55 protein-coding genes, 5 tRNA genes and 2 rRNA genes (1 of these 62 only partly in view) are annotated in these 53,861 nt (G+C 42.9%); 59 read left to right on the top strand and 3 right to left on the bottom strand.

The genetic code is table 11. From position 1 onward, the window contains the following. The first annotated feature begins 218 nt into the window (after window positions 1-218). The 56 genes from G4Y78_RS25610 (at window position 219) to G4Y78_RS25335 (ending at window position 43,019) form a co-directional block, all read left to right on the top strand. Window positions 219-3,109: ribosomal RNA gene (locus G4Y78_RS25610) — 23S ribosomal RNA — on the top strand. 154 nt (window positions 3,110-3,263) lie between these two features. Next, window positions 3,264-3,379, top strand: a 5S ribosomal RNA gene (gene rrf / locus G4Y78_RS25605). Between the two features lie 163 nt (window positions 3,380-3,542). Then, on the top strand, window positions 3,543-3,869 hold the full coding sequence (locus tag G4Y78_RS25600) for a hypothetical protein (RefSeq protein ID WP_163835762.1): 327 nt from the start codon (window positions 3,543-3,545) through the stop codon (window positions 3,867-3,869). Between the two features lie 38 nt (window positions 3,870-3,907). Beyond that, entirely contained in the window at window positions 3,908-5,101 is a 1,194-nt protein-coding gene (locus tag G4Y78_RS25595; RefSeq protein ID WP_163835758.1) for a glycine C-acetyltransferase, read from the top strand. A gap of 14 nt (window positions 5,102-5,115) precedes the next feature. Further along, complete coding sequence (gene tdh / locus G4Y78_RS25590) at window positions 5,116-6,141, top strand: L-threonine 3-dehydrogenase (RefSeq protein WP_163835757.1); 1,026 nt, start codon at window positions 5,116-5,118, stop codon at window positions 6,139-6,141. Window positions 6,142-6,247: 106 nt separating this feature from the next. Beyond that, window positions 6,248-7,603, top strand: coding sequence for a TIGR01777 family oxidoreductase (locus tag G4Y78_RS25585; RefSeq protein WP_163835754.1), 1,356 nt, complete (start codon window positions 6,248-6,250; stop codon window positions 7,601-7,603). Window positions 7,604-7,681: 78 nt separating this feature from the next. Continuing rightward, on the top strand, window positions 7,682-8,644 hold the full coding sequence (gene birA, locus G4Y78_RS25580) for a bifunctional biotin--[acetyl-CoA-carboxylase] ligase/biotin operon repressor BirA (RefSeq protein WP_163835753.1): 963 nt from the start codon (window positions 7,682-7,684) through the stop codon (window positions 8,642-8,644). Then, on the top strand, window positions 8,641-9,375 hold the full coding sequence (locus G4Y78_RS25575) for a type III pantothenate kinase (protein ID WP_163835750.1): 735 nt from the start codon (window positions 8,641-8,643) through the stop codon (window positions 9,373-9,375). The genes birA and G4Y78_RS25575 overlap by 4 nt, the downstream gene beginning before the upstream one ends. Before the next feature lie 2 nt (window positions 9,376-9,377). Further along, a complete protein-coding gene (locus tag G4Y78_RS25570) occupies window positions 9,378-10,112 on the top strand; it encodes a hypothetical protein (protein ID WP_163835748.1) in 735 nt (244 codons plus the stop codon). Between the two features lie 41 nt (window positions 10,113-10,153). Continuing rightward, window positions 10,154-10,229, top strand: a tRNA-Thr gene (locus G4Y78_RS25565). Between the two features lie 48 nt (window positions 10,230-10,277). After that, window positions 10,278-10,361, top strand: a tRNA-Tyr gene (locus G4Y78_RS25560). Window positions 10,362-10,368: 7 nt separating this feature from the next. Continuing rightward, window positions 10,369-10,443, top strand: a tRNA-Gly gene (locus G4Y78_RS25555). Window positions 10,444-10,470: 27 nt separating this feature from the next. After that, window positions 10,471-10,546 (top strand) — tRNA-Thr (locus G4Y78_RS25550). A gap of 77 nt (window positions 10,547-10,623) precedes the next feature. Continuing rightward, on the top strand, window positions 10,624-11,817 hold the full coding sequence (tuf, locus tag G4Y78_RS25545; RefSeq protein WP_163836601.1) for an elongation factor Tu: 1,194 nt from the start codon (window positions 10,624-10,626) through the stop codon (window positions 11,815-11,817). Between the two features lie 42 nt (window positions 11,818-11,859). Then, window positions 11,860-11,935: transfer RNA gene (locus G4Y78_RS25540), tRNA-Trp, on the top strand. A 19-nt stretch (window positions 11,936-11,954) separates the two neighbouring features. Then, window positions 11,955-12,326 (top strand): preprotein translocase subunit SecE, encoded by a 372-nt coding sequence (gene secE / locus G4Y78_RS25535; protein ID WP_163835746.1) that lies wholly within the window; start codon window positions 11,955-11,957, stop codon window positions 12,324-12,326. Window positions 12,327-12,332: 6 nt separating this feature from the next. Further along, the gene (gene nusG / locus G4Y78_RS25530; protein WP_163835744.1) at window positions 12,333-12,866 is read left to right on the top strand and encodes a transcription termination/antitermination protein NusG; all 534 of its coding nucleotides are present in this window, start codon (window positions 12,333-12,335) and stop codon (window positions 12,864-12,866) included. 160 nt (window positions 12,867-13,026) lie between these two features. Further along, window positions 13,027-13,458: a 50S ribosomal protein L11 gene (rplK, locus tag G4Y78_RS25525; RefSeq protein WP_163835742.1), complete on the top strand. Its 432-nt coding sequence runs from the start codon at window positions 13,027-13,029 to the stop codon at window positions 13,456-13,458. After that, complete coding sequence (rplA, locus tag G4Y78_RS25520) at window positions 13,458-14,153, top strand: 50S ribosomal protein L1 (protein WP_163835740.1); 696 nt, start codon at window positions 13,458-13,460, stop codon at window positions 14,151-14,153. Before rplK ends, rplA begins: the two co-directional genes overlap by 1 nt. Window positions 14,154-14,389: 236 nt before the next feature. Further along, entirely contained in the window at window positions 14,390-14,920 is a 531-nt protein-coding gene (rplJ, locus tag G4Y78_RS25515; protein WP_163835738.1) for a 50S ribosomal protein L10, read from the top strand. A 64-nt stretch (window positions 14,921-14,984) separates the two neighbouring features. Further along, window positions 14,985-15,359, top strand: a complete 375-nt coding sequence (gene rplL, locus G4Y78_RS25510) for a 50S ribosomal protein L7/L12 (protein WP_163835736.1) — start codon at window positions 14,985-14,987, stop codon at window positions 15,357-15,359. A gap of 217 nt (window positions 15,360-15,576) precedes the next feature. Beyond that, window positions 15,577-19,653, top strand: a complete 4,077-nt coding sequence (rpoB, locus tag G4Y78_RS25505) for a DNA-directed RNA polymerase subunit beta (RefSeq protein ID WP_163835735.1) — start codon at window positions 15,577-15,579, stop codon at window positions 19,651-19,653. Window positions 19,654-19,731: 78 nt separating this feature from the next. Continuing rightward, window positions 19,732-23,940, top strand: a complete 4,209-nt coding sequence (gene rpoC, locus G4Y78_RS25500; RefSeq protein WP_163835733.1) for a DNA-directed RNA polymerase subunit beta' — start codon at window positions 19,732-19,734, stop codon at window positions 23,938-23,940. A 156-nt stretch (window positions 23,941-24,096) separates the two neighbouring features. Continuing rightward, a complete protein-coding gene (gene rpsL / locus G4Y78_RS25495; protein WP_163835732.1) occupies window positions 24,097-24,471 on the top strand; it encodes a 30S ribosomal protein S12 in 375 nt (124 codons plus the stop codon). A gap of 120 nt (window positions 24,472-24,591) precedes the next feature. Further along, a complete protein-coding gene (gene rpsG / locus G4Y78_RS25490; RefSeq protein WP_163835730.1) occupies window positions 24,592-25,062 on the top strand; it encodes a 30S ribosomal protein S7 in 471 nt (156 codons plus the stop codon). 18 nt (window positions 25,063-25,080) lie between these two features. After that, the gene (fusA, locus tag G4Y78_RS25485; protein WP_163835728.1) at window positions 25,081-27,174 is read left to right on the top strand and encodes an elongation factor G; all 2,094 of its coding nucleotides are present in this window, start codon (window positions 25,081-25,083) and stop codon (window positions 27,172-27,174) included. A gap of 37 nt (window positions 27,175-27,211) precedes the next feature. After that, a complete protein-coding gene (gene tuf / locus G4Y78_RS25480; protein WP_163835727.1) occupies window positions 27,212-28,405 on the top strand; it encodes an elongation factor Tu in 1,194 nt (397 codons plus the stop codon). 165 nt (window positions 28,406-28,570) lie between these two features. Beyond that, window positions 28,571-28,882, top strand: coding sequence for a 30S ribosomal protein S10 (gene rpsJ, locus G4Y78_RS25475; RefSeq protein WP_163835725.1), 312 nt, complete (start codon window positions 28,571-28,573; stop codon window positions 28,880-28,882). 110 nt (window positions 28,883-28,992) lie between these two features. Next, window positions 28,993-29,625 (top strand): 50S ribosomal protein L3, encoded by a 633-nt coding sequence (gene rplC / locus G4Y78_RS25470; RefSeq protein WP_163835723.1) that lies wholly within the window; start codon window positions 28,993-28,995, stop codon window positions 29,623-29,625. A gap of 11 nt (window positions 29,626-29,636) precedes the next feature. Further along, complete coding sequence (rplD, locus tag G4Y78_RS25465; protein ID WP_163835721.1) at window positions 29,637-30,239, top strand: 50S ribosomal protein L4; 603 nt, start codon at window positions 29,637-29,639, stop codon at window positions 30,237-30,239. Then, the gene (rplW, locus tag G4Y78_RS25460) at window positions 30,236-30,532 is read left to right on the top strand and encodes a 50S ribosomal protein L23 (protein ID WP_163835719.1); all 297 of its coding nucleotides are present in this window, start codon (window positions 30,236-30,238) and stop codon (window positions 30,530-30,532) included. The genes rplD and rplW overlap by 4 nt, the downstream gene beginning before the upstream one ends. Window positions 30,533-30,546: 14 nt before the next feature. Next, window positions 30,547-31,371, top strand: coding sequence for a 50S ribosomal protein L2 (gene rplB / locus G4Y78_RS25455; protein WP_163835717.1), 825 nt, complete (start codon window positions 30,547-30,549; stop codon window positions 31,369-31,371). Window positions 31,372-31,396: 25 nt separating this feature from the next. Next, window positions 31,397-31,675 carry a 30S ribosomal protein S19 gene (gene rpsS, locus G4Y78_RS25450; RefSeq protein WP_163835715.1) on the top strand — a complete coding sequence of 93 codons (279 nt, stop codon included), beginning with the start codon at window positions 31,397-31,399 and terminating at the stop codon, window positions 31,673-31,675. Window positions 31,676-31,681: 6 nt separating this feature from the next. Continuing rightward, on the top strand, window positions 31,682-32,020 hold the full coding sequence (gene rplV / locus G4Y78_RS25445; protein WP_456242950.1) for a 50S ribosomal protein L22: 339 nt from the start codon (window positions 31,682-31,684) through the stop codon (window positions 32,018-32,020). Between the two features lie 11 nt (window positions 32,021-32,031). Continuing rightward, a complete protein-coding gene (gene rpsC / locus G4Y78_RS25440) occupies window positions 32,032-32,721 on the top strand; it encodes a 30S ribosomal protein S3 (RefSeq protein ID WP_163835714.1) in 690 nt (229 codons plus the stop codon). Window positions 32,722-32,732: 11 nt separating this feature from the next. Beyond that, window positions 32,733-33,146 carry a 50S ribosomal protein L16 gene (gene rplP / locus G4Y78_RS25435; protein WP_163835712.1) on the top strand — a complete coding sequence of 138 codons (414 nt, stop codon included), beginning with the start codon at window positions 32,733-32,735 and terminating at the stop codon, window positions 33,144-33,146. After that, window positions 33,146-33,337, top strand: coding sequence for a 50S ribosomal protein L29 (gene rpmC / locus G4Y78_RS25430; protein WP_163835711.1), 192 nt, complete (start codon window positions 33,146-33,148; stop codon window positions 33,335-33,337). The genes rplP and rpmC overlap by 1 nt, the downstream gene beginning before the upstream one ends. Window position 33,338: 1 nt before the next feature. Beyond that, a complete protein-coding gene (gene rpsQ / locus G4Y78_RS25425) occupies window positions 33,339-33,605 on the top strand; it encodes a 30S ribosomal protein S17 (RefSeq protein ID WP_163835708.1) in 267 nt (88 codons plus the stop codon). A 50-nt stretch (window positions 33,606-33,655) separates the two neighbouring features. After that, window positions 33,656-34,024: a 50S ribosomal protein L14 gene (gene rplN / locus G4Y78_RS25420; RefSeq protein ID WP_163835706.1), complete on the top strand. Its 369-nt coding sequence runs from the start codon at window positions 33,656-33,658 to the stop codon at window positions 34,022-34,024. Window positions 34,025-34,039: 15 nt separating this feature from the next. Further along, complete coding sequence (rplX, locus tag G4Y78_RS25415) at window positions 34,040-34,354, top strand: 50S ribosomal protein L24 (protein ID WP_163835704.1); 315 nt, start codon at window positions 34,040-34,042, stop codon at window positions 34,352-34,354. Between the two features lie 18 nt (window positions 34,355-34,372). Continuing rightward, a complete protein-coding gene (gene rplE / locus G4Y78_RS25410) occupies window positions 34,373-34,912 on the top strand; it encodes a 50S ribosomal protein L5 (protein ID WP_163835703.1) in 540 nt (179 codons plus the stop codon). A gap of 9 nt (window positions 34,913-34,921) precedes the next feature. After that, window positions 34,922-35,227, top strand: a complete 306-nt coding sequence (rpsN, locus tag G4Y78_RS25405) for a 30S ribosomal protein S14 (RefSeq protein ID WP_163835701.1) — start codon at window positions 34,922-34,924, stop codon at window positions 35,225-35,227. A gap of 25 nt (window positions 35,228-35,252) precedes the next feature. Continuing rightward, window positions 35,253-35,645: a 30S ribosomal protein S8 gene (gene rpsH / locus G4Y78_RS25400; protein WP_163835699.1), complete on the top strand. Its 393-nt coding sequence runs from the start codon at window positions 35,253-35,255 to the stop codon at window positions 35,643-35,645. Between the two features lie 11 nt (window positions 35,646-35,656). Further along, a complete protein-coding gene (rplF, locus tag G4Y78_RS25395; protein ID WP_163835697.1) occupies window positions 35,657-36,190 on the top strand; it encodes a 50S ribosomal protein L6 in 534 nt (177 codons plus the stop codon). Window positions 36,191-36,204: 14 nt separating this feature from the next. Beyond that, window positions 36,205-36,555 carry a 50S ribosomal protein L18 gene (gene rplR / locus G4Y78_RS25390; protein WP_163835696.1) on the top strand — a complete coding sequence of 117 codons (351 nt, stop codon included), beginning with the start codon at window positions 36,205-36,207 and terminating at the stop codon, window positions 36,553-36,555. Between the two features lie 12 nt (window positions 36,556-36,567). Further along, on the top strand, window positions 36,568-37,071 hold the full coding sequence (rpsE, locus tag G4Y78_RS25385) for a 30S ribosomal protein S5 (protein ID WP_163835694.1): 504 nt from the start codon (window positions 36,568-36,570) through the stop codon (window positions 37,069-37,071). Window positions 37,072-37,075: 4 nt separating this feature from the next. Continuing rightward, a complete protein-coding gene (rpmD, locus tag G4Y78_RS25380) occupies window positions 37,076-37,264 on the top strand; it encodes a 50S ribosomal protein L30 (protein ID WP_163835692.1) in 189 nt (62 codons plus the stop codon). Window positions 37,265-37,266: 2 nt separating this feature from the next. Continuing rightward, a complete protein-coding gene (gene rplO, locus G4Y78_RS25375) occupies window positions 37,267-37,701 on the top strand; it encodes a 50S ribosomal protein L15 (RefSeq protein ID WP_163835690.1) in 435 nt (144 codons plus the stop codon). Continuing rightward, entirely contained in the window at window positions 37,702-39,057 is a 1,356-nt protein-coding gene (gene secY / locus G4Y78_RS25370; RefSeq protein ID WP_163835688.1) for a preprotein translocase subunit SecY, read from the top strand. Window positions 39,058-39,107: 50 nt separating this feature from the next. After that, complete coding sequence (gene rpmJ, locus G4Y78_RS25365) at window positions 39,108-39,224, top strand: 50S ribosomal protein L36 (RefSeq protein ID WP_163835686.1); 117 nt, start codon at window positions 39,108-39,110, stop codon at window positions 39,222-39,224. Between the two features lie 155 nt (window positions 39,225-39,379). After that, complete coding sequence (gene rpsM, locus G4Y78_RS25360) at window positions 39,380-39,736, top strand: 30S ribosomal protein S13 (RefSeq protein WP_163835684.1); 357 nt, start codon at window positions 39,380-39,382, stop codon at window positions 39,734-39,736. A gap of 55 nt (window positions 39,737-39,791) precedes the next feature. Further along, window positions 39,792-40,181 (top strand): 30S ribosomal protein S11, encoded by a 390-nt coding sequence (rpsK, locus tag G4Y78_RS25355; protein WP_163835682.1) that lies wholly within the window; start codon window positions 39,792-39,794, stop codon window positions 40,179-40,181. A gap of 14 nt (window positions 40,182-40,195) precedes the next feature. Continuing rightward, on the top strand, window positions 40,196-40,816 hold the full coding sequence (gene rpsD / locus G4Y78_RS25350; protein WP_163835681.1) for a 30S ribosomal protein S4: 621 nt from the start codon (window positions 40,196-40,198) through the stop codon (window positions 40,814-40,816). 36 nt (window positions 40,817-40,852) lie between these two features. Further along, window positions 40,853-41,854, top strand: a complete 1,002-nt coding sequence (locus G4Y78_RS25345) for a DNA-directed RNA polymerase subunit alpha (RefSeq protein WP_163835674.1) — start codon at window positions 40,853-40,855, stop codon at window positions 41,852-41,854. A gap of 45 nt (window positions 41,855-41,899) precedes the next feature. After that, window positions 41,900-42,289 carry a 50S ribosomal protein L17 gene (gene rplQ, locus G4Y78_RS25340; protein WP_163835672.1) on the top strand — a complete coding sequence of 130 codons (390 nt, stop codon included), beginning with the start codon at window positions 41,900-41,902 and terminating at the stop codon, window positions 42,287-42,289. Window positions 42,290-42,542: 253 nt separating this feature from the next. Continuing rightward, the gene (locus G4Y78_RS25335) at window positions 42,543-43,019 is read left to right on the top strand and encodes a hypothetical protein (protein ID WP_163835670.1); all 477 of its coding nucleotides are present in this window, start codon (window positions 42,543-42,545) and stop codon (window positions 43,017-43,019) included. Window positions 43,020-43,094: 75 nt separating this feature from the next. Here G4Y78_RS25335 and G4Y78_RS25330 read toward each other — a convergent pair whose 3' ends face one another. Next, window positions 43,095-45,251 (bottom strand): M9 family metallopeptidase, encoded by a 2,157-nt coding sequence (locus G4Y78_RS25330; RefSeq protein WP_163835669.1) that lies wholly within the window; start codon window positions 45,249-45,251, stop codon window positions 43,095-43,097. A 456-nt stretch (window positions 45,252-45,707) separates the two neighbouring features. Between G4Y78_RS25330 and G4Y78_RS25325 the strand changes: the two genes are divergently transcribed. Continuing rightward, window positions 45,708-46,400 carry a 2OG-Fe dioxygenase family protein gene (locus G4Y78_RS25325; RefSeq protein ID WP_163835667.1) on the top strand — a complete coding sequence of 231 codons (693 nt, stop codon included), beginning with the start codon at window positions 45,708-45,710 and terminating at the stop codon, window positions 46,398-46,400. A 153-nt stretch (window positions 46,401-46,553) separates the two neighbouring features. Here G4Y78_RS25325 and G4Y78_RS25320 read toward each other — a convergent pair whose 3' ends face one another. Then, window positions 46,554-47,174 (bottom strand): YiiX/YebB-like N1pC/P60 family cysteine hydrolase, encoded by a 621-nt coding sequence (locus tag G4Y78_RS25320; RefSeq protein ID WP_230425646.1) that lies wholly within the window; start codon window positions 47,172-47,174, stop codon window positions 46,554-46,556. A 668-nt stretch (window positions 47,175-47,842) separates the two neighbouring features. Between G4Y78_RS25320 and G4Y78_RS25315 the strand changes: the two genes are divergently transcribed. Beyond that, a complete protein-coding gene (locus G4Y78_RS25315) occupies window positions 47,843-50,425 on the top strand; it encodes a M9 family metallopeptidase (RefSeq protein ID WP_163835665.1) in 2,583 nt (860 codons plus the stop codon). A 563-nt stretch (window positions 50,426-50,988) separates the two neighbouring features. Here the strand turns inward: G4Y78_RS25315 and G4Y78_RS25310 are convergent. Further along, window positions 50,989-52,305: a hypothetical protein gene (locus G4Y78_RS25310; RefSeq protein ID WP_163835664.1), complete on the bottom strand. Its 1,317-nt coding sequence runs from the start codon at window positions 52,303-52,305 to the stop codon at window positions 50,989-50,991. 839 nt (window positions 52,306-53,144) lie between these two features. Between G4Y78_RS25310 and G4Y78_RS25305 the strand changes: the two genes are divergently transcribed. Then, window positions 53,145-53,861: the 5' portion of an HD-GYP domain-containing protein gene (locus tag G4Y78_RS25305; RefSeq protein WP_163835662.1), read on the top strand. The gene runs 414 nt beyond the window's last position; the window shows 717 of its 1,131 coding nt (coding positions 1-717); its start codon is at window positions 53,145-53,147; its stop codon lies off the right edge, out of view.

Here is a 53,861-nt window from a genome sequence, read left to right as displayed (position 1 = left end):
GACTGGGACTACAACGGGGAACAAGAAGTCATCGATAAAAGGTTGGGAAGATAGCTTTTTATCCATGGCTTTTTTTAAGCCACTTGCTCTTTAACAATTTGGAACTGTAGTAATTTGAAAACAACTGCTGAGTATACAGAAATGTGATACTCAAGCGTTCGGCGTAAAATATCGTTGTAATTGTTTGTAAGTATGACTCAGATTATTTTGGGTTATATGGTCAAGTGATTAAGCGCATACGGTGGATGCCTTGGCAGCTGGAGGCGATGAAGGACGTAGGAGCCTGCGAAAAGCGACGGGGAGCTGGCAAACGAGCTTTGATCCGTCGATGTCCGAATGGGGAAACCCAACCACTTAGGTGGTTATCATGCACTGAATACATAGGTGTATGAGGCGAACCCGGGGAACTGAAACATCTAAGTACCCGGAGGAAAAGAAATCAACCGAGATTCCGTGAGTAGAGGCGATCGAAAGCGGACTAGCCCTTAAGCTTGTTATGGTTTAGTGGAAGGATCTGGAAAGTTCCGCGATACAGGGTGATAGCCCCGTACACGAAAGGCCATTTTAAGTGAAATCGAGTAGGTCGGGACACGTGATATCTTGACTGAATATGGGGGGACCATCCTCCAAGGCTAAATACTCCCAGCTGACCGATAGTGAACCAGTACCGTGAGGGAAAGGCGAAAAGAACCCCGTTGAGGGGAGTGAAATAGAACCTGAAACCGTATGCGTACAAGCAGTGGGAGCAGACTTGTTCTGTGACTGCGTACCTTTTGTATAATGGGTCAGCGACTTATTTTCAGTGGCAAGCTTAACCGAATAGGGAAGGCGTAGGGAAACCGAGTCTTAATAGGGCGAATAGTCGCTGGGAATAGACCCGAAACCGGGCGATCTATCCATGAGCAGGGTGAAGGTTAGGTAACACTGACTGGAGGCCCGAACCCACTGTCGTTGAAAAGCCAGGGGATGACTTGTGGATCGGAGTGAAAGGCTAATCAAGCCCGGAGATAGCTGGTTCTCCTCGAAAGCTATTTAGGTAGCGCCTCGGACGAACACCTACGGGGGTAGAGCACTGTTTGGGCTAGGGGGTCATCCCGACTTACCAACCCCATGCAAACTCCGAATACCGTAGAGTGCTATCCGGGAGACACACGGCGGGTGCTAACGTCCGTCGTGGAAAGGGAAACAACCCAGACCGCCAGCTAAGGTCCCAAAGTTCTAGTTAAGTGGGAAACGATGTGAGAAGGCCCAGACAGCCAGGAGGTTGGCTTAGAAGCAGCCACCCTTTAAAGAAAGCGTAATAGCTCACTGGTCGAGTCGGCTCGCGCGGAAGATGTAACGGGGCTCAAACTAGACACCGAAGCTGCGGATCCTAACTTAGGTTAGGGTGGTAGAGGAGCGTTCTGTACGCCTGCGAAGGTAGATCGGGAGGTCTGCTGGAGGTATCAGAAGTGCGAATGCTGACATGAGTAACGATAAAGGGAGTGAGAAGCTCCCTCGCCGGAAGACCAAGGTTTCCTGCGCAACGCTAATCGGCGCAGGGTGAGTCGGCCCCTAAGGCGAGCACGAAAGTGGTAGTCGATGGGAAACAGGTTAATATTCCTGTACTAGTAATGACTGCGATGAAGGGACGGAGAAGGCTAGGTTAGCCTGGCGATGGTTGTCCAGGTTTAAGGTTGTAGGTAGGCATCTTAGGCAAATCCGGGGTGCTAATACTGAGAGCCGATATCGAACTCATCTTCGGATGAGGAAGTAATTGATGCCATGCTTCCAGGAAAAGCTTCTAAGCTTCAGGTCATTATTAACCGTACCCCAAACCGACACAGGTGGTCAGGTAGAGAATACCAAGGCGCTTGAGAGAACTCGGGTGAAGGAACTAGGCAAAATGGCACCGTAACTTCGGGAGAAGGTGCGCCGGAGCTGGTGAAATTCCTTGCGAATGGAGCTGGAGCCGGTCGAAGATACCAGGTGGCTGCGACTGTTTATTAAAAACACAGCACTCTGCAAACACGTAAGTGGACGTATAGGGTGTGACGCCTGCCCGGTGCCGGAAGGTTAATTGATGGGGTTAGCTTCGGCGAAGCTCTTGATCGAAGCCCCGGTAAACGGCGGCCGTAACTATAACGGTCCTAAGGTAGCGAAATTCCTTGTCGGGTAAGTTCCGACCTGCACGAATGGCGTAACGATGGCCACGCTGTCTCCACCCGAGACTCAGTGAAATTGAAATCGCTGTGAAGATGCAGTGTATCCGCGGCTAGACGGAAAGACCCCGTGAACCTTTACTACAGCTTCACACTGGACTTTGAGCCTACTTGTGTAGGATAGCTGGGAGGCTTTGAAGCGGTGACGCTAGTCATCGTGGAGCCAATCTTGAAATACCAGCCTGGTATGTTTGAGGTTCTAACTCTGGTCCCTGATCGGGATCGAGGACAGTGTGTGGTGGGTAGTTTGACTGGGGCGGTCTCCTCCCAAAGAGTAACGGAGGAGCACGAAGGTGCGCTAAGCATGGTCGGACATCATGCGGTTAGTGTAAAGGTATAAGCGCGCTTGACTGCGAGACGTACATGTCGAGCAGGTACGAAAGTAGGTCTTAGTGATCCGGTGGTTCTGAATGGAAGGGCCATCGCTCAACGGATAAAAGGTACTCCGGGGATAACAGGCTGATACCGCCCAAGAGTTCACATCGACGGCGGTGTTTGGCACCTCGATGTCGGCTCATCACATCCTGGGGCTGAAGCCGGTCCCAAGGGTATGGCTGTTCGCCATTTAAAGTGGTACGCGAGCTGGGTTTAGAACGTCGTGAGACAGTTCGGTCCCTATCTGCCGTGGACGTTGGAAGTTTGAGGAGAGCTGCTCCTAGTACGAGAGGACCGGAGTGGACGAACCACTGGTGTTCGGGTTGTGTCGCCAGACGCATTGCCCGGTAGCTAAGTTCGGACGGGATAACCGCTGAAAGCATCTAAGCGGGAAGCCCCCTTCAAGATGAGACTTCCCTGACCCCTTGAGGGTCCTGAAGAGCCGTTGAAGACGACGACGTTGATAGGCGGGGTGTGTAAGTGTTGTGAGGCATTGAGCTAACCCGTACTAATTGCTCGTGAGGCTTGACCATATAACGCCAAAATGATTTGGGAAACACAAATCAAAGCGAAACAGGCAAGCACAACGAAGAAATACATCGAACGTAATAGAGTATTACAATCAAGACAAAGCAGAATTCAGATTACAAAACAAGCTAAGCAAAACAGTTCCAAATGCCAGTTTTGCTTGACGACTATAGCGAGTGTGAACCACCTGAATCCATCCCGAACTCAGTAGTGAAACCGCTCCGCGCCGATGGTAGTGTGGGGTCTCCCCATGTGAGAGTAGGTCATCGTCAAGCGCCTTATTTAAGAGAACCCTCAGCACTTCGTGTTGGGGGTTTTTTGCTTTGTTCGGAAAAATTCCGTATTTATCTTTTTTAACTCTTGCTTGATTTGTTAGGCTGTTTCTCTTTTTAATAAACTAGTTGTTGTATTTTGATGAGAGTGGGATTCAGTTGTCTTATGTATATAAAAAAGCTTACGTTATTGATTTGCATGCTTTTATGTAGTGCCAATGCGCTGGCTAAGTATTCACAGGATACAGGCAAAATTAAAGAGGTGTACGTTAGCTATGGTGGTGCTATCGCTATTTTGTTGGATAGGCCGTTTGCAAATGCAATTAGCACCAATCAATGTCCTTCGTCAAATGCGTATGCCGGTAACACATCAGCAGATCCAGCATTAAAATCAGCTATTTTAACAGCTAAGTCTTCTGGGCAAACAGTGAGGGTGACTATAGAAGGTTGTGATTCTGGTTGGTTTAAAATTATTGATATTTATCTTTTGTAGTTAGAGTTATTTGAAAAAGTGGAGCAGAGGATAGAAGGATGAATCAAACATTTTTAGAGCATTTAAGTAGTGAGCTAGACAGTATCAAGTCAGAAGGTTTGTTTAAAGGGGAGCGGGTAATTACCTCTCAGCAGCAAGCTGATATTGAAGTAACCAGTGGTGAGCATGTTCTTAATTTTTGTGCCAATAATTACTTAGGTTTGGCCAACCATCCGCGTTTAATTGAGGCAGCACAAAAAGGGCTGGATCGTTATGGCTTTGGTGTGGCTTCAGTTCGTTTTATTTGTGGTACCCAAGATGTTCATAAAAGCTTAGAAGCTAAATTAAGTGAGTTTTTAGGGATGGAGGATACCATTCTTTACTCCTCCTGTTTTGATGCAAATGGTGGTTTGTTTGAGACTATTTTAGGGCCAGAAGATGCGGTTATTTCAGATGCATTAAATCATGCGTCTATTATTGATGGGGTTCGTCTCTGTAAAGCAAAGCGTTATCGCTATGCCAATAATGATATGGCTGATTTGGAGGCTCAGTTAAAAGCAGCTGATGAGGCTGGGGTTCGCTTTAAACTGATTGTCACTGATGGTGTGTTTTCCATGGATGGCATTATTGCTGATCTTAAATCAGTTTGTGATTTAGCAGATAAATACGATGCTTTAGTCATGGTTGATGACTCTCATGCGGTGGGTTTTGTTGGTGCGCATGGGAGAGGTAGTCATGAATATGCTGGAGTAATTGATCGGGTTGATATTATTACTGGCACGTTAGGTAAAGCTTTAGGCGGTGCTTCCGGTGGTTATACATCAGGTCGAAAAGAAATTATTGATCTTTTGCGTCAACGCTCGCGTCCTTATTTATTTTCTAACTCGCTTGCACCATCAATTGCAGCAGCGTCTATTGAAGTATTGGGTATGCTGAAAGAAAGTGATGATCTGCGTGATAGACTATGGGAAAACGCTGCCTATTTTCGTGCGGAAATGGAGAAAGCAGGCTTTACTTTGGCTGGTAAAGATCATGCGATTATCCCAGTGATGATTGGTGATGCTGCTCTAGCTGCCAAAATGGCGGATATGATGTTAGAAAAAGGCATTTATGTAGTTGGCTTTAGTTATCCTGTAGTACCCAAAGGCCAGGCGCGAATTCGAACTCAAATTAGTGCTGGGCACACTAAGCAGCATATTGATAAAGCAGTTGCAGCCTTTATAGAAGTAGGCAAGGCTCTTAACATTATTTAATTTAAGAGGATGGCATGAAAGCATTAGCCAAGCTCAAGCGGGAAGAAGGCATTTGGATGACTGATGTACCTCGACCAGAGGTGGGTCATAATGATTTGCTGATAAAAATTAAGAAAACTGCTATTTGTGGGACTGATATTCATATCTATAACTGGGATGAGTGGTCACAAAAAACTATTCCTGTGCCAATGGTGACAGGCCATGAATATGTGGGAGAAGTAGTTGGTATCGGCGAAGAAGTTGCTGGCTTTGAAATAGGAGATCGGGTTTCTGGTGAAGGTCATATTACCTGTGGGCACTGTCGTAACTGTCGGGCTGGACGCCGTCATTTATGCCGAAATACTGTAGGTGTTGGGGTTAATCGTGATGGTGCTTTTGCAGAGTACTTAGTCATTCCTGCATTTAATGCTTTCAAGCTACCTGATGAAGTTAGTGATGAGTTAGCGGCTATCTTTGACCCTTTTGGTAACGCAGTACATACGGCACTTGCCTTTGACTTAGTAGGGGAAGATGTACTTATCACTGGCGCTGGCCCTATTGGTATTATGGCGGCAGCTGTAGCTAGGCATGTGGGGGCCCGGCATGTAGTAATCACTGATATAAACGATTATCGGTTGAGTTTGGCCAAGCAAATGGGTGCTACCCGTACAGTTAATGTAGCTAAGGAGCAGCTTGAAGATGTAATGAAACAGCTGAAAATGGAAGAAGGCTTTGATGTGGGGCTGGAAATGTCTGGTGTGCCGGTTGCCTTTAAATCCATGCTGAAAAATATGAATCATGGTGGCAAGATCGCTATGCTGGGGATTCCGCCAGGGGAAATGGCTATTGACTGGAGTGAGGTCATTTTTAAAGGGCTTGATATTAAAGGTATTTACGGCCGGGAAATGTTCGAAACCTGGTATAAAATGGCCAGTTTAATTCAGTCTGGACTGGATCTGACTCCAATGATAACCCATCGTTTTCATGTTGATGATTTTCAACAGGGCTTCGATGTCATGCGTTCAGGCCAGTCAGGAAAAGTTGTATTGAGCTGGGGCTAATGCTCTGAACTACCAAGGTTATTAAAAGGGGTTAGTGGCTTATAGTTACTAGCCCTTTTTTATTTTCTAAGTAAATAAAATAAGTGAGTTAACAGGGTATTTTTGAATGCAGCAACTAATCTATCGCTGGTTACTTTTTCTTGGTGTTTCCCATGTATTGTTAGGTCTTTTATTTGCTGTGTTGGCAAATACCCAGATTTTTGCTTCTTACACTCAGTATTTATTTGAGCAGTTTGAGGTGACCCGAACGGTTAGTCAGAGTGATTTACTTGGGACTATGTTGCAGCTATTTGGAGTCACTGTCTCAAGTTGGGGTGTGCTTTTCGCGTTAGCTGTACATCAGTATTGGCATAATGGAGGCCCTCAAGTTAAGAAAGCTATTTGTTTAGCAATTATTATTTGGCTGAGCCTTGATACTGCCATTTCTTTGTATTGGGGGATAACGGCCCATGCCTATTTAAATATACCAGTAGGGCTCGCTATGCTGCTTCCAATGCTGTTGCTTAAGCCTCAAAGAATTAGTTATGGGGTTGTGCTACAACATGCTTGTAAGCTGAAAGATAAAAAGAAATTTCTTATTACTGGTGGAACAGGCTTTATTGGTAAACCATTGGTGCAAACCTTGGTTGATCAAGGACATGAAGTAGTAGTACTAACCAGGAATATTGCTCCTGGAGCAAGAGGTATTGAAGGCAAAGTAACCTATGTCACTGCACTAGACTATTTGTCTAACGAAGAGCAAATTGACGTCATTATCAATTTAGCTGGTGAACCGCTTGCTAGTGGCCGTTGGAATAAAAAGAAGAAAGCAAATTTTTTATCCAGTCGAATAAATATAACGAGTGAATTGCTAACATTGGTGCAGCGGCTTGAACAAAAACCTCAGTTACTGATTAATGGTTCAGCTATTGGCTACTACGGGCCTAATGCAGATGAAGAGCTAGATGAACAGGCATGTTTTGTGGATGGATTTTCTCATCAGTTATGTCATCAGTGGGAACAAGCTGCATTGAAATTTGAAGAGCACAGCGTAAGGGTTTGTCTGCTAAGAATAGGTATTGTGCTGGGGAAGCATGGTGGTCCTATGGCGCAGTTACAGCTTCCATTTAAGTTAAAGGTGGCGACTCAATTGGGAGAAGGTAAGCAATGGATGTCTTGGGTTCATCTAGATGATGTAATAGCCATGATTTTTTATTTGGTCGCTCAGAGCAATATTGAAGGAGCTGTAAATATAACCGCGCCTCAGCCCGTTACCAATGAGCAATTTGCAGCTAGTTTAGCTGTTGTCGAGAAAACTTGGTTTAAATTCAGAATACCTGCAACTTTGCTAAAAATATTGGTTGGCGAAATGGCGACAGAAGTGCTGCTAACAGGACAAAGAGTTGTACCCTCAAAAATAGTTAAAAGTGGTTATCAGTTTAAATACCCTGATCTCCAGTCCTGTATAAAGGTGCTTAGCTAAAAAATAAATCATAAACCTAGCTTGCATCATATTGGCTTTTCATTAAGCTGCCCAATTATTTCATTTGAACTGAACACTATGGATGCCTTATTAAAGCTGTTGGCTGATGGACAATTTCATTCTGGTGATGCCCTTGGAAAAGCGTTGGGGGTTAGTCGTGCTGCTGTTTGGAAAAAACTACAGAAGCTTCAAGAGTGGGGGCTTGAGCTGCATTCAGTTAGAGGCAAAGGGTATCGCTTAGGCCCTGGTGTGAGCCTGCTTACCCATGAAAAATTAGAGCAAATACCCCAAGTTTGTAGTGGAGAGTATCAGTTAAAGCTATTGGCTACCTCTGCATCGACTAATGATGAGGTTCAGCAGTTCCTTAAGCAAAACCCAGGAAAAAAACTCATTTGCATGGCAGAGTATCAAGCCAGTGGTCGTGGTAGGCAGGGTAAGCAATGGGTGAGTCCATTTGCTAGTAATTTATATATGACCCTTAGTTGGCCAGTCAGCAAAGGAATGCATACGCTGGAAGGACTGAGCTTAGTCGTAGGCTTGGCATTGGCTAAAGGACTAAGCAAATTAGGCATTGATGACTTAAAAGTTAAATGGCCAAATGATTTGTATTGGCGAGGCCAGAAATTGGCTGGAATATTAATAGAAATTGTTGGTGACTTGTATGGTTGCTGTACAGTCATTATTGGTGTTGGCTTGAATGTAATGATGCCTGCAACTTGGCAGGGTAAAGTGAGCCAGCAATTTATTGATCTTGCATCAATAATAAAAGATCGAATAGATCGAAATGAAATCGCCTTGGCCGTACTGGATAGTATTTTTACTGCTCTCGATCGCTTTACTAAAACAGGGTTTGCTGACTTTCAAGAAGATTGGTCAGTCTATGATGCTTGTCTAAACCAACCTGTAAAAGTGATAGCTGGTGATAATGAGCTTTTTGGTGTTGCTAGGGGGGTAGGAAATAGCGGTGCACTTATTGTTGAAATGGCTGATGGTCAGAGACAAACATTTAGTGGTGGTGAAGTAAGCTTGCGACCTTTATGAATCGATTAGAAATTGATGTAGGTAATACTCGAATTAAATGGCGCTACTTGGAAAAAGGTAGTTTTATATCCAAGGGTGCTCTAGCTTTAGCTAAAACTGCTGAACTTGTTAGTAATTTACAAATGCAAGGGTTGGTGCCGCAGCAAATAGTGGTAGCCAATGTAGCGGGTGATAAAGTTCAATCTCAGCTTTGTGTTAGCTGCCAGCAGGGTTGGGGGGTTGAGCCTCATTTTGTAAAAACCCAAAAGAATGCTTATGGCATCGAGGTGGCCTATGCTGATGTGTCAAAGCTGGGGGTTGACCGCTGGTTGGCTATGTTGGGGTGTCATCACTTATATCCTGACTATAACAAAGTGGTTGTTAGTTTAGGTTCAGCAATAACCATTGATGTCATTAAGAGTAATGGTAGACATGAGGGTGGTTATATAGTGCCAGGCTTTCGACTGATGAGAGAAAGCCTGCGAGTGAATACTGCTCAAGTACAAGTTGATAAGACTGATCAACAACGAATTGATTTAGGTAAAAATACGGCTGAAGCTGTAGAACATGGCATGTTAAAAATGGTCATAGCTTTTATTGAGTCGGTGGCTGCTCCAATAAAACTGCAAAATGACCAAACTGTTGTGGTAATAACAGGTGGTGATGCAGCCACCATTGCTTCTTCTTTAACAGTCGACTATCTACATAAGCCTGAGTTGGTGCTCGATGGTCTGTCATTGGTCTCGCTATAAATATGCGTTGGATATTTATTTGCTTAGTGATAGCAAACTTAATTGTGGCAGGTTACCACTGGCATCAAGGTAACCAGACTACACCTACAAAAGATACAAGTTTACCGACTCATGCTAGCAGTAAAGTCGCCTCACTTACTTTGTTAGCAGAGTCTAATTTAAAGCCTCGTAAACGGAAAAATGATAATCCAACAGATGCTGGCAGTGCAGCTGATATCAACACAGCTACAGGCAACTCGATTGCTGATAAAGAGAAAGGGCAGTTCTGTGCCAGTATTGGTCCTATTACAGAGTCAAAAATACTTAAGCAAATTGAGCAGCGATTTCTAGCCATAGGTATTAAGCCTGCTCGAAATAATGTGCAGGTGAATACTGAGCCTGACTACTGGGTGTATATTAAACCGCTTATTTCAAGACGCGCGGCACTCAGAAAATTAAAAGAGTTAAAAGCACAAGGGCGCGACAGCTTTATTATCACCGATGGTGAATTAAAAAATGGCTTATCGTTAGGGCTGTTTACTAAGCAAAGCTCAGCACTGAATTTACAAAATGAAATGGCTTCAGCAGGCTATAATGTTGCTGTTAAAACGGTAGAGCGTTTTAAAGATGAAACCTGGTTAAATTTTTCGCCATCAGAGCTGGATTTAATTGCAGGCCAAGTATGGGTGAGTTTGGCTAATAATTATCCTTTTATAGAAAAAAGAAGAATTCGTTGTAAAGACGTTGCATCTTATTAGCTCTTCCCGTAGAATTGCGCCCGCGTTTAAGGGAGAGTGTTGCCGGTATAGCTCAGCTGGTAGAGCAACTGACTTGTAATCAGTAGGTCCTGGGTTCGACTCCTAGTGCCGGCACCAAATTAAGCTTGACAAAGCAAATTCTCTCAATATTATAAGCGTCTCCTTGGTGGGGTTCCCGAGCGGCCAAAGGGATCAGACTGTAAATCTGACGCGTAAGCTTCGCTGGTTCGAATCCAGCCCCCACCACCAAATTCAAGCGGGTGTCGTATAATGGCTATTACCTCAGCCTTCCAAGCTGATGATGCGGGTTCGATTCCCGCCACCCGCTCCAGATTTATACAATACAGTATTTAAAAAAGCTCATATAGCTCAGTCGGTAGAGCACTTCCTTGGTAAGGAAGAGGTCACCGGTTCAAATCCGGTTATGAGCTCCAGAGTTGGCAGATGATAAATAAAAAATCATCTGCTTTTTTGTGTAAGGTGGCGAATCTCTTAATGGGAGTTGGTCTCGATGGCTAAAGCAAAATTTGAACGTACCAAGCCGCATGTTAACGTGGGTACTATCGGCCACGTTGACCACGGTAAAACAACGCTAACTGCAGCATTAACTCGTGTATGCGCAGAAGCTTTTGGTGGTGAAGTAAAAGCATTCGATCAAATCGATAATGCCCCAGAAGAACGTGAGCGTGGTATTACTATCTCAACTGCACACGTTGAGTATGACTCTCCAATTCGTCACTATGCACACGTTGATTGTCCAGGACACGCTGACTATGTGAAAAACATGATCACTGGTGCGGCTCAAATGGACGGCGCTATCCTAGTTTGTTCTGCTGCTGATGGCCCCATGCCTCAGACTCGTGAGCACATCTTATTGTCTCGTCAGGTAGGTGTACCTTACATCGTTGTTTTCTTAAACAAAGCTGACATGGTAGACGACGAAGAGCTACTAGAGTTGGTCGAAATGGAAGTACGTGAGCTGTTAAGCCAGTATGACTTCCCAGGCGACGATACTCCAATCATCACAGGTTCTGCGCTAATGGCGTTAGAAGGTAAAGATGATAATGGTATGGGTACTTCTGCGGTTAAGAAACTGGTTGAGACTTTAGACGAGTACATCCCAGAGCCAGAGCGCGCTATCGATCAGCCATTCTTAATGCCTATCGAAGACGTATTCTCTATCTCTGGCCGTGGTACAGTAGTAACTGGTCGTGTAGAGCGTGGTATTGTTAAAGTTGGTGATGAAATTGAAATCATCGGTATCCGCGACACGCAAAAAACGACCTGTACTGGTGTAGAGATGTTTCGTAAGCTGCTTGACGAAGGTCGTGCAGGTGAGAACGTAGGTGTATTGTTACGTGGTACTAAGCGTGACGACGTAGAGCGTGGTCAAGTATTGGCTATTCCTGGCTCTATCACGCCACACACTAAGTTTGAATCAGAAGTATACGTACTGAGCAAAGACGAAGGTGGACGTCACACACCTTTCTTCAAAGGCTATCGTCCTCAGTTCTACTTCCGTACGACTGACGTAACAGGTGCGGTAGAGTTACCAGAAGGTGTTGAAATGGTAATGCCTGGTGACAATATTCAAATGAAAGTGACTTTGATTGCACCAATCGCTATGGAAGAAGGCTTGCGTTTCGCTATCCGTGAAGGTGGTCGTACTGTAGGTGCTGGTGTAGTAGCAAAAATTATTGAGTAAAGTTGAAATATGATGCTAGCTTTTAGCTAGCATCATGGTTATAGGCCAGTAGTTCAATTGGTAGAGCACCGGTCTCCAAAACCGGGGGTTGGGGGTTCGATTCCCTCCTGGCCTGCCATTTTTTAGAGCACCTAATCATGAATGCAAAGATTGAAGTTGAAAACCAAGGCCGTCTAGATGGTCTAAAGTGGTTTGTGGTATTTGCTGTTGTAGCTACGGGCGCCTACGGTAATTACTTTTATCAAAGTGAATCTTTGCTTTATCGTGTAATAGCCCTCCTCATTATAGGCTTAGTAGCTGGCTACATTGCCTTAACTACTGTTAAAGGTCATAAGTTCTGGACTTTAGTAAAAGATGCTAAGGTTGAAGTACGAAAAGTTGTTTGGCCAACTAAGCAAGAAACCGTTCAAACTACCATAATTGTTGTAGCTGTAGTTATTTTGATGGGAATTGTTTTGTGGCTAATTGATTGGGCATTGAATTCAATTATTAATGGTTTGATTGGGTAATCGCTCATGGCTAAGCGTTGGTATGTTGTGCATGCATATTCAGGATATGAAAAGCAGGTTATGCGTTCTATTAAAGAGCGTATTGAGTTGCACGACATGCAAGACTCATTTGGTGAGGTTTTAGTCCCCACTGAAGAAGTAGTAGAAATCAAAAGTGGCCAGAAGCGCAAAAGTGAGCGTAAGTTTTTTCCTGGTTATGTCTTAGTACAGATGGAAATGAACGATGACAGCTGGCACTTAATTAAAGATACCCCAAGAGTAATGGGCTTTATTGGTGGTACGGCAGATCGTCCTGCACCTATTACAGAGCGTGAAGCTCAAGCTATCTTGAAACGAGTGGAAGATGGCTCAGATAAGCCCAAACCAAAAACCTTATTTGAACCTGGTGAGGTTGTTCGGGTTATCGATGGCCCATTTGCAGATTTTAATGGTGTAGTTGAAGAAGTTAACTACGAGAAAAACAGGTTACAAGTTGCCGTATTAATATTTGGCCGTTCAACACCAGTTGAACTAGAATTTGTCCAAGTAGAAAAAGGCTAACAATTATTTTTTCAAAGGCCCGCACTGTGCTAACAGTGTGGGTCTTTATTGTCTGTCAAAAACATGACTGTCAAACAGGGGAGCTTGGTTAGTTAGACATAGTTTTCTTTTAATTGAAGCGTCTAAGTAATTAAGCGTTTAACCCATAAAGAGGTGAATAATGGCTAAGAAAGTAGAAGCTTATATCAAGCTGCAGGTAGCAGCTGGTCAAGCTAACCCAAGTCCACCAGTTGGTCCAGCATTGGGTCAGCATGGCGTTAATATTATGGAGTTTTGTAAAGCATTTAATGCCAAAACTCAAAGCATGGAACAGGGCATGCCAATTCCGGTTGTGATCACAGTTTATAGCGATCGCAGCTTTACCTTTGAGACTAAAACTCCACCAGCTTCTGTGTTATTGAAAAAAGCAGCTAAGTTGAAAAAAGGCAGTGGCCGCCCTAACACTGAAAAAGTGGGTACTGTGACTCGTGAGCAACTAGAAGAGATCGCTAAAACTAAAGAGCCTGACTTAACGGCAGCTGATCTTGATGCAGCGGTTAGAACAATCGCTGGTAGTGCTCGCAGCATGGGCTTAAATGTGGAGGGTGTGTAATGGCCAAGTTATCTAAGCGCGCAAAAGCCATTGCTGAGAAGATTGATCGTACAAAAGCTTACCCTATTCAAGAAGCTGCTCAGTTATTAGCTGAAATCTCTACAGTTAAGTTTACTGAATCTTTTGATGTTTCCGTTAACTTAGGTGTCGATCCTCGCAAATCTGATCAAGTTGTTCGTGGTTCTACTGTACTGCCTAACGGTACGGGTAAAGACGTGCGTGTTGCAGTATTTACCCAAGGCCCAAATGCTGATGCAGCTAAAGAAGCCGGTGCTGATATCGTTGGTATGGATGATTTGGCAGCTGAAGTAAAAGGCGGCAACTTAAACTTTGATGTTGTTATTGCCTCTCCTGATGCAATGCGTGTTGTTGGTCAGTTAGGACAAATTCTTGGCCCGCGTGGCCTGATGCCAAACCCGAAAGTGGGTACTGTAACCCCTAACGTAGCTGAGGCAGTAAAAAATGCTAAAGCTGGTCAGGTCAGATACCGCACAGACAAAAACGGAATTATCCACTGTGGCGTTGGTAAAGTAGGTTTTGCAGCAGATGCAGTTAAGCAAAATATTGAAGCTTTATTGGCTGATTTGAAAAAAGCCAAGCCTGCTTCTGCTAAAGGCGTCTACATGAAGAAAGTGACCCTATCTACAACGATGGGGCCTGGCTTGACAATAGATATATCAAGCTTAGACGCGTAACAGACTTTGGGGCTCTTGCTTATCTTGAATATTAATTAATTTTTAAGATAAGACAGGAGCCGTCAAAGACCGTAGGTGCTGACTTTTTATTTTTAAAAAATCAGCTTAATTCTCCTACGCAGACGGTGTAGCTTCATTATCCAATGAGCCCTTCACCGTATTCTTAAGTAAAAGACAGTTGTTTTATACAATTGTTTCTTACTAAAACAGAAATTCCTTTTTTAGGAGTAAAGCCAATGGCATTAAAACTCGAAGACAAGAAAGCGATTGTCGCTGAGGTCAACGAGGCTGCCAAAAGCGCTTTATCAGCAGTAATCGCTGATTACCGTGGTTTAACGGTTGATCAGATGACTGCACTCCGCAAGCAAGCTCGTGAAGGCAGCGTTTATTTAAAAGTTGTCCGTAACACACTTGCTCGCCGCGCAGTTGAAGGCACTGATTATGAGTGTCTGCAAGAAGCGTTAACTGGTCCAACAGTAATTGCTTTCTCTAACGAAGATCCAGGTGCAGCTGCACGTGTAATTCAAGACTTCGCTAAAGAAAACAAAGAACTGGAAGTAAAAGCATTATCAATTGGTGGTCAATTACTTGGCCCAGAGCAAATTGATGTGCTGGCGAAGATGCCTACTTTGGATCAGGCTCGCGCAATGCTGATGAGTGTAATGATTGCACCAGTAACCAAGCTGGCACGTACTCTAAACGAGTTCCCAGCGAAGATTACCCGTGCAGTGGCAGCGGTTCGCGACCAGAAGAAAGAAGCAGCTTAATTTTATTAATTAGCTGTTTTTTACAAGTTTGGTTTTACCTACAGATTTTTAGGAGATTAGAGTAATGGCTCTGTCTAAAGAAGATATCTTAAATGCAATTGCTGAAATGAGCGTAATGGAAGTTGTTGAGCTTGTTGAAGCAATGGAAGACAAATTCGGTGTTTCTGCTGCTGCTGCAGTTGCTGCTGCTCCTGTAGCTGCTGGCGATGCTCCAGCCGCTGAAGAGCAAACTGAATTTGACGTAATTCTAGCTAGCGCTGGTGACAAGAAAGTGAACGTAATCAAAGCTGTTCGCGGTATCACTGGTCTTGGCTTGAAAGAAGCTAAAGCTTTAGTTGACGGTGCACCTGCTCCTGTTAAAGAAGGTGCTACTAAAGAAGAAGCTGAAGACGCTAAGAAACAGCTGGAAGAAGCTGGTGCAACTGTGGAAGTTAAGTAATTCCAAAGATTGCATAAATTCTTTTCCAATTTGGCTGGTACCAGGTGGTGCCGGCCTTTTGCTGTTGCAAGCTCAGCAATATACAGCTGGCGTTGCACAACTACAGCATACAGATGCTGCTTAAAAGGACAATACTTTAGTTCTTATTTTCACTGCGCGCTTATTTACGACATAGGTAAATGTGCTGGTTAGCAGGTGACCAAGCTGGGGAACGCTAATGGCTTACTCATATACTGAGAAAAAACGTATCCGTAAGGACTTCGGCAAACTGCCGCATGTTATGGATATTCCTTATCTCCTGGCAATTCAGCTTGATTCTTACCGCAAGTTTCTTCAGGCAGGAGTCAGCTCGAATCAACGTAACGACTTTGGTTTACATGCCGCCTTTAAGTCAGTTTTTCCAATCGTAAGTTACTCAGGTAGTGCGGCACTTGAGTACGTAGGTTACAAGCTGGGTGAACCGGCTTTTGATGTTAAAGAGTGTCAGCTCCGTGGCGTCACTTATGCTGTTCCGCTTCGAGTTAAGGTCCGCCTGATTATTTACGATAAGGATTCGGCAAACAAAGCAATCAAAGACATTAAAGAGCAAGAAGTTTACATGGGAGAAATCCCATTAATGACTGAAAACGGTACCTTTGTAATTAACGGTACTGAGCGGGTGATCGTGTCCCAGCTGCATCGTTCGCCTGGGGTCTTCTTTGATCATGACCGTGGTAAAACCCACTCTTCAGGTAAATTGCTCTACTCCGCACGGATTATTCCTTATCGTGGCTCTTGGTTGGATTATGAATTTGATCCAAAAGATTTGCTTTATGTGCGTATCGACCGTCGCCGTAAGTTGCCAGCATCAATATTGCTGAGAGCTTTAGGATATTCGTCAGAGCAAATCCTGGATATGTTCTTCGATACCAATAAATTCCACATCAGTGATGATGGCGTATCGATGGAACTGGTACCTGAGCGCTTGCGTGGTGAAGCAGCTAGCTTTGATATTAAAGACGTCGACGGTAGTGTTATTGTTGAGCAAGGCCGCAGGATTACTGCTCGTCATATTCGTCAGATGCAAAAGTCTAACTTGAAGACACTTGATGCGCCGACTGAATATTTGCTTGGTAAAACTATTGCCACTGATATTTTCGACTCAGCAACAGGAGAAGTATTATTTAATTGTAATGCTGAAATTACCCTGGAAGTGCTGGAGAAGTTAATTGCTAAAGGCATAAAAACAATTGAGACGTTATACATTAATGACCTTGATTGTGGTCCTTATATTTCAGATACCGTAAAAGCTGATAATACGACAAGTCAGCTTGAAGCTTTAGTTGAAATTTATCGAATGATGCGTCCTGGTGAGCCACCAACCAAAGAGGCGGCAGAAGCATTATTTGAAAACCTGTTTTTCTCTCCTGAGCGTTATGACTTATCTGGCGTAGGTCGGATGAAATTTAATCGCCGGTTGGGTCGCAAAGATGACCAAGGCCAGGGTGTGCTTGATAACAGTGACATTATTGATGTTATGAAGACCTTGGTAGACATCCGTAATGGTAAAGGTCAGGTGGATGATATTGACCACTTAGGCAACCGTCGGATTCGTAGCGTTGGGGAGATGGCTGAAAACCAATTCCGTGTTGGTTTGGTTCGGGTAGAGCGTGCCGTAAAAGAGCGTCTAAGCATGGCTGAGTCTGAAGGCCTAATGCCTCAAGATTTGATTAATGCTAAGCCTGTAGCAGCTGCTATTAAAGAGTTTTTTGGCTCTAGCCAGCTGTCTCAGTTTATGGACCAAAACAACCCATTGTCTGAGGTCACTCACAAGCGTCGTGTTTCTGCGCTTGGCCCAGGTGGTTTGACTCGTGAGCGCGCAGGCTTTGAGGTGCGTGACGTACACCCAACTCACTATGGTCGGGTTTGTCCTATCGAAACGCCTGAAGGTCCAAATATTGGTTTGATCAACTCTTTGGCTACTTATGCCAGAACCAATGCCTTCGGTTTCCTTGAGTCGCCTTATCGAAAAGTAGTTGATGGTGTGGTTACAGATGAAATTGACTACCTTTCTGCTATTGAAGAAAGTGAATATGTAATAGCCCAGGCTAATGCGCCTTTAGATGAAGACCGTAGGCTGGTAAATGAGCTGGTAAACGTTCGTCATAAGAATGAGTTTACCCTGATGCCCCCAGAAAACGTTCAGTATATGGACGTCTCTCCACGTCAGGTGGTTTCTGTGGCAGCTTCATTGATTCCGTTCCTGGAGCACGATGATGCTAACCGGGCATTGATGGGATCAAACATGCAACGTCAAGCTGTGCCTACTTTGATCTCAGAGAAGCCATTGGTTGGTACAGGCATGGAGCGCAATGTAGCTAGCGACTCTGGTGTTTGCGTGGTTGCTAAGCGTGGTGGGGTGATTGAATCTGTTGATGCGGCACGGATTGTTGTTCGGGTTAATGAAGACGAGTTGATCACTGGTGAGGCAGGGGTGGAAATCTACAACCTGACTAAATACACCCGTTCTAACCAAAACACTTGTATTAACCAGCGTCCATTGGTGAGCACTGGTGATCAGGTGACCCGTGGTGATATTTTGGCTGATGGTCCATCTGTTGATATGGGTGAGCTAGCACTTGGTCAGAATATGCGTGTGGCTTTCATGCCTTGGAATGGCTACAACTTCGAGGACTCGATCTTAGTTTCTGAGCGTGTGGTTCAAGAAGACCGTTTCACTACTATTCACATTCAAGAAATGACCTGTGTAGCTCGAGATACCAAGCTTGGTTCTGAGGAAATTACTTCAGATATTCCTAATGTTGGTGAGGGTGCGCTGTCTAAACTGGATGAATCAGGCATTGTTTATGTCGGTGCTGAAGTCGGTGCAGGCGATATTCTGGTTGGTAAAGTGACACCTAAAGGTGAAACTCAGCTAACACCAGAAGAGAAGTTATTGCGTGCAATTTTTGGTGAAAAAGCTTCTGACGTTAAAGATACTTCTTTACGAGTTCCTACCAGCGTAAAAGGCACAGTAATTGACGTACAAGTCTTTACTCGTGATGGCGTTGAAAAAGATCCTCGTGCCCTTGCTATAGAAAAAGCTCAACTTGATGAAGTGCGTAAAGACTTAAACGAAGAATTTCGTATTGTCGAGACTGCTACTTTTGAGCGCTTAAGGGCTGCTTTGGTTGGGCAAAAAGCAGAAGGTGGAACAAACCTTAAGAAAGGCGATGAAATCACCAACGAGTATCTGGATGAGCTTGAGCATCGTAACTGGTTTAAGCTGCGGATGGTTAATGATGCCCTTAACGATCAGCTAGAAGCAGCTCAGGAACAATTGCAAGAGCGTCGTGACCAGTTAGATCAGCGCTTTGAAGACAAGAAGAAAAAGCTTCAGTGTGGCGATGATCTGGCTCCAGGCGTACTAAAAATCGTTAAAGTTTATCTGGCTATCAAACGCCGTATTCAGCCTGGTGACAAGATGGCTGGTCGTCATGGTAACAAGGGGGTTATCTCGGTCATTATGCCGATTGAGGATATGCCCTATGACGAGCAAGGCAATCCAGTAGACATCGTACTTAACCCACTGGGTGTACCGTCGCGGATGAACGTTGGGCAGATTCTTGAAACTCACCTTGGTTTGGCAGCCAAGGGCTTGGGTGAAAAAATTGATCAGATGGTCAAAGCCCAGCAGTCGATCGCTGAACTGAGAAACTTCTTGAAGAAGGTTTACAACGAAGTAGGTGAAGGGCGTTACGAAGATCTCGACAATTTCTCAGACGAAGAAATACTTGAGCTAGCACGCAACCTTCGTGGAGGTGTGCCAATGGCTACACAGGTGTTCGACGGTGCTAGAGAAGAGGAAATCAAGGCGTTGCTAAGATTAGCGGATATGCCTGATTCTGGTCAGATGGTGCTTCACGATGGTCGGACGGGTGATCAGTTTGATCGACCAGTAACGGTTGGTTATATGTACATGCTAAAACTCAACCACTTGGTTGACGATAAGATGCATGCACGTTCAACTGGATCATACAGTCTAGTAACGCAGCAACCGCTTGGTGGTAAAGCCCAGTTTGGTGGCCAGCGTTTCGGTGAGATGGAGGTATGGGCGCTGGAAGCATACGGTGCTGCATATACTCTGCAAGAGATGCTGACAGTTAAGTCTGATGACGTAGCGGGTCGGACCAAAATGTACAAAAACATTGTTGACGGCGACCACCGAATGGAAGCGGGCATGCCAGAGTCATTCAATGTGTTGGTGAAAGAGATTCGTTCGCTAGGTATTGATATTGAGCTGGAAAGCGAATAGTCCACGTGACCAAAACCTAATTGCGGCGCGGGAGCCTGAGGGCTCCCGGAATCAATAACTCCGCTGGGAGAGATAGCCTTGAAAGATTTATTAAACCTGCTGAAGTCTCAAGGGCAGTCAGAAGAATTTGACTCCATTCGCATTGGTTTGGCTTCACCAGAAATGATTCGGTCCTGGTCATATGGTGAGGTGAAAAAGCCTGAAACCATTAACTATCGTACCTTCAAACCTGAGCGTGATGGTCTTTTCTGTGCCAAGATTTTTGGCCCAGTTAAAGATTATGAGTGCTTGTGTGGTAAGTACAAGCGCTTAAAGCATCGTGGTGTGATTTGTGAGAAGTGTGGGGTAGAAGTTGCACTTTCTAAAGTGCGTCGTGACCGGATGGGTCATATTGAGTTAGCTAGCCCTGTTGCGCATATCTGGTTCTTGAAGTCTCTGCCATCCAGAATTGGCTTAATGCTGGATATGACTCTGCGTGACATTGAACGAGTACTCTATTTTGAGTCATATGTGGTTATCGATCCAGGTATGACTACGCTTGAGCGTGGCCAGCTGCTGAATGATGAAGAATACTATGACTCGTTAGAAGAGTTTGGTGATGACTTCGATGCCAAAATGGGGGCAGAAGCTATTCAAGCATTACTTCTGGATATTGACCTTGAGCAAGAAGTGCAAGAGTTACGTGAAGAAATTCCTAACACCAACTCTGAGACCAAGATTAAGAAACTATCTAAGCGTCTGAAACTGTTAGAAGCTTTCCATAAGTCAGATAACAACCCAGAGTGGATGATTCTGAAGGTTCTGCCTGTATTGCCACCTGACTTACGACCACTGGTACCACTTGATGGCGGTCGCTTTGCTACATCAGATCTTAACGACCTGTATCGTCGGGTAATCAACCGAAACAACCGTCTTAAGCGTCTATTGGACTTAAGTGCGCCGGATATTATCGTTCGTAACGAAAAGCGGATGCTGCAAGAGTCTGTTGATGCATTGTTGGATAACGGTCGTCGCGGTCGTGCTATTACAGGCTCTAACAAGCGCCCACTGAAATCGTTGGCTGATATGATCAAAGGTAAGCAGGGTCGTTTCCGTCAGAACCTGCTAGGTAAGCGTGTTGACTACTCGGGTCGTTCGGTAATCGTGGTTGGCCCAACTTTGCGTCTGCATCAGTGTGGTTTGCCTAAGAAAATGGCGCTTGAGTTATTCAAGCCTTTTATCTTCGGTAAGTTAGAGCACCGTGGCCTGGCGACAACGATTAAAGCTGCCAAGAAAATGGTAGAGCGGGAAACGCCAGAAGTATGGGATATCCTAGCTGAAGTCATTCGTGAACACCCAGTATTGCTTAACCGGGCGCCAACCCTACACCGTTTGGGTATCCAAGCGTTTGAGCCAGTTCTAATTGAAGGTAAAGCAATTCAATTGCACCCATTAGTGTGTGCGGCTTACAACGCAGACTTTGATGGCGACCAAATGGCTGTTCACGTGCCTTTAACAATTGAGGCCCAGCTTGAGTCTCGCGCCTTGATGATGTCAACCAACAACGTGTTGGCACCAGCTAATGGTGAGCCAATTATCGTGCCATCGCAAGACGTGGTTCTTGGTCTTTACTACATGACTCGTGACCGCATCAATGCAAAAGGCGAGGGCATGGCATTTAAAGACATAAAAGAAGTCAGCCGTGCTTATGGTGCAGGTCAGGCAGAGTTGCATGCCAAAGTTAAAGTGCGAATTAAGGAAACTATTAAAGATCTGCAAGGCAATGTTTCTAAAGCAACTCGGATTGTCGATACTACTGTAGGTCGGGCCTTGCTTTTCGAAATTTGCCCAGAGGGTATGCCCTTTGACCTGGTTAACCAGGCAATGAAGAAAAAGTCTATTTCTAAGCTGATTAATACTTGCTACCGCAATGTTGGCTTGAAAGAGAGCGTTATCTTTGCTGACCAGCTGATGTATATGGGCTTTTCTTATGCGACTAAATCTGGCGCGTCTATTGGGGTAAATGACTTCGTAATTCCAGATGAAAAGCTGGAAATCATTGATGCTGCTTCTGATGAAGTAAAAGAAATTGAAAGCCAGTTTGCTTCTGGTCTGGTAACCCAGGGTGAGAAGTACAACAAGGTGATTGATATCTGGTCTCGTGCCAACGAGTTAGTTGCCAAGAAAATGATGGAAAACTTGGGCTCTGATGACGTAGTTAACCGTGAAGGTAAAACTGTGCAACAAGAGTCGTTCAACTCTGTTTACATGATGGCAGACTCAGGTGCTCGGGGTAGTGCTGCACAGATTCGTCAGTTAGCGGGGATGCGTGGTTTGATGGCGAAGCCAGATGGCTCAATCATCGAGACACCAATTACTGCAAACTTCCGTGAAGGTTTGAACGTACTACAGTACTTTATCTCTACCCACGGTGCGCGGAAAGGTTTAGCGGATACAGCGCTTAAAACAGCAAACTCTGGTTATCTAACCCGTCGTTTAGTGGATGTTGCTCAAGATTTGGTAGTTACAGAACCTGATTGTGGTACTGATAATGGCTTGACCATGACTCCGCATATTGAAGGTGGTGATGTAGTTGAACCACTGGGTGAGCGTATCTTGGGTCGAGTAGTAGCTGCCGATGTACCGAAGCCTGGCTCTGATGGTGAAATCGCTATTCCAGCAGGGACTTTGATTGATGAGGCCTGGGTTGAAAAGCTGGAAGCGATGAACGTAGACGAGATGGTCGTTCGCTCTCCGATTACTTGTGACACTCGTTTTGGTATCTGCTCAAGCTGTTATGGTCGTGACCTTGGCCGTGGCCACTTAGTTAACGTGGGTGAGGCAATTGGAGTAATCGCTGCTCAGTCGATCGGTGAGCCAGGAACACAGTTGACGATGCGTACCTTCCACATTGGTGGTGCGGCTTCAAGAACATCTGCAACCGATAACGTACAGGTGAAAAACGCCGGTACTATCCGTCTACACAACATGAAATTTGTTGAGCGTAAGGATGGCAACATTGTTGCGACCTCTCGTTCAGGTGAGTTGGCGTTGGCTGATGAGTTTGGTCGTGAGCGTGAGCGCTACAAGCTGCCATATGGTGCGGTACTGTCAGTTAAAGATGGCACTAAGGTAGACGCAGGCCAAGTGGTGGCTAAGTGGGATCCACACACTCACCCAATTGTTGCTGAGCTAGCTGGTACTGTTTCGTTCTCAGGCATGGACGACGGTATTACCATCAAGCGTCAAACTGATGAGTTTACTGGCTTATCCAACATTGAAGTAATCGATCCTAAAGATCGTCCAACTTCAGGTAAAGACATCCGTCCAGCTATTCAATTATTGGATAGTAATGGTAAAGAGCTGAAAATGCCTGGTAGCGATATGCCGGCGCAATACTTCTTGCCAGCAAATGCGCTAGTTACCCTGACTGACAACGCTAAAGTGGAGGTCGGTGATGTAATCGCGCGGATTCCGCAAGCGACTTCAGGTAACAAGGATATTACGGGTGGTCTGCCTCGAGTAGCTGACTTGTTTGAAGCGCGTAAGCCAAAAGAGTCTGCAATTTTGGCAGAAATCAGCGGTACTATCAGTTTCGGTAAAGAAACTAAGGGTAAAAAGCGCTTAGTAATTACTTCGCCTGATGGTGATAATTACGAAGAGTTGATTCCAAAATGGCGTCATCTCAACGTATTCGAGGGTGAACAGGTTACAAAAGGTGAGGTTGTTTCTGATGGCCCATCTAACCCTCACGACATCTTGCGCCTATTGGGTGTGAGTGAGTTAGCTAAATATATCGTTAATGAAATTCAAGACGTATACCGTCTCCAAGGGGTAAAAATTAACGATAAGCATATTGAAGTTATTTTACGGCAGATGTTACGTAAAGCTGAGATTACCGAATCTGGTGACTCAAACTTTATTAAAGGCGAACAGTTAGAATACACGTCAATTCTTGAAGAAAATGAAAGCTTAGGCTCGGATAATAAATTCCCAGCCAAGTGTGAGCGAGTATTGTTGGGTATTACTAAAGCATCGCTGGCAACAGAGTCCTTTATTTCTGCTGCATCCTTCCAGGAAACAACGCGGGTGCTAACAGAAGCAGCGGTTACGGGTAAACAAGACTTCTTGCGTGGTCTGAAAGAAAACGTTGTAGTTGGACGTTTGATTCCTGCAGGAACGGGCTTGGCTTACCACTCTGAACGCCGCCGTAAACGTGAACTGGAAGAACTGAAGGCCAGTGCTAAAGTGAGTGCTAGTGATGTTGAGCAAGCACTAAGTGAAGCACTGAACTCAAGCAGTTCATAAGCGAAATCAACTTTTAGAGTGTGTGGATTATAGTCATTTACTTGACTCAGATTTGTACACTCATTAAAATTTCGCGTCTTTTTCGGCAGGTTTATATACCTGCCGAATTTTGTTGTCTCTTCATCAAAAAATGAAAGTAAATTGGAGTTTGCTTAAATGGCTACCATTAACCAGTTGGTACGCAAGCCTCGCAAACGCAAAGTAGCTAAAAGTGACGTGCCTGCTTTGCAGAGCTGTCCTCAGCGGCGTGGCGTTTGTACCCGGGTTTATACTACTACCCCTAAGAAGCCTAACTCAGCGCTTCGTAAAGTTTGCCGTGTGCGCTTAACGAATGGCTTTGAGGTTACTTCTTACATCGGCGGTGAAGGCCACAACTTGCAAGAGCACAGTGTGGTACTGATTCGTGGTGGACGGGTAAAAGATTTGCCAGGTGTGCGCTATCACACAGTACGTGGCAGCTTGGATACTCAAGGTGTTAACGATCGTAAACAAGGTCGTTCTAAGTATGGTACCAAGCGTCCTAAGTCTTAATAGACTGAATTTTAGATAAGAGTAAGGCTAAGTGCGTTCCTGTTGTGTCAGTAACTGAGTTACTGCGCAAGGTAATGTGTCTTAGGCTATCCTGAAGACCAGATTTTTTGAGAGCTTATCATGCCAAGAAGACGAGTCGTCGCAAAAAGAGAAATCCTACCTGATCCCAAGTTTGGAAATCAGACGTTAGCGAAGTTTATTAACCACGTAATGATCAGTGGTAAAAAATCCGTTGCTGAGCGGATTGTTTATGGTGCTTTAGATAAAGTGCAAGAGCGCGGTAAAGGCGAACCAATAGATTTATTTGAAAAAGCACTAGAAGCTATTGCTCCGATGGTTGAGGTTAAATCACGTCGTGTGGGTGGTGCTACTTATCAGGTACCTGTAGAAGTGCGTCCTTCTCGTCGTACAGCGTTAGCAATGCGCTGGCTGGTTGACGCTGCTCGTAAGCGTGGCGAAAAATCGATGGCTTTACGTCTGGCTGGTGAAATGCTAGATGCAGCAGAAGGTAAAGGTGCCGCTGTTAAGAAACGTGAAGATGTCCATCGTATGGCTGAGGCCAACAAAGCCTTCTCTCATTACCGTTTCTAATGACCAGGGGATAGTATCGTGGCTCGTAAAACTCCCATTAGCCGTTACCGCAATATCGGTATCTGTGCTCACGTTGATGCTGGTAAAACCACGACAACTGAGCGTGTTCTGTTCTATACCGGGGTATCTCATAAAATTGGTGAGGTACACGACGGCGCCGCCACTATGGACTGGATGGAACAGGAACAGGAGCGTGGTATCACCATCACTTCTGCTGCAACCACTTGTTTCTGGAGTGGTATGAATCAGCAGTTTGATGAGCATCGTATCAATATCATCGATACTCCAGGACACGTTGACTTTACTATTGAGGTAGAGCGTTCACTGCGTGTGCTTGATGGTGCTGTAGTTGTTCTTTGTGGGTCTTCTGGTGTGCAGCCGCAAACAGAAACTGTTTGGCGTCAGGCAAACAAATACGAAGTACCTCGTATGGTATTCGTAAACAAAATGGACCGGGCTGGTGCAGACTTCTTTATGGTTGTCGATCAGTTGGTTGATCGTTTGGGCGCTAATGCCGTGCCGATCCAAATCAATATCGGTGCTGAAGATGAGTTTAAAGGGGTAGTTGACCTGATTCGAATGAAAGCCATCATGTGGAATGAGGCTGATCAGGGCATGACCTATGAGTTGGAAGATATTCCAGCTGACTTGCAAGATGTTGCAGATGAGTGGCGTGAAAAAATGCTTGAAGCTGCTGCAGAAGCAACTGAAGAGCTGATGGAGAAATACCTGGAAGAAGGCGATCTGTCAGCCGAAGAAATTAAGCAAGGCTTGCGTAAGCGTACTCTGGATAACGAAGTTGTCTTGGTTGCTTGTGGCTCGGCTTTCAAAAACAAAGGTGTTCAGGCGGTACTGGATGCGGTTGTTGAGTACTTACCATCTCCAACAGATGTAAAAGCAATTGAAGGTGTGCTTGAAGATGAAGAGACTGTCGAAACCCGTGAGGCTGACGACAATGCACCTTTTGCTGCGCTGGCATTTAAAATTGCTACTGACCCGTTCGTAGGTACACTGACATTCGTTCGAGTTTACTCAGGTAAAGTTTCTTCTGGTGACTCTGTTTTCAATCCGGTTAAGCACAAGAAAGAGCGTATTGGTCGGATGGTGCAAATGCACTCTAATAACCGTGAAGAGTTAAAAGAGGTATTAGCGGGTGACATCGTGGCATTGATTGGCCTTAAAGATGTAACTACAGGTGATACTTTATGTGCTCATGACAGCATCATTACGCTTGAGCGGATGGAGTTCCCTGAGCCTGTTATCTCTGTAGCGGTTGAGCCAAAATCAAAAGCAGACCAGGAAAAAATGGGTATTGCTTTAGGTAAGCTGGCTCAAGAAGACCCTTCATTCCGTGTTTGGACAGATGAAGAGTCTGGTCAAACTATCATCGCAGGTATGGGTGAGCTTCACCTGGATATCATCGTTGACCGGATGAAGCGTGAGTTTAAAGTAGAGGCGAACATCGGTAAGCCTCAGGTAGCTTATCGTGAGCGTCTACGTAGCTCTGTTGTTGCCGACCATAAATTTGCTCGTCAAACCGGTGGTCGTGGTCAATATGGTCACGTTGTTATTGAATTTTCGCCATCTGAAGAAGAGGGCTTGGAGTTTGTTAACGAAATCGTGGGTGGTGTAATTCCGAAAGAATACATTCCAGCGATTCAAAAGGGTATCGAAGAGCAAATGCAAAATGGTGTGATAGCTGGCTATCCACTATTAGGCTTGAAAGCTCGTTTGTATGATGGCTCTTTCCATGACGTTGACTCCAACGAAATGGCATTTAAAATCGCTGCTTCTCAGGCGCTGAAGAAATATGCACCACAGGCAAGCCCAGTTCTACTTGAGCCTATGATGAAGGTTGAGGTGGTCACTCCTGAAGACTACATGGGGGATGTGATGGGTGACTTGAACCGCCGTCGCGGTATTGTTCAGGGGATGGAAGATAGCACTTCTGGCAAAATCGTTCGTGCTCAAGTGCCTCTTGGTGAAATGTTTGGCTATGCCACCGATTTGCGCTCAGCAACACAAGGCCGTGCAACATACTCTATGGAGTTTGAAGACTACGCAGAGGCGCCAGCTAGTATTGCTGAAGCAGTTACTAAGACCCAAGCTTAATCAGATCGCTGATATTTGAATAAGGTATATTTTAAAAATGGCAAAAGCAAAATTTGAACGTAATAAGCCCCACGTAAACGTAGGTACTATCGGCCACGTTGACCACGGTAAAACAACGCTAACTGCAGCATTAACTCGTGTATGCGCAGAAGCTTTTGGTGGTGAAGTAAAAGCATTCGATCAAATCGATAATGCCCCTGAAGAGCGTGAGCGTGGTATTACTATCTCAACTGCGCACGTTGAGTATGACTCTCCAGTTCGTCACTATGCACACGTTGACTGTCCAGGACACGCTGACTATGTGAAAAACATGATCACTGGTGCGGCTCAAATGGACGGCGCTATTCTAGTTTGTTCTGCTGCTGATGGCCCCATGCCTCAGACTCGTGAGCACATCTTATTGTCTCGTCAGGTAGGTGTACCTTACATCGTTGTTTTCTTAAACAAAGCTGACATGGTAGACGACGAAGAGCTGCTAGAGTTGGTCGAAATGGAAGTGCGTGAGCTGTTAAGCCAGTATGACTTCCCGGGCGACGATACTCCAATCATCACAGGTTCTGCGCTAATGGCGTTAGAAGGTAAAGATGATAATGGTATGGGTACTTCTGCGGTTAAGAAACTGGTCGAGACTTTAGACGAGTACATCCCAGAGCCAGAGCGTGCTATCGATCAGCCATTCTTAATGCCTATCGAAGACGTATTCTCTATCTCTGGCCGTGGTACAGTAGTAACTGGTCGTGTAGAGCGTGGTATTGTTAAAGTTGGTGATGAAATTGAAATCATCGGTATCCGCGACACGCAAAAAACGACCTGTACTGGTGTAGAGATGTTCCGTAAGCTGCTTGACGAAGGTCGTGCAGGTGAGAACGTCGGTGTATTGTTACGTGGTACTAAGCGTGACGACGTAGAGCGTGGTCAAGTATTGGCTATTCCTGGCTCTATCACGCCACACACTAAGTTTGAATCAGAAGTATACGTACTGAGCAAAGACGAAGGTGGGCGTCATACACCTTTCTTCAAAGGCTATCGTCCTCAGTTCTACTTCCGTACGACTGACGTAACAGGTGCGGTAGAATTGCCAGAAGGTGTTGAAATGGTAATGCCTGGTGACAACATTCAAATGAAAGTTGAGCTGATTGCGCCAATCGCAATGGAAGAAGGCTTGCGCTTCGCTATTCGTGAAGGTGGTCGTACCGTTGGTGCTGGTGTAGTAGCAAAAATTATTGAGTAAGCTAACTTAATAATTGGCTGTAACAAAAGAGGCCCTCTCTTAGGAGTATGGGCCTCTTTTTGTATATTTCTTGACAGGGGAGGGAGGCGTCTATAGAATCTTGCCTCCTTTTGCTATGACAACATTGATTGTCTAGTTAAGTTCTTTATCCGGAGTTTTGATCAAATGCAAAATCAGCAGATTCGTATCCGTTTAAAAGCGTTTGATCACCGCCTGATTGATGTGTCTACCCAGGAAATTGTAGAAACTGCAAAGCGTACTGGGGCTCAGGTGCGTGGTCCAATCCCATTGCCTACCAAAAAAGAGCGGTTTACCGTACTGATTTCACCTCACGTCAACAAAGACGCTCGTGATCAGTATGAAATTCGCACTCACAAGCGCTTGCTGGATATCGTCGAGCCTACCGATAAAACGGTTGATGCTTTGATGAAGTTAGATCTGGCTGCGGGTGTTGAGGTTCAAATCAGCTTAGCCTGATGTGATTGGGGGCGTAGAACTTAGCAAAGATCTGCGCTTTTTGTTTGTGTAACGCTCTGAAATGGGCGGCCATAGCGGGTTATAGCCCCGTACACGAAAAGAGGTAAATTATGAGTATCGGATTAGTCGGAAAAAAATGCGGCATGACGCGCATTTTTACCGAAGACGGTGCCTCTGTACCTGTTACTGTTATCGAAGTCGATCCTAACCGGATTACCCAGGTTAAAACAGAATCGACTGATGGCTACAATGCTATCCAAATTACCACTGGTGCCAAAAAAGCTTCTCGTGTGAGCAAGCCTTTAGCTGGCCACTATGCTAAAGCTGATACACCAGCTGGCCGTGGGTTGTGGGAATTTCGTGCTGATAACGCTGAGTACAAAGTAGGCGACCAAATCAATGTAGGTCTCTTTGAGGCTGGTCAAAAAGTTGATGTTACTGGACGTTCTAAAGGTAAAGGGTTTGCCGGCACAGTTAAACGCTGGAACTTCTCTACTCAGGATGCTACTCACGGTAACTCTCTGTCTCACCGTGCCCCTGGCTCTATTGGTCAGTGTCAAACCCCAGGCCGTGTTTTCAAAGGCAAGAAAATGGCCGGTCAAATGGGTAACCAGCGGGTGACAGTTCAGTCCCTTGAAGTTGTACGTGTTGATGTCGAACGCAACCTGCTGTTAATCAAAGGTGCAGTTCCTGGTGCTACAGGTTCTGATGTGGTCGTTCGTCCAGCCGTTAAGTGTGGCTAAGGGGGAGAGTTATGGATTTGAATGTAACTGGTGCCGGTACGGTCCAAGTTTCTGATCACACCTTCACCGCAGCTTTTAACGAAACTCTGGTTCATCAGGCAGTCGTTGCTTATTTAGCTGGTGCTCGTCAAGGTACTCGTGCGCAGAAAACTCGCTCAGAAGTGAGTGGCGGTGGACGTAAACCATGGCGTCAAAAGGGTACTGGTCGTGCTCGTGCAGGTACTATTCGTAGTCCAATCTGGCGTTCAGGTGGTGTGACTTTTGCGGCTAAGCCTCAAGATCACACACAAAAGCTGAACAAGAAAATGTACCGCGCTGCATTGCGGAGCATCTTGTCAGAGTTGGTACGCCAAGAGCGTTTGGTAGTTGTAGAAGACTTTACAGTTGCTGCACCAAAAACTAAAGAAGTGCTTAACAAGCTAAAAGAACTTGAAGCTACTAATGCACTGATCGTTACAGATGCAGTTGAAGAAAACCTGTATCTGGGTGCCCGCAACATTCCTCATGTTGATGTTTGCGATGTGAATGCTGCAAATCCAGTTAGCCTGGTTGCTCATGAAAAAGTTGTCGCAACTGTCGCTGCCTTAAGAAAGTTTGAGGAGATGTTAGGATGAACCAGGAGCGAATCTTTAAAGTACTGCTTGGTCCGCACATTTCCGAGAAGGCAACTGTTCAAGCTGACTTAGCTGGTCAGTATGTATTTAGAGTTGCTACCACAGCTACCAAGCTAGAAATTAAAAAAGCTGTAGAAAAGCTTTTTGAAGTCAAAGTCAAAGCGATTCAAACCGTTAAGGTCAAAGGCAAAACTAAGCGTACTGCACGCGGCCTTGGTAAGCGTTCTGACTGGAAAAAAGCGTATGTCTGTCTTGAGCAAGGTCAAGAAATTGATTTTGCTGACGCTGAGTAACGGAGGAGCAAGGTATGGCAATCGTAAAATGTAAACCTACATCTCCGGGGCGTCGCTTTGTAGTTAAAGTCGTCAACCAGGACTTGCACAAAGGTGCTCCTTATGCGCCTTTAGTAGAGAAGAAGTCTAAATCTGGTGGACGTAATAACAGTGGCCGGATTACTACTCGCCATCGTGGCGGCGGTCACAAGCAACACTACCGGATTATTGATTTTCGTCGCAACAAAGATGGTATCAATGGCGTTGTAGAGCGTCTTGAGTACGATCCAAACAGAACGGCTAACATTGCTTTAATTAAGTATGCCGATGGTGAGCGTCGCTACATCATTGCGCCTAAAAACCTAAAGCAAGGTGATCAAGTTGTTTCAGGTGTTGATGCGCCGATCAAAGTAGGTAATACCCTACCACTTCGCAATATTCCTGTTGGTAGTGTAATCCACTGTATTGAGATGAAACCTGGTAAAGGTGCTCAAATGGCGCGTAGTGCAGGAGCTTCTGCACAGTTAGTCGCTCGTGAAGGTGCTTATGTTACCTTAAGGCTTCGTTCTGGCGAGATGCGTAAAATTCTTGCTGAATGTCGTGCCACTTTAGGTGAAGTATCAAACAGTGAACATAACCTACGTTCTTTAGGTAAGGCTGGTGCAAAACGCTGGCGTGGTGTTCGTCCAACAGTTCGTGGTGTTGCCATGAACCCAGTGGATCACCCACACGGTGGTGGTGAAGGTCGTACTTCTGGTGGTCGTCACCCTGTTTCTCCATGGGGTATGCCGACTAAAGGCCGTAAAACTCGTAGCAATAAGCGTACAGACAAACTTATTGTCCGTCGCCGCGGCAAGTAATTAACCGGATATAGAGGAAACGACAGTGCCACGTTCACTTAAAAAAGGTCCATTTATAGACCTTCACTTACTGAAGAAGGTTGAGGACGCTGTTGAAAAAAGCGATAAGCGTCCCATTAAAACTTGGTCGCGCCGCTCTATGATTCTTCCGCAAATGGTTGGTTTAACAATTGCGGTTCATAACGGGCGTCAGCATGTACCTGTCTTTGTTACTGAAGACATGGTTGGTCATAAATTGGGCGAGTTTGCTGCAACACGTACTTATCGTGGTCACGCAGCAGACAAGAAAGCCAAGCGTAAGTAAGGGGAAATGACAATGGAAGTAGCCGCTAGTCATAAAGGCGCTAACATATCTGCCCAAAAAGCGCGCTTGGTTGCCGACCAGATTCGCGGAAAAGCGGTAGATGAAGCACTGAATATTTTAACCTTCAGCAACAAAAAAGCTGCTGTATTGGTTAAAAAAGTATTGGAATCAGCTATTGCCAATGCTGAGCACAATGAAGGTGCTGATATCGACGAATTAAGGGTTTCTACAGTCTTCGTTGACGAAGGTAGAACCCTGAAAAGAATTCGTCCTCGTGCTAAAGGCCGTGCTGATCGCATTTTGAAGCGATCTTGCCATATTACGGTCAAGGTTGCTGAGAAATAGGAGACGATCAGATGGGCCAGAAAGTACATCCAACGGGTATTCGCCTTGGCATCGTAAAAGACCACACTTCTGTATGGTTTGCAGAAGGACGGGAATACGCTGACAAGCTAATTACCGACTTACAAGTTCGTAAGTATATTCAAGATAAACTGAAAAATGCTTCTGTTAGTCGCGTAGAAATCCAGCGCCCTGCTCAGAACGCCAAAATTACTATTCACACTGCCCGTCCAGGAATTGTGATTGGTAAAAAAGGCGAGGACGTTGAAAAACTACGTCGCGATATTTCTGCAAAAATGGGTGTGCCAGTTCACATCAATATCGAAGAAATTCGCAAGCCAGAGCTAGATGCCATGCTAGTTGCACAGAGTGTGTGTAATCAGCTAGAGCGCCGTGTAATGTTCCGTCGTGCAATGAAACGTGCGGTACAAAATGCGATGCGTTTAGGTGCTAAGGGGATCAAAATCCAAATCAGTGGCCGTTTAGGTGGTGCAGAAATCGCACGTACTGAATGGTACCGCGAAGGTCGTGTACCTCTACACACTCTGCGTGCTGATATCGATTATGCCCACTATGAAGCCCTGACAACATACGGCATCTTGGGTGTTAAAGTTTGGATCTTCAAAGGCGAGGTGATTGGTGGTATTCGTGAAGACGAAAAACCAGCCAAAAAGCCAGCCAGCAAGAAGAAAGCGGCTAAGTAAGGAGTACGCAAATGTTACAACCAAAGCGTACGAAGTTTCGTAAGCAAATGAAGGGCCGTAATCGCGGTCTAGCGATTCGTGGCTCTAAAGTCAGTTTCGGTGAATATGCTTTAAAATCGACTGGTCGTGGCCGTATCACTGCTCGCCAAATTGAGGCAGCACGTCGTGCAATGACTCGTCATATCAAGCGTGGTGGTAAAATCTGGATCCGTATTTTCCCAGACAAACCAATCACCCAAAAACCCTTGGAAGTTCGTCAAGGTAAAGGTAAAGGTAGCGTTGAATACTGGGTTTGCCAGATTCAGCCAGGTCGTGTGCTCTACGAAATGGAAGGTGTTTCTGAAGAATTAGCACGCGAAGCATTTGCGCTTGCGGCAGCTAAGCTACCTGTAGAAACAACTTTCGTGAAACGGACGGTGATGTAATGAAAGCAACTGAATTACGTGAAAAATCCGTCGAAGAGCTGAACGAACAGCTATTAGCGCTGTTACACGACCAGTTCAACTATCGGATGCAAAAAGCGACTGGACAATTAGGGCAGACTCATTTGCTCAAACAAGTCCGCCGTGACATTGCCCGTGTTAAAACTGTGCTGAATGAAAGAGCAGGTAAGTAAGATGGCAGACACAGATAAGCAAGTGCGGACACTAAGCGGCCGAGTAATCAGTAACAAAATGGATAAAACCGTTACTGTATTGCTAGAGCGCAAGGTAAAGCACCCTATATACGGTAAGTATGTGAAACGCTCCACTAAGTTGCATGCGCATGATGAACGCAACGAATGCCAGATTGGTGATTGGGTAACCATCAAGGAAACTAGACCATTATCAAAGAGCAAAACCTTTGAGCTGGTTTCTATTGATGAACGAGCTACACAAGTTTAACGGTAGTTCTTGACCTCAAGGTAAAACCTAGTTGAGGTGGGAGAAAAAAGATGATTCAGACTGAAACCGTGCTTGACGTTGCTGATAACAGCGGTGCGCGTCGAGTGATGTGTATAAAGGTATTAGGCGGCTCACACCGTCGCTACGCTAGTGTTGGCGATATTATTAAAGTAACAGTTAAAGAAGCTATTCCGCGTGGCAAGGTCAAAAAAGGCCAAGTCATGAATGCGGTTGTTGTTCGTACGAGAAAAGGTGTTCGTCGTCAGGATGGATCAGTGATTCGTTTTGATGGCAATGCTGCGGTATTGCTAAACAACCAGAATCAGCCGATTGGCACCCGTATTTTCGGCCCTGTTACTCGTGAGCTGCGTTCAGAGCAGTTTATGAAAATTATTTCTTTGGCACCTGAAGTGCTATAGAGAGAGGGCTGGAGAATGCAAAAAATTAAACGTGGTGACGAAGTCATCGTTATTACCGGCAAAGATAAAGGTAAAACGGGCAAGGTTGTAAAAGTACAACAAGACGGCCGTTTTATTATTTCAGGTATCAACATGGTTAAACGCCATGTTAAGCCTAATCCTATGCTGGGTAAGCCTGGTGGTATTGTAGAAAAAGAAGCACCTATTCAGGCTTCTAATGTTGCAATTTACAATGCTGAAACTAAAAAAGCTGATCGCGTTGGCTTTGAAGGCGCTGGTAAAGAGAAAAAGCGTATCTTCAAGTCTACCGGTAAGCCGGTCGATGCATAAGGCTAGCAGGTAACGATCATGGCAAATTTGTTAGAAACATACCGCAATGAAATTGCCCCCAAGCTTAAAGAAGAGCTTGGGTACAGCAATATTAATGAAGTGCCAAGCATTACCAAAATCACCTTAAATATGGGTGTTGGTGAGGCAGTTGGTGATAAAAAAGTAATCCAAAATGCGTTGGCTGACCTGGAAAAAATCGCTGGTCAAAAGCCAATCGTAACCCGTGCTCGTAAGTCAGTTGCTGGCTTTAAAATTCGTCAAGGCTGGCCAATCGGTGTAAAAGTAACTCTGCGCCGTGATCGGATGTATGAGTTCTTGGATCGCTTGGTATCAATGGCACTACCCCGTGTCCGCGACTTCCGTGGTTTAAATCCAAAATCATTTGATGGTCGTGGTAATTACAGCATGGGTGTGAAAGAGCAAATTATCTTCCCTGAAATCGATTACGATAAAATCGATGTGCTTCGTGGGTTGGATATTACGCTTACCACCACTGCTAAAACTGACGAAGAAGGGCGCGCTTTATTAAAAGCGTTCAATTTCCCTTTTAAGAGTTAGGGTAGGGTTATGGCAAAAATAGGAATGAAACAGCGCGAATTAAAGCGCCAGAAGACAGTTCAAAAATTCGCTGAAAAGCGCGCTAAGCTTAAAGCAATTTTAGCTGACATTAATGCATCTGAAGAAGAAAAGTGGGAAGCCCAAGTGGCTTTTCAAAAGCTTCCTCGTGATGCTAGCCCAAGCCGATTGCACAACCGTTGTCGTGTAACAGGTCGTCCTCATGGCTACTATCGTAAATTTGGCTTAAGCCGGATTAAATTACGTGAAGCAGCGATGCGTGGAGATATTCCTGGCTTAGTGAAAGCGAGCTGGTAGCTAAAATTCTGAGGAGAATTTAGAAATGAGTATGCAGGACCCGTTAGCTGATATGCTAACTCGCATCCGTAATGCCCAAATGGCAGAAAAAACTTCTGTCAGCATGCCTTCTTCTAAGGTCAAAGTGGCTGTTGCCAATGTACTGAAAGAAGAAGGTTATATTGAAACTTATCAGGTAGAAGGTGATGCCAAGCCAGTTTTAAATATTGGCTTAAAGTACTTCCAAGGCAAGCCTGTTATCGAAGAGTTGAAACGTGTTAGCCGTCCTGGCTTACGTGCTTATGCAGGTAAAGAAGAGCTGCCAAAAGTGAATGGTGGTCTAGGGATCGCAATCGTTTCTACTAACAAAGGCGTCATGACTGACCGCGCAGCTCGCGCTGCAGGGGTTGGTGGTGAAATTCTCTGCACTGTATTCTAGGAGGGTTTGATATGTCTCGTGTTGCAAAAAGCCCTATTGAACTTCCTAATGGTGTAGAAGTTAACCTGGCTGGTGATCAAATCACTATAAAAGGTAGCAAAGGTAGCCTTTCTATGGGATTGGCTTCATGTGTTGAAGTCGCTCAGGAAGAGAATGTTCTAACTTTTGCTGCTAAAGATGGTGCAAAACAGTCTCGTGCGATGGCTGGTACCACTCGTGCTTTAGTTAACAACATGGTAAATGGCGTTAACAGTGGCTTTGAGAAAAAGCTACAGCTGATTGGTGTTGGTTATAGGGCACAGGCTAAAGGTAAAAGTATCAACCTTACCTTAGGCTTCTCTCATCCAGTTGATTATGAGTTACCTGAGGGAATTTCTGCAGAAACCCCAAGCCAAACTGAAATCGTTATTAAAGGTATCGATAAGCAGTTGGTAGGGCAGGTAGCGGCAGAAATTCGCGACTTCCGTCCACCCGAGCCTTATAAAGGTAAGGGAATTCGTTACGCGGATGAGCATGTTCGTCGTAAAGAAGCTAAGAAAAAGTAAGGTAGGGCACTGATATGTCTATTAAAAGAGATTCTCGGTTACGCCGTGCCCGCAGCACTCGTTCGAAAATTCGCGAGCTCGGTAAAACCCGTTTGTGTGTACATCGTACACCTCGTCACATCTACGCTCAGGTTATTGCGGCGGATGGCAGTCAAGTATTGGCAAGTGCCTCAACGCTCGATAAGCAGTTGCGTGATGACAAAACAGGCAACGTTGAAGCGGCTAAAAAAGTAGGTGCGTTGATTGCTGAGCGTGCTAAAGCTGCTGGCGTTACAAGTGTAGCGTTCGATCGCTCTGGTTTCCAATACCATGGTCGCGTTAAAGCATTAGCTGATGCTGCACGCGAAGGTGGCTTAGAGTTCTAAAGGTACTGCACTATGGCAAATAATGAACGTAAGAGCGACGAAGGTTACATTGAAAAGTTAGTTCAAGTTAACCGTGTTGCGAAAGTTGTTAAAGGTGGTCGAATCTTTGGCTTTACTGCGCTGACAGTTGTTGGTGATGGTAAAGGTAAAGTAGGCTTTGGTCGTGGTAAAGCGCGTGAAGTGCCAATTGCTATTCAAAAAGCAATGGAAGCTGCTCGCCGTAACATGATTCAGGTCGACCTGAATGGAACTACTCTCCAGTATCCAGTTAAAGCACGTCACGGTGCTTCCAAAGTATTTATGCAGCCAGCCTCTGAAGGTACTGGTGTAATTGCCGGTGGTGCGATGCGTGCAGTATTGGAAGTAACTGGCGTACAAAACGTATTGGCTAAATGCTATGGCTCTACTAATCCTGTGAACGTTGTTCAGGCTACCTTTAAAGGCTTGAAAGAAATGCGTTCACCTGAAGATGTAGCGACTAAGCGTGGCAAGTCGGTAGAAGATATTCTGGGATAAGACAATGGCAGCAGCGAAACGAATCAAAGTAACGCTTGTCCGTAGCAGTAGCGGCCGTCTTGCCAGCCACAAAGCCTGTGTATCAGGCTTAGGCTTAAAGCGCATCGGCCACACTGTTGAAGTGGAAGATACCCCTTCAGTACGCGGCATGATTAATAAAGTATCCTATCTGGTTAAAGTGGAAGGAGAATAACCATGCGTTTGAATTCTCTTGGTTCTGCTCCGGGTAGCCGTCCAGCAGGTAAGCGGGTTGGACGTGGGATTGGTAGCGGCATCGGTAAAACTGGTGGCCGTGGTCATAAAGGTCAGAAATCTCGCTCAGGTGGGTCTGTTAAGCCAGGATTTGAAGGCGGTCAACAGCCATTACAGCGTCGTCTTCCTAAATATGGCTTTACCTCTCGTCTTGCCCGGGTTACTGCAGAAATTCGCTTAAGTGAGTTAGCTAAGGTCAATAGTGAAATTATTGATTTACAAGCACTTCGTGAGGCGAATATTATCAATGCCAGCATTCAACGTGCTAAAGTCATTCTTTCAGGCGAGCTATCTAAGGCTGTTACCTTAAAAGGTATTACTGCCACTAAAGGCGCTCGTGCTGCAATTGAAGCTGCTGGTGGTAAAGTCGAGGAATAAATGGCTAAGAAAGGATCATTACCCGTAGGTAATCAAAGTGGGCTGACCGAGCTTTGGTCTCGGCTTCGCTTTGTGTTTTTGGCGATCATCGTTTATCGCATCGGTGCACATATTCCTGTTCCAGGAATTAATCCTGATGCGCTGGCGAATTTATTCGACCAAAATCAGGGAACAATCCTTGGCCTTTTTAATATGTTTTCGGGTGGTGCACTAGAGCGAATGTCAGTATTGGCTCTAGGCATCATGCCGTATATTTCAGCTTCCATCATAATGCAGTTGATGACTGTTGTTAGTCCTCAACTTGAGCAATTGAAAAAAGAAGGCGAAGCCGGCCGACGTAAAATAAGTCAGTATACGCGCTATGGCACGGTGTTACTGGCTTTGGTACAAGGCTTTGGTATTACGGTTAGTTTGGCTAACCAGGGCATCGCTTACGATACAGGTCCAAGCTTTTATTTTGTGGCGGTTACCACCTTCGTTACAGGTGCTGTATTCCTAATGTGGTTAGGAGAGCAAGTGACTGAGCGGGGGATTGGTAATGGTATTTCCATTTTAATATTTGCTGGGATTGTAGCTGGATTACCGAGTGCGATAGGGCAGCTTTTTGAGTCTTCTAGTGAGCGAGACGCAAGAGCTGTGCTGAAAATTTTAGCAGTTGCAATCATTGCAATTTCCGTTATTGCATTTGTGGTGTTTATTGAGCGTGGTCAGCGTAGAATTACGGTGAATTATGCAAAACGCCAGCAGGGTAGAAAAGTATTTGCTGCACAATCAAGTCATTTGCCTTTGAAAGTGAACATGGCGGGTGTAATACCTGCTATCTTTGCTAGCAGTATCTTGCTTTTCCCAGCATCGATTGCTCAATGGTTTGGTACTCCAGGCCAGCAAGGTGAAGAAAGCTGGGCGTTTAGTTGGCTGAATGATTTTGCGCAAGCAATAGGTCCTGGCCAACCGCTGAATTTAATTTTATTTGCAGCGGGCATCATCTTCTTCTGTTTCTTCTATACGGCTCTTGTCTTTAATCCGAAAGAAGTTGCAGATAATTTGAAAAAGTCAGGCGCCTATATTCCAGGGATCCGTCCTGGAGAACATTCAGCCAAGTATATTGATGGCGTGCTCACACGTTTGACCATGGTTGGTGCGATTTATATGGCGGCGGTATGTTTACTGCCTCAGTTCTTAAATGTTGCGTGGAATATTCCCTTCTATTTAGGTGGTACTTCGCTCTTGATCGTAGTTGTGGTAGTGATGGATTTCATGTCACAAGTGCAATCGCATTTAATGTCACACCAATATGAGTCATTGATGAAAAAATCTAATCTTAAGGGCTATGGAAGTGGTGGTTTAATTCGTTAATAAGCGAATTAACTATTATTACCTCCCTGCCGATTGATTTGGAGACAGTTATGAAAGTAAGAGCTTCTGTAAAGAAAATCTGTCGTAACTGTAAAGTCATTCGCCGAAATGGCTCTGTGCGAGTGATTTGCAGTGCCGAACCACGCCATAAACAGCGTCAAGGCTAAGGATACAGTTTTACTGATAACAACCGCCTGGCTAGCTAGTCTAGTCAGGCGGTTGATTTATTGATCAGTAATCAGTATGCTATTGCGCCTTTCGCTAATGGTGTATTTTAAGGTTGAGCATAATTAAGTGCTCGTTCGAGGATGGAGTTAATTGAATGGCCCGTATAGCTGGCGTCAATATTCCAGATAACAAACATGCTGTTATCTCCCTCACCTATATTTTTGGTGTAGGAAAACCAACCGCTCAGAAGATCTGTGCAGCAACTGGCATTAATCCAGAGGCAAAAGTTAAAGATCTATCTGAAGAGCAGGTTGATCAGCTGCGTAGTGAAGTTGCCAAATATACAACAGAAGGTGACTTACGCCGCGAAGTAAGCATGAATATTAAGCGCTTGATGGATTTAGGCTGCTACCGTGGTTTACGCCACCGTCGTAGTTTACCAGTACGTGGACAGCGTTCTAAAACTAACGCTCGTACCCGTAAAGGTCCACGCAAGCCAATTCGTAAATAATCGCTGCAAACAGAATTTTAATCTGTAGCAGTCGCAATTACAGGAAAGTTCTAATATGGCAAAGCCAGGTACTCGTTCACGTAAAAAAGTGAAAAAGACCGTGGTGGATGGCATTGCTCACATCCATGCGTCTTTTAACAATACAATCGTGACAATTACCGATCGTCAAGGCAATGCATTAGCTTGGGCAACTGCAGGTGGTTCCGGCTTCCGTGGTTCTCGTAAAAGCACACCTTTCGCTGCTCAGGTTGCAGCAGAAAGAGCTGGTAATGCAGCCTCTGAATACGGTCTGAAGAATTTAGATGTGTGTGTCAAAGGCCCAGGACCAGGACGTGAGTCTGCCGTTCGTGCATTAAATGCATGTGGCTACAAGATCACTAACATCGTAGACGTGACACCGATTCCACACAACGGTTGTCGTCCACCTAAGAAACGTCGTGTTTAATGGGGAGACAGTAAATGGCTAGATATTTAGGTCCTAAGTGTAAACTGTCTCGTCGTGAAGGTACCGACTTATTTCTGAAGAGTGGCGTACGTCCTCACGACTCAAAGTGCAGAGCTGAATCAGCTCCTGGTCAACACGGTCAGCGCCGCGGTCGTCTTTCAGACTATGGTTTACAGTTACGGGAAAAGCAAAAAGTACGCAGAATGTATGGTTTGCTGGAAAAACAGTTCCGCAACTACTATAAAGAAGCTGACCGCCGCAAAGGCGCCACAGGCGTAAACCTGCTGCAGATGCTTGAGTCTCGCTTAGATAATGTCGTATATCGGATGGGCTTCGGTTCTACCCGTGCTGAAGCGAGACAGCTGGTTAGTCATAAAGCTATTCTGGTAAATGGTAAGCCGGTAAATATTCCTTCTTACCAAGTAAAGCCAGGTGACGTTATTGCTATTCGTGAAAAATCGAAAAACCAGTTGCGAATTAATGCCGCACTTGAATTAGCAGCTCAGCGTGGTTTGGTTGAGTGGGTTGAGGTGGACACCAAGAAAAAAGAAGGTGTGTTCAAAGCTCAGCCTGAACGGAGTGAATTATCAGCAGACATCAACGAAAACTTGATTGTTGAGCTGTACTCCAAGTAAAGGATAGGCATCAGGGTTAAGTAGGGTATTACATCCATGCAGAGTTCAGTATCTGAATTTCTCACACCACGTCATATAGACGTACAAGAAATCAGCGCTACCCGCGCAAAAGTAACTCTGGAGCCATTAGAGCGTGGCTTTGGACATACTTTGGGTAATGCGCTTCGTCGAATCTTGCTTTCTTCAATGCCTGGTTGCGCGGTTGTTGAAGCGGAAATCGAGGGTGTATTACACGAGTACAGTGCGATCGAAGGTGTCCAGGAGGATGTGATTGAGATCCTGCTGAACCTAAAAGGCCTAGCTGTAAAAATGCATGGTCGCGATGAAGTGATTCTTTCTTTATCGAAAAAGGGAGCTGGAGCTGTCACTGCCGGTGATATCCAGCTTGATCACGATGTTGAAATCGTTAACCCAGACCATGTCATTGCCCACCTGAGTGATGCAGGTGAGCTTAATATGAAGCTCAAAGTTGCTCGTGGTCGTGGTTATGAGCCTGTTGATATGCGTATGGGCGATGAAGACGAAAGTCGCTCAATCGGTCGTTTGCAATTAGATGCTACATACAGCCCGGTTTACCGTGTTTCTTATGTAGTTGAAAGTGCTCGGGTAGAGCAGCGCACAGACCTTGATAAGTTAGTGCTTGACTTAGAAACTGATGGAACATTAGATCCAGAAGAAGCTATTCGTCGAGCTGCAACCATTCTTCAGCAACAGCTGGCTGTATTTGTTGACCTTGAAGGTGACAAAGAGCCTGAGCCAGAAGAAGAAGAGGATGAAATCGATCCAATTCTACTGCGTCCTGTTGATGATTTGGAACTCACTGTTCGTAGTGCAAACTGCTTAAAAGCAGAAAATATCTACTATATTGGTGACTTGATCCAGCGTACTGAAGTTGAGTTGTTGAAAACGCCAAACTTAGGTAAGAAATCTTTAACTGAAATTAAAGATGTCCTTGCTTCGAGAGGCTTATCGTTAGGTATGCGTTTAGATAACTGGCCTCCTGCCAGTTTAAAAAACGACGATAAAGTATCAGCTTAAAGATTACGAGTAACCAAGCATCAAGTTTGGTTAAGGATTTTCGCAATGCGTCATCGTAAGAGTGGTAGAAAGTTAAATCGTACCAGCTCTCATCGTCACGCCATGTTTCGCAACATGACGTGTTCGCTAGTAGAGCATGAGTTAATTAAAACAACTTTGCCAAAAGCTAAAGAGCTTCGCCGTGTAGCTGAGCCTTTAATTACTTTGGCAAAAGAAGATAGTGTTGCTAACCGTCGTTTAGCGTTTGATCGTCTAAGAAATAAAGCGACTGTTGGTAAGTTATTCAGTGAACTTGGGCCTCGCTTTGCTGAGCGTCCTGGTGGTTATATTCGCATTTTAAAGTGTGGCTACCGCCAAGGTGACCAAGCGCCTATGGCTTATGTTGAGTTGGTGGACCGCCCTCAACCAGAGCTAGAAGAAGACGCTGAAGATTAAGCTTCTGTAGTGTTGTTTAATTAAAGAAAAGCCAGGCATTTGCCTGGCTTTTCTGTTTTTATTATGACATTTTTTTACTGTATAAATTGAGGCATGCGATATTGAAAACTTGAGCTAAACTCATTGTTGATGACGAGGCACTTCTACAACAGGTTTAGTTCAAGATGTACAAACCTTATTTTTAATAAACATTAGGGTTATCTATGGAAGGTATAACTCTAACTCAAAAAATGTATGCGTAAGTGCTATGGATATGGCAGCTAATAATAATCGACAAAAGTTTTTATCTGGTTACTTAATTACAAAGATCTGTGGGGGCAGCTTACTGGTTATATCATCAGTTTCAGCTGAACCTTCTACTTCTTATTTTGTTGGTAGTGACCAAAACCGTCCTTATAGTCATATTCGATTTTTTAAGTCAGATAGAATTTCTGAGCAGGGTGTTGCCAAGGCTTTATATCAAACCTTGGATAATCCAGCTAAGGTTTCCAGGCGTTTATTAACCGGAGCACTGGCCAAAGGGCTGGATAGCCTAGATATGCTTGATCCATTGGAAGATACGGTAGAGTATGTGAAAGAAAATACTGAGTTTAGTTTTGGCCAATGTGGAGAAGTTAAACTCAGAAACCAGTTTAAAGCTGCCACCTGTATCAAAGGATTGGGCTCAGTACAGTTTAAATCAGACTATGATCTTGATGAAGTGGCTATTGAGTTTGAATGGCATTTCTGATGTTAAAACTCATGATGTGCAAGTTAAGGGAAATAATTATTTCCCTTAACTTGTTTATAAATAGTTAGAATTATATTAATAAGTGGCTTTACCGACAAAGTGAGCTGATAGTTTAACTTGTTGATAAGCATTTTCTGGATTTACCATAATATGGTAGTAACCAGGCTTAGGACTATTAATTAAAATCTCTTCTTCATTACCAGCTTGTTTTGATGCGTAATCATAACTGTCTGTATCTGGCCAGCCAGTGTGATTAAGATATAAGTCAGCATCACCTGTTCCTCCTGATAACTTCAAAGAAAACGTGCTAGTACAGTCTGGTACATAGATAAAAAACATCTGACTATAACTACTTGCTAACGTCTTTGGCTTCGAGGTAAGTAACTCATCATCCCTATCAGTTGATGTGTTACCTTTACAGCTACTATTGCCATCAGTGTCTGTTATTTTATCAAGCCAGTTGTAGAAGTCAGTATTAAAGCTATATCGGATTTGATTCAGATAGTTATTATAATTATCGTAATCGCCTTTTCTAAAGTACATTAACATTTGTTGTAAAGTATTTTGCTGCTTTTCAAACATGTAGCGAACAGCTAAATAACCCCAGCGATAAATTCGGTTAACACCACTGTTGTAGTTGTTGTAAAACAAGTCACTTAACTGAAAGGCCTTAGTTTTTGCTAAGTCCAAAGCTGCTTGGTAGTTATCACCATAAGCCATATATTCTCCAAGGCCTTCTACCCACCATACCGTGGAATACAGCGGTAAATCATTGAAGCCACCCCACATATTAAAGCGACCATCCAGGTAGTGAGTATATTCATGCTCTAAATTCCAGATAATGGTTTTATCTGGAGTAGACCGTTCGTAAGCAATAAAGCGAGCCTGGTTATTAGGATCAGCAGGGTTTCCTTCTAAATACATGCCACCATTATCAGTGCTGATATCAAATAAGGCTCCAGCATAGGTTTGATAATCTTTTCGAGTGTTAAATGCTATAACTTCCAGGGTTTCGTTATAGTCATCAGCAACTGGATTGTAGTTTGTATTGAGCTTGTTATGAAATACAGTTTTATGTTGGTCAAGTTTATTGCAAGTAATGACCAGGTCTTGGTTGGAAATATTCTGTGCTCGGATAACAATACTCTTGTCGCACTGATAGCGAATCGGTAAAACAGCTGCAGCTAGCTTATCTTTAAAGTTACAAACATTGTAGTAGCTACAGTTAGCCTGATCATAGTAGTTAACCATTTCGGCTGCGCCAATCCATAAAGATGCGCCAGAGCCAAGCATGCTATAGTCATCAAGAATACGTTTTACATAGGTTTGTACTTGTTTTTTGCTATTCGTGTTGTATTGTAAAAACCTTGCCATTTCCCTGGTGGCATTAACTAACAAAAATTCATTATCTGTACCTAGAAGTTTTTCATTAGTTTTAATGAAATCACTCAGGGTGTTTGCCATGCGAGGGTTATCTTTAACTTTTTGTTGAAATTCATCAAACTGATGGCCCCTAAATAAAATAGTGAAAATACTATTAACTGCAGCACGCATTCCCCAGTATTTGAGGTGGTTATCATTAAACCGATAAAGCATAAGTGCCAAAGTATCAAGGTATTTGGCATTAAGTTCAGAGCTGTCAATTAAAATAATGGCTTCATTTAGAATATCGCCATGGTTCTCATTAACATCTTTAAAATGAGTGTTGGCGATAAACCTATCAAGTGCGTAAGCAACCTGTTTTTTTAACTCTTTAGAATACGAGCCAAGCTGGTCTTGGTAATTCCAGTTAGCATAATAGCCAGCTCTTAAGAATAAAATTACTTCAAGAATTTTATTTTGATTGCCTCCACTATAATTATCAGCAAGAGTGGCCATTTCTTTGGCTACAGCAACCATTTGTGACTCACTAAAAATATTTTTTGTTTGCTGTAGATTTGAGGAAAATAGTTGGTTGATGCAACTATTATTTACCGACTTTATTTTGTATATCAAATAGCTGTCTTGGAGGTTTTCGAAATCACTAATGCTACAGCTAGTAAGCTGTAGTAACTCACTGGTGTAGCTGGGAGAGTTGTTGCTTAAATTTTGCTGGTGAGGGGGGCGGAGGTTTGCGGTTAGTTGCTTTGATGGTTTATGGTTAATTATTAACTCTGTGGCAGTGGGAGAAATTGTGGCATAGCTATGCATAGATGAGAGAGCGAAAAAGCCTAAAAATAGTTTACTATTCATGATCATTCTTCCCTGAATTGAATGAATTTAATTAGTATTTTTTTGTAAAATACTTGAAAAAGGCGATACTGTTAAAAGACGCCGCTTAAAGACAGGCTGCAGCTAAAGCAATTAGCTAAAAATTATTTTGCTTATAATAATTTAATTGCTTTATTTTAGTGTATATATATTTTCTTGCTATAAAATGCTCTCCTCTCATTATTAGTTTTTATTGGTATTTTAAATTATTGATTAAAGTCAACTGTTCGTCCAATAACCAATATATGATCTTTTCATAAGACACTCGTGTTATTGGTACTCTTATATCATATCAACTGGTTGAGCAGGGTAAGCAAGCCTTATAGGTTAGTGTTGTAGTCACTTTGTAGAAGAGAGCTGATTGGATACAATACATTGAGCTTATCAAAAGGATGAAGGGCTACTAAAGTAATGGAAGCAAGTTATTATAGGACTTATATGTTTGACTTAGATAGTGTTGCTGAACTTGATGCAAAAGTTGACTATAGCTGTAACACTCATAAGTTAATGACTATTACTAATGAAAAGTTAAACCCCCTACGCCCCTATTGGGGGGATATGCCACAAGATCCGTATTTAGTTGAAGGTTATAGGCAGCGTCGTCTCAGTCGATTTTATTATCAAAATGGACAGTTAAGTTCTTTACTTTCAGTTGCTGTGTTTCAAAGTGAAAAAAATAACCAGTTATTTGGAGGCTTGTCTAGACAGTTTGCGGAACTAAGCTTTGAAATAAAGACACACTCTAGTTTTATAGGATTGTTAAAGCTATTTATTAGTCATTTACCAGAATCAGCTGAGGAAAAAGTCATATGGGTTCACCAGATCCGTATTAATGCATCTCTTTCTCTGCATGGAAAGCCAGTTCCAGAAGGTATTCATCGAGATGAGCGTTTATATGTAGCTATTGTAGTGGTAAACAAGCAAGGGATTGCTGGTGAGCAGACCCAACTATTTAATAGCAAAGAGGAAGCTCCAATTTGGCAGCAAACTTTAGCTGTTAATCAACTTTTATTGTTTAACGATCAACAGCTCTATCACAATACAACTGACTTTTTAACAATTTCTCCGGAAGGAGGGTATCGAGATATATTTATTTTAGCTTTAAGTGATTTAGATGAAGGAGTACAATAAATAATATTACATATGGTGATTCATAAGTAACGTAAAGAGTGTAAATATTGATTTTCTGGCAACATATATAACTATGCTAGTCAAAATATGCCAGAAAAATATTCAGTCTAGTATTTTTAATCGTTATTTTTTCATCATGATGATTATGGGGGCTTATTCAGAAAGCACGATTGTATGGAGTTGTTCGTCTATTAACTGACTATAGGGGGTTACTGTTTTACGGTGCCAAGGAATTCTACCAAAATACCATAGTCGCCAAAATAATAAATTGGTATTGGGATTGCTTAATAGTAACTCATTGAATGTTTCGACTTTACCTAGTTGTACTGACAAAGCTTCATAAAATACTTCATGAACAAACTTAGAACAAAACTGTAGTTGGGAACTGTAATTGAAGCCTAGGTGATAAAGTATGCCAAGCCGGTTATTGATACCTAATTTTATTTTTTGTAGTTGTTCCTCATTGATTGGCTGATTGAGGCGGCATAAAGAGAATTGAGTGCCTACTGTTCTTTTAATATATTTTCTTAATGGCGTTTTTCTAGATAATGGAACAGCGCTTTCAGCAACGACCCACTCACCATCCTCGAATAGAGCAATACCTACATGAGATACCCAGCTATTGGTGGTCTTAGCGACTTGTTTATATAGCGGACTTTTTATTGAAATAAATAATAAATCACCTTCTTTAATATTATTTTTAACAATATTAATAAGTTCTTCAACCGAATTGTCTTGATAATAAATTAGCGTGTCTTCTGCCATTGCCATCATTGTATGATCTGCCTTAAATTAATTATTGGTGATATAGTGACTATTTGCCTGGTATTTTCACATATTAGAATGAATAGCGACAGCTCTACTGAAAAAGTATAACTATATGCTACTCTCGGTCTCATCATATTGGTGGACAGGGCTGAAGAGAGCTTCTGGTAATGTGGCGACTTTCGCTGATCATAGTATTAACTGAAGTTTAGTCATTTTATATCTCTCTTATGAGGAATAATGATACTTAGTAAGTATTTGTTACTAAGTATTTGTTATTAAATATTGTGATGTAAATTATAGTTATTTGACTAAATAAAAAGTGTTACGAATTTGTAATATTAGTTTTAACTAAAAGGGTTGTTTGTATTTACAAAGGTCACAATTATTCATCTATTTGAGAATTAATCAATAACATCTCTCATCATATATTCAAATATAAAATAGATTTAATCCCAAATTTTGAAAAGATGATTTTGGATGACTTGATCAATTAGAAATAACAGTAAATTATCTATTCCGCCAACAGATCATTAGGTATCCGACGGTGTGTCCAGAAATATAATGAGTAAAAGTGTACAGGGAAATGATCTAAAAATAGTTTTTATAATTCTGGAAAGATTGTTAATTATCTGCGATTTGAATATTGAATAAGATTTGCAGTTAAGAGAGGTGATATGAAAAAGAATATCCTGGTGGGAGTTTTACCACTTTTATCCTGTACAGTTGTTGCTGAATTGCCGCCGCCGGTGAAAAATAATTATGTTCAAACTCATCATCAGCATAATACTTATCAAAAAAATTTATCTGCTAGTTTAAGGCCTCCAATCTTAGGTAGTCAAAACCCAATTAAAGCTAGCATGGAAAGATATGAATTAGTTAACTGTAAGATTAATGAATTTCAAAATTTAAGAGGTGCCGCATTAGTTTCTAAGATAAAATCAGTGACGAGTAATTGTATTTATCAGTTATTCAGTGCCAGTTTGAGTCAAAGTAAAGCAATCTTCAGTGAAGAGCAAATGCTTTCGGTAGCTAGTGATGTTGAAAACTTATCTCGTAACTATCAAGGTAATAATAAAGATAAGGTTTTACAGACAGTATTATTTTTGCGTGCAGGTTACTATACTCAATGGGGTTATCAGGATGATATAGCCAAATACTCCAGTCACTTAAAACAGCAAGTAGCCAGAGCAATTGATGCTTTTATCAATAATCGCAACTTCAATAATGTTTCTAATGAACATGGTGAAGTATTAAGTGAAGTTGTGACACTAATGGATAGTGCTGAGTTAAATGCTAAGTATTTAGATACTTTACAGCGTATGCTGGATAAATTTAATTATCAATATACCAAATATCGGGATATGGTTGTATCCATGAATAGTGTGTTTACAGTGCTATTCCGTGGTCACCAGTTTGATGAGTTTAAAGCTAAGGTAAAAGAGTTTCCGCAAATTGTCACATCATTAGATCGATTTACTAAGGATCAAGCCGATTTACTAGGAACGGATAGCCAATATGTATTAGCTAACTCAGTGAGAGAGCTTGGGCGATTTTTGCAGTATGAAGGAACGCTGAAAAACCAGGCCAAAAAAGGCATTAAGAGAATATTAAGTCAATATAGTGAAACCGGTAAAGGAGCTGCACTATGGATGGGAGCAGCGGAGATGGCTGAATATTTTGATAAGCAGAACTGCCAAGAGTACAATATTTGTGGTTTTAAAGATAGGGTTAAAAACAGGGTTTTATCGATAAAGCACCAATGTAATGATGCTATCTCAATTCGCGCTCAACAATTGTCAGCAAATGAGTTAGCAGGAATATGTAAAACCTTAGCAAAACAATCAACTTATTTTCATAATAAGTTAAATACTAATTATACACCAGTTGCAAACGATAATAACGACAATATAGAAGTGGTCGCATTTAATTCAAAGGACGATTACTCCACTTATGCGGGTGTATTATTTGATATGGATACTAACAATGGGGGCATGTATTTAGAAGGAGATCCATCTAAACCTAACAACCAAGCTCGCTTTGTTGCTTATGAACAAGGCAATGAGGTATGGAACTTACGCCACGAATTTGTTCACTATCTGGATGGTCGTTTTGATATGAAAGGAGGCTTTAATGATTATCCTTTATCATCAACAGTTTGGTGGATAGAAGGTTTAGGCGAGTATATTGCTAAAAAAGATGTCAACCCTGAAGCTATTCGTCTTGCAAAAACCAAAGCATTTCATTTAGGTGAGCTATTCGCTAATGACTATAGCAAAGGTGTTGATCGAATTTACGATTGGGGATATTTAGCTGTTCGGTTTATGCATGAAAAGCACAGCAATGATGTATATAAAATGACATCACATTTCCGCAAAGGTGAATACAAAGCCTATGAAGAATACTTAAATGGCATGCGGAATAGTTATAATCAGGAGTTTCACCGTTGGTTGGACGAGTTAAAGGACGGTAAGCCAGATCCTAAACCCGACCCTGATCCAAACCCAACACCTGATCCCGATCCAACTCCGGATCCAGATCCGAAGCCAGATGGTAACTGCAAAGGCAATACTTCAACAGACAGGAGTGATGAACTAATTCTTGGGCAAAGCAAACAGGATTTGTCGGCAGCTGCTAATGGGTATTACTTTGTTTACGTACCAGATTGTGCTAAGCAAATAACTGTGAAGCTATCAGGAGGGAGTGGCGATGCGAACCTGTATCTAAAAAAAGAAGGTTGGCCAAATGCCACTGAGTACGATCAGATGTCAAAACAGCCTGGTAATGCGGAGCAAATTATCTTACAAGCACCAGAGGCGGGTTATTATCATTTAATGATCGAGGCTGTAGAGGCTTATTCTGGGCTTTCATTAACTGCAAATTTGGGTAATGATGTTGATACAAATACACCCAACCCACCTAACGACTGTGAGTCAAGTACAAGTGGTCGTGAGGATGAACTAGATAGCTGTAAACCTAAAACTATCTCGGGAGCAACACCTAGCTACTATTACATGTATGTGCCTGCTGGTACAAAACAGTTGAAGTTGACAACTTCGGGCGGTGAGGGCAACGTGGATATTTACGTAAACAATGAAGGTTGGCCTACTACTACTGAAAGTCATTATTCATCGACTAATAATGGTACTACAGAGCAGATTTTAATTGAAGCACCGAAGGAAAATCACTACTACCATATTTTGGTTCAACCAAAGGATGAATATAAGGGTGTTACTTTAACAGGAAAGCTAATTAAGTAGTTGATAAGCAGCAGGCTAGCTTAACTAGTCTGTTGCTTGATTAGTATACAATACTGTTTAAGTTATCATTATAATAATTTTAAGGGTAGTTCAATGACTTGGGTAGAATTGAACTGCCTTTTTATATGCCATTCTTTTTTTGTCTATTTTTATATTATGGCTCTCTAAATAGTGTATGCAAAAAAATACTATCCCGATTTTTTGTTGAGTACTTCGAAAAATGTTTGATAAGACTATTTGAAAAAAATAAATTTTTTATTAGTCTTTAATTGAAAGGTTAATTTTATTACTAATATAGCGATACTTATTTATAAGTAAAGCCATTAAGATAGATCAGGCTTAGTTAACAGCTTGCATGCAAGCTAAATATAATTGTTTTATTGTGAAGTATTTATATTAAACGAAGTATGTTTAAAACAGCTAGTATAGCCTTATCAAATAATTTTTAGGGTTTGCTATTATTGCTTGCTTCCCTTAAAAGCCATTCAATTGTATAAAAAAGCCTTCCATTATAAAGGAAGGCTTTGATTACATAGAAATGATTTTTTGAAAAAATATAGGGGTTACGGAGTTAACCTGTTATCTCCCCAATTAATATGAATATTAACATTTGCCTCTTTGTTGATCCGTTTGCTACCGTCTCCATGCCAAGAGCACCAGTCCCTTAAAAATTTTTCATCAGCAATAGTAAATTTAGAGTTTGCTTTAATAGTAGTAATACCATTGAAACTTGCACTATTGGGGTCAGTATTATCTAATCGGACGACATATTGATACTTGGGTGAAAAACCTGTGGCAGGCTTAGGCCACTCATTTTCATAAACTAGGTTATCATCTGAACAGCTAGTGTAGTGGTAAATACCAAGCCATTTACCGTAGTCAGACCATTTATAGCTTCGGACCACATGAAGATTGGTATCCCAGCTAACTTTACGGGTGTTACTAGGATTGATAAAGGCACGAGTCGTATAATCCTGAGTATTCCAACTGGTTCTTTTGTTCCATGATATACCAAATCCTGCATCGCCAGATGGACCATCTGAATTGGCAGATGCTTTTATAGAAAAGGAAATATCCGTGCTGGCATGCATGGTTACCCCTTGGGCTGGGTTATCAGGTGAAAACTCGGTAACTCGAATAGGGCTGCCACCAGAAATAGGCTCAAAACTAAAATTATAATTGATTGGAAATTTCAACTGATATTTGGCAAAGCCTTTAGTGAAGCCATCACCATTATTGGTTTTAGCACGATAAAACTGTCTTGTATAACCTACACCTTGGGTGACTAAACGGGCAATTTTGATATGATCACGTGTATTATGAAAAACTTCTACAGCAATATCAAAAACCTGTCCATCACCTTCTAAAACAATATAGTCATTATAAGCTAGGATTCCCGGATCAGACTGTGATAATGAGCGTTTTTGTCTGGATTGTGTTGAGTATTGCTGTGTATTGGAACCAGTTAAATGGGCAGCTAATAAGAGAATTTGGTCAATTTTTTTATCATCAGCGTTTTCTGTAATGGGGGCTATTTTATTTGACTTAACACCCGAAAAACCAGGAGTAACGTAAACCAAAGCCATTTTGGTGCTTATGCCGGTACCAAAATAATTAGCGAGTGTATCTGCAGAATTTATGGTGTTAGATAGATCGACTAAAGCAAGTCCACCCTGTTGTTTAAAAGATTCTATATTAGCCTGATTAAACTCATCTAGAGTAAGAAAAGTGATAGAATATGGTAAATTTTTTTGGTTTAGCGTGTCTATTAATTTTTGATTTTCTGGTGAGGTGGTTGCGTATTGAATAACTTCAGCAGTTAAGTTGCCTCCGTAGCCAATAGCAAGTGCACAAACTATAGGTATAGACTTCTTTAGCATAACCGGGCTCCTAATTTAGAGTTGGTTAAATTATTTTTTGTTTTAATGGCTATAGTTGTTTTTATTATATAATGATCTTTGTGTGAAAATTAATATAATAAATTTAATGGATAATCAATGTCTTTTTAATGGTTTTGTGCTGATGGCTGAAAAAATGATATAAGTGAAGAGGAAGTAAAATTTTAAATCTGTGTTGCGATAAATAATCTGTTTGCTGTAATGATTATGATATTTTTGTGGATAGGAATTTCTCTCAATAAACTACTTTATTTATATGATTGTAATTGTAATACTGTCATAATAAAGGTATGTATAAATAAAGTGTGCTGGTGAAATGGCTATGTGTAAGATGTTGCTAAATGATTATATAAGAAAATAATTGTAAATGTGGTTGACGTAAGATAAAAGGGTTTGTATATACCAATTTAGGTGGGGCTAAAGCTTTAACTACAAAAAATATCTAAAAAGTATCAGCGATAATATATTTGATATGGCCTGAAAAATAATTTCGAAGTTATAATGGTTTTTGGTAAATTTATAATATTATCTATGTGAATTGGTGGGGGTGTAAGTTAGGCTCTCGAATTAAATAAGCCTGATAGTATATGAGGTTTATATCAAGCTTGTTATTGTGTGATAATATTTGTCTATAAATCTAATTGCTACATCTAATTTTTTTTAATTGCTAAATGCTATTGTTGCTTTTATTTGTCTTCTCAATTTTCTGATTGCTACTATAAGTTTTTCTATCAAATAATACCAACTATATTTAAAAATACTGCGTGCCCATCCTTTTAGATAAGCTTGCTGAATCGAGTGGTGAAAAGCGAGGTAATAGTATGGGAAAGGGAACAAAGTTAAAATTTAAAGCTAGTAATATTGAAAAGCAGGATGAAAACAAGCTTAAACCTTGGAAAATATTATTAGTTGATGATGAAGAAGATGTACATGCAGCCACTAAAATCGCACTGAATGGACTAGTGTATAAAGAACGTAGAGTATCATTTATTAGTGCTTATTCGGCAGCAGAAGCCAGGCACAAAGTTGAAGAAAATCCAGATATCGCTTTAGCCTTTGTTGATGTGGTAATGGAGTCCGATAATGCAGGCTTAGAGTTTGTCGAATGGTTGCGTCAGACAAATCAGACGAGAGATATTCGGGTTGTACTAAGGACAGGTCAGCCTGGTCAGGCACCAGAAAAAAAATTAGTTTTGGAATACGATATCAATGACTACAAAGATAAATCAGAGTTAACTGCGGAACGATTATTAACCTCTACAATAACAGGATTGCGTGGTTATGATGACATAATGGCAATAAAAAGATTGCTTGCTATTATGGACTGGAATCAAAAAGCTACCGTGTACGCCATGGCTACTTTATGTGAAAGTAGAGATCATCAACTAGGATCACATGTGCAACGAGTGGCGGCAATGAGTAAAGCTATTGCTCAACAATTGCTGGAAATGAAAGTAGAGCAAATAGATGATCGTTTTATTGAATTGATTGAGCTTGCAGCCACACTTCATGATACTGGAAAAATAGCAATTCCAGAC

Origin of the sequence: Spartinivicinus ruber (genome assembly GCF_011009015.1) — a bacterium.
In the GTDB taxonomy this organism is placed as follows: domain Bacteria; phylum Pseudomonadota; class Gammaproteobacteria; order Pseudomonadales; family Zooshikellaceae; genus Spartinivicinus; species Spartinivicinus ruber.
This window is presented reverse-complemented; position numbering and strand designations above follow the sequence as displayed.

Bases quoted from the DNA above. Each gene is read 5' to 3' on its own strand.
- G4Y78_RS25600 (WP_163835762.1), top strand. From the start codon at position 3,543: ATGTATATAAAAAAGCTTACGTTATTGATTTGCATGCTTTTATGTAGT.
- G4Y78_RS25595 (WP_163835758.1), top strand. From the start codon at position 3,908: ATGAATCAAACATTTTTAGAGCATTTAAGTAGTGAGCTAGACAGTATC.
- tdh (WP_163835757.1), top strand. From the start codon at position 5,116: ATGAAAGCATTAGCCAAGCTCAAGCGGGAAGAAGGCATTTGGATGACT.
- G4Y78_RS25585 (WP_163835754.1), top strand. From the start codon at position 6,248: ATGCAGCAACTAATCTATCGCTGGTTACTTTTTCTTGGTGTTTCCCAT.
- birA (WP_163835753.1), top strand. From the start codon at position 7,682: ATGGATGCCTTATTAAAGCTGTTGGCTGATGGACAATTTCATTCTGGT.
- G4Y78_RS25575 (WP_163835750.1), top strand. From the start codon at position 8,641: ATGAATCGATTAGAAATTGATGTAGGTAATACTCGAATTAAATGGCGC.
- G4Y78_RS25570 (WP_163835748.1), top strand. From the start codon at position 9,378: ATGCGTTGGATATTTATTTGCTTAGTGATAGCAAACTTAATTGTGGCA.
- tuf (WP_163836601.1), top strand. From the start codon at position 10,624: ATGGCTAAAGCAAAATTTGAACGTACCAAGCCGCATGTTAACGTGGGT.
- secE (WP_163835746.1), top strand. From the start codon at position 11,955: ATGAATGCAAAGATTGAAGTTGAAAACCAAGGCCGTCTAGATGGTCTA.
- nusG (WP_163835744.1), top strand. From the start codon at position 12,333: ATGGCTAAGCGTTGGTATGTTGTGCATGCATATTCAGGATATGAAAAG.
- rplK (WP_163835742.1), top strand. From the start codon at position 13,027: ATGGCTAAGAAAGTAGAAGCTTATATCAAGCTGCAGGTAGCAGCTGGT.
- rplA (WP_163835740.1), top strand. From the start codon at position 13,458: ATGGCCAAGTTATCTAAGCGCGCAAAAGCCATTGCTGAGAAGATTGAT.
- rplJ (WP_163835738.1), top strand. From the start codon at position 14,390: ATGGCATTAAAACTCGAAGACAAGAAAGCGATTGTCGCTGAGGTCAAC.
- rplL (WP_163835736.1), top strand. From the start codon at position 14,985: ATGGCTCTGTCTAAAGAAGATATCTTAAATGCAATTGCTGAAATGAGC.
- rpoB (WP_163835735.1), top strand. From the start codon at position 15,577: ATGGCTTACTCATATACTGAGAAAAAACGTATCCGTAAGGACTTCGGC.
- rpsL (WP_163835732.1), top strand. From the start codon at position 24,097: ATGGCTACCATTAACCAGTTGGTACGCAAGCCTCGCAAACGCAAAGTA.
- rpsG (WP_163835730.1), top strand. From the start codon at position 24,592: ATGCCAAGAAGACGAGTCGTCGCAAAAAGAGAAATCCTACCTGATCCC.
- tuf (WP_163835727.1), top strand. From the start codon at position 27,212: ATGGCAAAAGCAAAATTTGAACGTAATAAGCCCCACGTAAACGTAGGT.
- rpsJ (WP_163835725.1), top strand. From the start codon at position 28,571: ATGCAAAATCAGCAGATTCGTATCCGTTTAAAAGCGTTTGATCACCGC.
- rplC (WP_163835723.1), top strand. From the start codon at position 28,993: ATGAGTATCGGATTAGTCGGAAAAAAATGCGGCATGACGCGCATTTTT.
- rplD (WP_163835721.1), top strand. From the start codon at position 29,637: ATGGATTTGAATGTAACTGGTGCCGGTACGGTCCAAGTTTCTGATCAC.
- rplW (WP_163835719.1), top strand. From the start codon at position 30,236: ATGAACCAGGAGCGAATCTTTAAAGTACTGCTTGGTCCGCACATTTCC.
- rplB (WP_163835717.1), top strand. From the start codon at position 30,547: ATGGCAATCGTAAAATGTAAACCTACATCTCCGGGGCGTCGCTTTGTA.
- rplV (WP_456242950.1), top strand. From the start codon at position 31,682: ATGACAATGGAAGTAGCCGCTAGTCATAAAGGCGCTAACATATCTGCC.
- rpsC (WP_163835714.1), top strand. From the start codon at position 32,032: ATGGGCCAGAAAGTACATCCAACGGGTATTCGCCTTGGCATCGTAAAA.
- rplP (WP_163835712.1), top strand. From the start codon at position 32,733: ATGTTACAACCAAAGCGTACGAAGTTTCGTAAGCAAATGAAGGGCCGT.
- rpmC (WP_163835711.1), top strand. From the start codon at position 33,146: ATGAAAGCAACTGAATTACGTGAAAAATCCGTCGAAGAGCTGAACGAA.
- rpsQ (WP_163835708.1), top strand. From the start codon at position 33,339: ATGGCAGACACAGATAAGCAAGTGCGGACACTAAGCGGCCGAGTAATC.
- rplN (WP_163835706.1), top strand. From the start codon at position 33,656: ATGATTCAGACTGAAACCGTGCTTGACGTTGCTGATAACAGCGGTGCG.
- rplX (WP_163835704.1), top strand. From the start codon at position 34,040: ATGCAAAAAATTAAACGTGGTGACGAAGTCATCGTTATTACCGGCAAA.
- rplE (WP_163835703.1), top strand. From the start codon at position 34,373: ATGGCAAATTTGTTAGAAACATACCGCAATGAAATTGCCCCCAAGCTT.
- rpsN (WP_163835701.1), top strand. From the start codon at position 34,922: ATGGCAAAAATAGGAATGAAACAGCGCGAATTAAAGCGCCAGAAGACA.
- rpsH (WP_163835699.1), top strand. From the start codon at position 35,253: ATGAGTATGCAGGACCCGTTAGCTGATATGCTAACTCGCATCCGTAAT.
- rplF (WP_163835697.1), top strand. From the start codon at position 35,657: ATGTCTCGTGTTGCAAAAAGCCCTATTGAACTTCCTAATGGTGTAGAA.
- rplR (WP_163835696.1), top strand. From the start codon at position 36,205: ATGTCTATTAAAAGAGATTCTCGGTTACGCCGTGCCCGCAGCACTCGT.
- rpsE (WP_163835694.1), top strand. From the start codon at position 36,568: ATGGCAAATAATGAACGTAAGAGCGACGAAGGTTACATTGAAAAGTTA.
- rpmD (WP_163835692.1), top strand. From the start codon at position 37,076: ATGGCAGCAGCGAAACGAATCAAAGTAACGCTTGTCCGTAGCAGTAGC.
- rplO (WP_163835690.1), top strand. From the start codon at position 37,267: ATGCGTTTGAATTCTCTTGGTTCTGCTCCGGGTAGCCGTCCAGCAGGT.
- secY (WP_163835688.1), top strand. From the start codon at position 37,702: ATGGCTAAGAAAGGATCATTACCCGTAGGTAATCAAAGTGGGCTGACC.
- rpmJ (WP_163835686.1), top strand. From the start codon at position 39,108: ATGAAAGTAAGAGCTTCTGTAAAGAAAATCTGTCGTAACTGTAAAGTC.
- rpsM (WP_163835684.1), top strand. From the start codon at position 39,380: ATGGCCCGTATAGCTGGCGTCAATATTCCAGATAACAAACATGCTGTT.
- rpsK (WP_163835682.1), top strand. From the start codon at position 39,792: ATGGCAAAGCCAGGTACTCGTTCACGTAAAAAAGTGAAAAAGACCGTG.
- rpsD (WP_163835681.1), top strand. From the start codon at position 40,196: ATGGCTAGATATTTAGGTCCTAAGTGTAAACTGTCTCGTCGTGAAGGT.
- G4Y78_RS25345 (WP_163835674.1), top strand. From the start codon at position 40,853: ATGCAGAGTTCAGTATCTGAATTTCTCACACCACGTCATATAGACGTA.
- rplQ (WP_163835672.1), top strand. From the start codon at position 41,900: ATGCGTCATCGTAAGAGTGGTAGAAAGTTAAATCGTACCAGCTCTCAT.
- G4Y78_RS25335 (WP_163835670.1), top strand. From the start codon at position 42,543: ATGGCAGCTAATAATAATCGACAAAAGTTTTTATCTGGTTACTTAATT.
- G4Y78_RS25330 (WP_163835669.1), bottom strand. From the start codon at position 45,251: ATGAATAGTAAACTATTTTTAGGCTTTTTCGCTCTCTCATCTATGCAT.
- G4Y78_RS25325 (WP_163835667.1), top strand. From the start codon at position 45,708: ATGTTTGACTTAGATAGTGTTGCTGAACTTGATGCAAAAGTTGACTAT.
- G4Y78_RS25320 (WP_230425646.1), bottom strand. From the start codon at position 47,174: ATGATGGCAATGGCAGAAGACACGCTAATTTATTATCAAGACAATTCG.
- G4Y78_RS25315 (WP_163835665.1), top strand. From the start codon at position 47,843: ATGAAAAAGAATATCCTGGTGGGAGTTTTACCACTTTTATCCTGTACA.
- G4Y78_RS25310 (WP_163835664.1), bottom strand. From the start codon at position 52,305: ATGCTAAAGAAGTCTATACCTATAGTTTGTGCACTTGCTATTGGCTAC.